This is a genomic window from Paenibacillus sp. HJGM_3 (assembly GCF_045062745.1).
Classification (GTDB): Bacteria; Bacillota; Bacilli; order Paenibacillales; family NBRC-103111; genus Paenibacillus_AA.
This window is the reverse complement of record NZ_JBJGED010000042.1, coordinates 1-57,671: the sequence shown is the minus strand read 5'-3', so window position 1 is coordinate 57,671 and position 57,671 is coordinate 1. Positions and strand designations below refer to the sequence as shown.

Annotated in this window: 41 protein-coding genes and 2 riboswitches; of the genes, 30 read left to right on the top strand and 11 right to left on the bottom strand. The window is 58.4% G+C overall.

The genetic code is table 11. From position 1 onward, the window contains the following. Window positions 1-1,053 precede the first annotated feature (1,053 nt). Complete coding sequence (locus ACI5FR_RS31170) at window positions 1,054-1,446, top strand: FxsA family protein (protein WP_405461787.1); 393 nt, start codon at window positions 1,054-1,056, stop codon at window positions 1,444-1,446. 15 nt (window positions 1,447-1,461) lie between these two features. Next, window positions 1,462-1,941: an acyl-CoA thioesterase gene (locus tag ACI5FR_RS31165; RefSeq protein ID WP_405461786.1), complete on the top strand. Its 480-nt coding sequence runs from the start codon at window positions 1,462-1,464 to the stop codon at window positions 1,939-1,941. Window positions 1,942-1,944: 3 nt separating this feature from the next. Here ACI5FR_RS31165 and ytvI read toward each other — a convergent pair whose 3' ends face one another. Together ytvI and ACI5FR_RS31155 are read right to left on the bottom strand one after the other, a co-directional pair. Then, a complete protein-coding gene (ytvI, locus tag ACI5FR_RS31160; RefSeq protein WP_405461784.1) occupies window positions 1,945-3,072 on the bottom strand; it encodes a sporulation integral membrane protein YtvI in 1,128 nt (375 codons plus the stop codon). Between the two features lie 107 nt (window positions 3,073-3,179). Further along, window positions 3,180-3,968 carry a YheC/YheD family protein gene (locus ACI5FR_RS31155; RefSeq protein WP_405461782.1) on the bottom strand — a complete coding sequence of 263 codons (789 nt, stop codon included), beginning with the start codon at window positions 3,966-3,968 and terminating at the stop codon, window positions 3,180-3,182. Window positions 3,969-4,186: 218 nt separating this feature from the next. Between ACI5FR_RS31155 and ACI5FR_RS31150 the strand changes: the two genes are divergently transcribed. Further along, on the top strand, window positions 4,187-5,287 hold the full coding sequence (locus ACI5FR_RS31150; RefSeq protein WP_405461780.1) for a CapA family protein: 1,101 nt from the start codon (window positions 4,187-4,189) through the stop codon (window positions 5,285-5,287). Between the two features lie 96 nt (window positions 5,288-5,383). On the opposite strand, the gene ACI5FR_RS31145 is transcribed toward ACI5FR_RS31150, so the two are convergent. The 4 genes from ACI5FR_RS31145 to ACI5FR_RS31130 form a co-directional block, all read right to left on the bottom strand. Further along, window positions 5,384-5,947 carry a C40 family peptidase gene (locus ACI5FR_RS31145; protein ID WP_405461779.1) on the bottom strand — a complete coding sequence of 188 codons (564 nt, stop codon included), beginning with the start codon at window positions 5,945-5,947 and terminating at the stop codon, window positions 5,384-5,386. Between the two features lie 6 nt (window positions 5,948-5,953). Continuing rightward, a riboswitch (cyclic di-AMP (ydaO/yuaA leader) is annotated at window positions 5,954-6,092 on the bottom strand. A gap of 141 nt (window positions 6,093-6,233) precedes the next feature. After that, a complete protein-coding gene (locus ACI5FR_RS31140; protein ID WP_405461778.1) occupies window positions 6,234-7,055 on the bottom strand; it encodes an NlpC/P60 family protein in 822 nt (273 codons plus the stop codon). A gap of 5 nt (window positions 7,056-7,060) precedes the next feature. After that, a riboswitch (cyclic di-AMP (ydaO/yuaA leader) is annotated at window positions 7,061-7,199 on the bottom strand. 136 nt (window positions 7,200-7,335) lie between these two features. Continuing rightward, window positions 7,336-8,403 (bottom strand): NlpC/P60 family protein, encoded by a 1,068-nt coding sequence (locus ACI5FR_RS31135; RefSeq protein ID WP_405461776.1) that lies wholly within the window; start codon window positions 8,401-8,403, stop codon window positions 7,336-7,338. 130 nt (window positions 8,404-8,533) lie between these two features. After that, the gene (locus tag ACI5FR_RS31130) at window positions 8,534-9,616 is read right to left on the bottom strand and encodes a YheC/YheD family endospore coat-associated protein (RefSeq protein ID WP_405461774.1); all 1,083 of its coding nucleotides are present in this window, start codon (window positions 9,614-9,616) and stop codon (window positions 8,534-8,536) included. Between the two features lie 166 nt (window positions 9,617-9,782). On the opposite strand from ACI5FR_RS31130, the gene ppk1 reads away from it, so the two are divergent. Beyond that, window positions 9,783-11,888, top strand: coding sequence for a polyphosphate kinase 1 (gene ppk1, locus ACI5FR_RS31125; protein ID WP_405461772.1), 2,106 nt, complete (start codon window positions 9,783-9,785; stop codon window positions 11,886-11,888). Here the strand turns inward: ppk1 and ACI5FR_RS31120 are convergent. After that, the gene (locus ACI5FR_RS31120; RefSeq protein WP_405461771.1) at window positions 11,863-13,404 is read right to left on the bottom strand and encodes a Ppx/GppA phosphatase family protein; all 1,542 of its coding nucleotides are present in this window, start codon (window positions 13,402-13,404) and stop codon (window positions 11,863-11,865) included. The genes ppk1 and ACI5FR_RS31120 overlap by 26 nt on opposite strands. 219 nt (window positions 13,405-13,623) lie before the next feature. Between ACI5FR_RS31120 and citZ the strand changes: the two genes are divergently transcribed. The 12 genes from citZ (at window position 13,624) to ACI5FR_RS31060 (ending at window position 33,455) form a co-directional block, all read left to right on the top strand. After that, on the top strand, window positions 13,624-14,736 hold the full coding sequence (gene citZ / locus ACI5FR_RS31115; protein WP_405461770.1) for a citrate synthase: 1,113 nt from the start codon (window positions 13,624-13,626) through the stop codon (window positions 14,734-14,736). A gap of 185 nt (window positions 14,737-14,921) precedes the next feature. Further along, a complete protein-coding gene (gene icd / locus ACI5FR_RS31110) occupies window positions 14,922-16,220 on the top strand; it encodes an NADP-dependent isocitrate dehydrogenase (RefSeq protein WP_405461768.1) in 1,299 nt (432 codons plus the stop codon). Window positions 16,221-16,429: 209 nt separating this feature from the next. Further along, window positions 16,430-17,371 (top strand): malate dehydrogenase, encoded by a 942-nt coding sequence (gene mdh / locus ACI5FR_RS31105; RefSeq protein ID WP_405461766.1) that lies wholly within the window; start codon window positions 16,430-16,432, stop codon window positions 17,369-17,371. A gap of 136 nt (window positions 17,372-17,507) precedes the next feature. Further along, window positions 17,508-18,167: a DUF4362 domain-containing protein gene (locus ACI5FR_RS31100; RefSeq protein WP_405461764.1), complete on the top strand. Its 660-nt coding sequence runs from the start codon at window positions 17,508-17,510 to the stop codon at window positions 18,165-18,167. 504 nt (window positions 18,168-18,671) lie between these two features. Continuing rightward, complete coding sequence (locus tag ACI5FR_RS31095) at window positions 18,672-19,580, top strand: class I SAM-dependent methyltransferase (protein ID WP_405461762.1); 909 nt, start codon at window positions 18,672-18,674, stop codon at window positions 19,578-19,580. A 200-nt stretch (window positions 19,581-19,780) separates the two neighbouring features. Next, entirely contained in the window at window positions 19,781-21,391 is a 1,611-nt protein-coding gene (locus ACI5FR_RS31090) for a type 2 periplasmic-binding domain-containing protein (RefSeq protein WP_405461760.1), read from the top strand. Window positions 21,392-21,480: 89 nt separating this feature from the next. Continuing rightward, the gene (locus ACI5FR_RS31085) at window positions 21,481-23,133 is read left to right on the top strand and encodes a sialate O-acetylesterase (RefSeq protein WP_405461758.1); all 1,653 of its coding nucleotides are present in this window, start codon (window positions 21,481-21,483) and stop codon (window positions 23,131-23,133) included. Window positions 23,134-23,158: 25 nt separating this feature from the next. Continuing rightward, window positions 23,159-24,973 (top strand): sensor histidine kinase, encoded by a 1,815-nt coding sequence (locus ACI5FR_RS31080; protein ID WP_405461756.1) that lies wholly within the window; start codon window positions 23,159-23,161, stop codon window positions 24,971-24,973. Window positions 24,974-24,978: 5 nt separating this feature from the next. Then, entirely contained in the window at window positions 24,979-26,568 is a 1,590-nt protein-coding gene (locus ACI5FR_RS31075) for a response regulator transcription factor (RefSeq protein WP_405461754.1), read from the top strand. 103 nt (window positions 26,569-26,671) lie between these two features. After that, entirely contained in the window at window positions 26,672-28,402 is a 1,731-nt protein-coding gene (locus ACI5FR_RS31070; protein WP_405461752.1) for a type 2 periplasmic-binding domain-containing protein, read from the top strand. 84 nt (window positions 28,403-28,486) lie between these two features. Then, window positions 28,487-31,645, top strand: coding sequence for a lamin tail domain-containing protein (locus tag ACI5FR_RS31065; RefSeq protein ID WP_405461750.1), 3,159 nt, complete (start codon window positions 28,487-28,489; stop codon window positions 31,643-31,645). Between the two features lie 82 nt (window positions 31,646-31,727). Further along, window positions 31,728-33,455 carry a right-handed parallel beta-helix repeat-containing protein gene (locus tag ACI5FR_RS31060; RefSeq protein WP_405461748.1) on the top strand — a complete coding sequence of 576 codons (1,728 nt, stop codon included), beginning with the start codon at window positions 31,728-31,730 and terminating at the stop codon, window positions 33,453-33,455. Between the two features lie 66 nt (window positions 33,456-33,521). Here ACI5FR_RS31060 and ACI5FR_RS31055 read toward each other — a convergent pair whose 3' ends face one another. Further along, window positions 33,522-34,805 carry an MFS transporter gene (locus tag ACI5FR_RS31055; RefSeq protein ID WP_405461746.1) on the bottom strand — a complete coding sequence of 428 codons (1,284 nt, stop codon included), beginning with the start codon at window positions 34,803-34,805 and terminating at the stop codon, window positions 33,522-33,524. A gap of 201 nt (window positions 34,806-35,006) precedes the next feature. Here ACI5FR_RS31055 and ACI5FR_RS31050 point away from each other — a divergent pair, with 201 nt between their 5' ends. The 4 genes from ACI5FR_RS31050 to ACI5FR_RS31035 are packed head-to-tail and all read left to right on the top strand — an operon-like array spanning window position 35,007 to window position 39,320. Further along, window positions 35,007-35,960, top strand: a complete 954-nt coding sequence (locus tag ACI5FR_RS31050) for an ABC transporter permease (RefSeq protein ID WP_405461744.1) — start codon at window positions 35,007-35,009, stop codon at window positions 35,958-35,960. A 13-nt stretch (window positions 35,961-35,973) separates the two neighbouring features. Further along, window positions 35,974-36,855 carry a carbohydrate ABC transporter permease gene (locus ACI5FR_RS31045; RefSeq protein ID WP_405461742.1) on the top strand — a complete coding sequence of 294 codons (882 nt, stop codon included), beginning with the start codon at window positions 35,974-35,976 and terminating at the stop codon, window positions 36,853-36,855. A 51-nt stretch (window positions 36,856-36,906) separates the two neighbouring features. Next, window positions 36,907-38,529 (top strand): type 2 periplasmic-binding domain-containing protein, encoded by a 1,623-nt coding sequence (locus ACI5FR_RS31040; RefSeq protein WP_405461740.1) that lies wholly within the window; start codon window positions 36,907-36,909, stop codon window positions 38,527-38,529. After that, on the top strand, window positions 38,526-39,320 hold the full coding sequence (locus tag ACI5FR_RS31035) for an HAD family hydrolase (RefSeq protein WP_405461738.1): 795 nt from the start codon (window positions 38,526-38,528) through the stop codon (window positions 39,318-39,320). The genes ACI5FR_RS31040 and ACI5FR_RS31035 overlap by 4 nt, the downstream gene beginning before the upstream one ends. A 55-nt stretch (window positions 39,321-39,375) precedes the next feature. Here ACI5FR_RS31035 and ACI5FR_RS31030 read toward each other — a convergent pair whose 3' ends face one another. Further along, window positions 39,376-42,537: a lamin tail domain-containing protein gene (locus tag ACI5FR_RS31030; RefSeq protein ID WP_405461736.1), complete on the bottom strand. Its 3,162-nt coding sequence runs from the start codon at window positions 42,535-42,537 to the stop codon at window positions 39,376-39,378. A gap of 321 nt (window positions 42,538-42,858) precedes the next feature. On the opposite strand from ACI5FR_RS31030, the gene ACI5FR_RS31025 reads away from it, so the two are divergent. The 9 genes from ACI5FR_RS31025 to ACI5FR_RS30985 all read left to right on the top strand — a co-directional run bounded on the left by ACI5FR_RS31025 (window position 42,859) and on the right by ACI5FR_RS30985 (window position 53,802). Further along, entirely contained in the window at window positions 42,859-43,938 is a 1,080-nt protein-coding gene (locus ACI5FR_RS31025; RefSeq protein ID WP_405461734.1) for a LacI family DNA-binding transcriptional regulator, read from the top strand. 137 nt (window positions 43,939-44,075) lie between these two features. Continuing rightward, complete coding sequence (locus ACI5FR_RS31020; RefSeq protein ID WP_405461732.1) at window positions 44,076-45,254, top strand: Gfo/Idh/MocA family protein; 1,179 nt, start codon at window positions 44,076-44,078, stop codon at window positions 45,252-45,254. 27 nt (window positions 45,255-45,281) lie between these two features. Beyond that, on the top strand, window positions 45,282-46,247 hold the full coding sequence (locus tag ACI5FR_RS31015; protein WP_405461730.1) for an ABC transporter permease: 966 nt from the start codon (window positions 45,282-45,284) through the stop codon (window positions 46,245-46,247). Window positions 46,248-46,262: 15 nt separating this feature from the next. Beyond that, entirely contained in the window at window positions 46,263-47,144 is an 882-nt protein-coding gene (locus tag ACI5FR_RS31010) for a carbohydrate ABC transporter permease (protein WP_405461728.1), read from the top strand. Between the two features lie 50 nt (window positions 47,145-47,194). Further along, a complete protein-coding gene (locus ACI5FR_RS31005) occupies window positions 47,195-48,808 on the top strand; it encodes a type 2 periplasmic-binding domain-containing protein (RefSeq protein ID WP_405461726.1) in 1,614 nt (537 codons plus the stop codon). A gap of 82 nt (window positions 48,809-48,890) precedes the next feature. Further along, window positions 48,891-51,248 (top strand): DUF4091 domain-containing protein, encoded by a 2,358-nt coding sequence (locus ACI5FR_RS31000; protein ID WP_405461724.1) that lies wholly within the window; start codon window positions 48,891-48,893, stop codon window positions 51,246-51,248. Next, a complete protein-coding gene (locus ACI5FR_RS30995) occupies window positions 51,248-52,393 on the top strand; it encodes a Gfo/Idh/MocA family protein (protein ID WP_405461722.1) in 1,146 nt (381 codons plus the stop codon). Before ACI5FR_RS31000 ends, ACI5FR_RS30995 begins: the two co-directional genes overlap by 1 nt. A 16-nt stretch (window positions 52,394-52,409) precedes the next feature. Next, window positions 52,410-53,138 (top strand): glycerophosphodiester phosphodiesterase, encoded by a 729-nt coding sequence (locus tag ACI5FR_RS30990; protein ID WP_405461720.1) that lies wholly within the window; start codon window positions 52,410-52,412, stop codon window positions 53,136-53,138. A gap of 262 nt (window positions 53,139-53,400) precedes the next feature. Next, window positions 53,401-53,802, top strand: a complete 402-nt coding sequence (locus ACI5FR_RS30985) for a hypothetical protein (protein ID WP_405461718.1) — start codon at window positions 53,401-53,403, stop codon at window positions 53,800-53,802. Window positions 53,803-54,192: 390 nt separating this feature from the next. Here ACI5FR_RS30985 and yfbR read toward each other — a convergent pair whose 3' ends face one another. Further along, window positions 54,193-54,804, bottom strand: coding sequence for a 5'-deoxynucleotidase (gene yfbR / locus ACI5FR_RS30980; protein ID WP_405461716.1), 612 nt, complete (start codon window positions 54,802-54,804; stop codon window positions 54,193-54,195). Window positions 54,805-54,840: 36 nt separating this feature from the next. Beyond that, window positions 54,841-55,701, bottom strand: coding sequence for a polysaccharide deacetylase family protein (locus ACI5FR_RS30975; RefSeq protein WP_405461714.1), 861 nt, complete (start codon window positions 55,699-55,701; stop codon window positions 54,841-54,843). A gap of 140 nt (window positions 55,702-55,841) precedes the next feature. On the opposite strand from ACI5FR_RS30975, the gene ACI5FR_RS30970 reads away from it, so the two are divergent. After that, a complete protein-coding gene (locus ACI5FR_RS30970; protein ID WP_405461712.1) occupies window positions 55,842-57,383 on the top strand; it encodes a fumarate hydratase in 1,542 nt (513 codons plus the stop codon). The last annotated feature ends 288 nt before the right edge of the window (window positions 57,384-57,671 follow it).

Genomic DNA, 57,671 nt, shown 5'->3' with positions numbered 1-57,671 from the left:
CAGTGCCAGTAACACGATATTTCCGTTTTATTCCCGCGATCCGCCTCGGTTCAGTGCCAGTAACACGATTTTTCCGTCCTATTCTCGCCACGCGCCCGGTTCTGAACCAGTAACACGATTTTTCCGTTTTATTCCCACCATGTGCCCGGTTTCGAACCAGTTATACGACATTTCCGTCTTTTCCCGCCCTCTTACGGCTTAACGGATCGCCACGACCGAGGACCTCTGAAGGGATCTGTTAGCCAAAGTTTATAAATAAGCAGGGTAGGTAAACAATTTTTGTGCGAAGTATCGGTTTATCCGGTCAATTGTAAGGCAATCTATTGCTAATAGTAAGGCAGCCTTTACAATTAACAAAAGTTTGCCTTACTATTCGCATATCAGAGAGCTCATCTGGCGATCTTTTATAAATGTACCCTTCTTAATTGTAAACTTCGCTTTACTACCGTGGCTCCCATCCTGCAACTAGTACATGGTGAGGGTGATGAGTACGCTGGGGAGGGGGCAGAGTCACCGTGCCAAGCGCCAATGACTGAGCCAATGGGATAGTGGCGATAAGATGCGGGGGAGCAATAGAACGGGTGAGTTGGCGAGCTTAGTTGGGGTTAGCGTCACCGTGCCAAGCGCCGATGACTGAGCCAACGGGATAGTGGCGATAAGATACGGGGGGAGCAAATAGAACGGGTGAGTTGGCGAGCTTAGTTGGGGTTGGGGTTAGCGTCACTGTACCAAGCGCCGATGTCTGAGCCAACGGGATAGTGGCCATAAGAAGCGGAGGCAGCATCACCACGTCAAACGAAGGTTTCTGAGCGAAGGGGATAGTGGCTATAAGAAGTGGGTGTAGCAAATAGAACGAGTGAACAGGTGAGCATAGCGGGGGCAGAGTTACCGTGCCAAGCGCCGATGACTGAGCCAACGGGATAGTGGCTATAAGAAGTAGGGGAAGCGTAACCGATCTAGGGGATAGTGGCCGTAAGCAGCATTTTGAACTTGTCCAAGCTTCCCTGTACAATAGAAGATATACGAAGGACTGGTCGAGAAGGGGGCAACACATTGCGAATACTTATGATCCTGTTCATTGTCGTACCCGCGCTCGAGATCTGGGCTTTGTTCGAGGTCGGCAAGCTGATCGGAGGATGGCAGACGTTCGCGCTGCTGTTGTTGTCCGGGTTCGCAGGCGCCTACCTGGCCAAGCGGGAAGGGCTCAAAGTATGGGCGAACGCGCAACGTCAGCTGTCCGCCGGGCAAATGCCGGCGCAGTCGATCCTGGACGGCATCTGCATCTTCGCCGGAGGCTTGATGATGATGGCGCCGGGCTTTCTCAGCGATGTGCTGGGCCTGCTGCTCGTCTTCCCGCTGACCCGGCCGATTTTCCGGCAGGCGCTGAACGCCTGGCTTCGACGCAAGCTGGCGAACGGCGGAACGTTCCGATTTTACCGCTGGTGAGGAGCACTCATGAGGATGGAACTGCAATCGAGATGGTTTAGCCACCCGCTGCGTGTCCGGTATCAGGAAACCGATCAGATGGGGGTCGTCTATCATACGAATTACTTGAACTGGTTCGAGTGGGGACGCACCGAGCTCATCCGGGAGATGGGCTTGCCCTATCGCGAGCTGGAACGGCGGGGGCTGCTGCTCCCGGTGATCGAGCTGGAATCGAAATTCCGTGCCCCGGCGAAGTACGACGACGCGATCGTTGTGTGGACGCGCATCGCGGAGTTCAGCCCGCTGACGGTGCGGTTCGAGTCGCAGGTGCGGCTGGTCGCAGACGAGGCTGCAGAAGTGGGCTCGTCCGCCGCGCCGGCCGGCGAGCTGCTGGTGAGCGGCGGAACGAAGCATCTGTGGGTGAACCGCGAGTGGAAGCCGGTCCGCATTCATAAGGAAGCTCCGGATTTGTATGAGCTGCTGGGTCAAGCGTTCGGCCGAGCCGCCCCGCCGTAACCGTTACGCTACCCCGTGATTTTTCCCGTGCTTGATATACCCCCATATATCCTGAAACACGTTCGCCCGTTGGATGGCCGACAGCAGCACGAGCGTGACGGGGCCGATGATGACGCCGACGAAGCCGAACAGCTTCAGTCCGATGAACATGGCGATCAGCGTCGCCAGCGGATCGAGCCCGATGCTGCTGGCGAGCACCTTCGGCTCCAGGAAGCTCCTCGCCACGAGGATGACCCCGTACAGGATGCTGAGCCCGATGCCTAAGTACAAGTTCCCTTGGACGAACACGAAGATAATCCATGGCACCATCGCCGCCCCCGTCCCGAGATACGGCAGCAGATCGACGAAGCCGATCAGAAGGCCGATCGTGATCGCGTAAGGGACGTCGAGGATCAGGAGCCCGACGATGACGAACATGGCGGTGATCGAGATCAGAATGAATTGCGCGCGCACGTAGCCGAACAACGCTTTTTGCAGGTCGCTCCAGATCGTGCCTGCCGTTTGCAATGGCCGCTTCGGGAACCAGGAGCTCACCCGAGCGATAATCCGGTACCAATCTTTGCTGATGAAGAAGGCAGCGAGGAGAGCGATCAGCATCACCGTAGCTACGTTCGGCAGCGATTTCAGCAGTCCGACGATGCCGTTCAACACGAATCCGATCATCGTGGAGCCGGCATTCGCCAGCTTGACGCCCGTCGAGGCCAAGTTGTCGTTGATCGTACTCTGGTACTTCGGATTTTCGAGATAGAATCGGTTCAACTGGTCAATTACGCCTTGCAGGTAATCCGAGTGCACGAAATCTACGAATTTGTTTTTCCACGATTCGATATTTTCTTGTATGTAAGCAGACAAGTCCGCCACCTCGTACACAATATTCGTTACGAGTAAGCTGACGATCGTGGCCGTAATGCCTAGAAACAAGAGCAAGGACACCGTCACCGCGAGCCACCGCGGCATTCTCCCCCGCCGCTGCAGCATATTCACCAGCGGATTCAAAATATAGGCGATCAGCCATCCAATGAGGAACGGCGACACCATCGGCGTCACGAAGTACACAAACGCGGCCGCCGCCACAATCAACAGGACGACCCAAAGCCCCCTCAACAGCTGCTTCTGCAGGATTGCATCCATCTCTCCCTCTACCCCTCTTGCATTACGTCTTGGACTCATTTTACCACCAAACGACAGCGCCTTCAAAAAAAGAACCGGTCGCCAAGGCGACCGGCTCTCAAGCCATCTTAAACCGATTTAGCAGGAAGCTTCCGAAAATGCTGGGCCCGAAGGGCGCGAACGGAAGTCACGATCTTGCGGAACAAGGTCGGGTCCGAGTGGTGCCGGAACAGCTGATAGTGGGGTCTCGTATTCGCTTCGATCAGCCAGATTCTCTCGCTCGTATCGATGCCTACATCCAAGCCCAGCTCCGTAATATTCGGAAAATGCTTCTTCATCGCCTTCGCGATACGAAGCGCCACTTGCTTCATCCGGTCATCCCACTCGGCCTCCTCCTCCTTCGTGATGCCGAATGCATGCGACAGCGCCTGAGGCAGGCCGAGCGCCTTGCCGCCCCGAGCGTGATTGGTCACGAACCGATTGCGCGCGGCGACCTTCCCCATCACGCCAAAAAATCTCCATTCCCTATTGGACTTCAGGTGAAGGAGGAGGCGAAAATCAATGGGATGCCCCTTGATCCGGATCAAATCGACGCCTTGCTGCACGAGATAGCGCTGAGTCCCGATGAGCTGCTCCAGCTTGCGAGCGGCGGCCGTCGGTGTCGTGTACGTATGTGTGCTGGTAGCTGTCCGAACGACGATGTCGTCTCCGTCCTTGGTTACTTTTATAACTCCCTGTCCCTTCATGCCCAAGTCCGGCTTCAGGAAGACGACGGGGTGCTTGTCGACCATCCGGGTGAAAGAGTCTGCCGAAAACAGCTCCGTTTCGGGCAAATGGGGGCGAATCTCCTCTTCGCTCCAGAGCGACTCGTGCTTCAGCCATTTTCTGCCCGGATAATTGTGCATTCTTCCATTCACTGTAGGATCTCCTCCGTGTGCTGTACAACGGTTGCACGTCTGATGAATAGGCTTCTATCGACGTACTGTATCCTATTCCATACCCCGCAAAAGAGTACCATGCCGATAGGGAGTAAGGGGGATAAAGGGAGACCGCCAAAACTGGGCGGATATCTAAGGCCGGACAAGGGCCGGGATCATATGATGGTCTATATTGACCTAACAAATGGAGATGAGCCATGAGTACTGACATTACAATTGCAGCGGTGGGGGACTTGTTGATCAAAAGCCGTATTATCGCGTCGGCTCGGGTTTCCGGGGACAAACGTTATGACTTCGATCCGATCTTCGAGCCCGTGGCCTCGTATTTGCGCAACGCCGACTTTACGATAGGCAATCTGGAAACGAATTTCGCTGGGCCTACCTCAACCACGCGGTCCGATGGAGGCTATACGGTACCCAAGAGGAACCCGAAGACAGGGTGGCCGCTGCTGAATTGTCCGGATCAATTCGCCGCTACATTGAAAAATCTCAAGTTCGACGTGCTCTCCACGGCCAATAATCATTGTATCGACAATGGCGTGAGCGGACTTAAGCGAACGTTGAAGGTGCTCGACGAGCATCAACTCGCCCATACGGGTACCGCACGCACGCCGAGCGAGTCGCAGGAAACGTTGATCAAAACGGTGAAGGGGATCAAAATCGGGGTGCTCGCCTATACGAAAGGCACGAACCGCATGCCCTTGCCCGCAAGTTCGGCGTGGGCGGTGAACCTGATTGACCCGAAGCGGATCGTCGAAGACATCAAGCGGCTGAAGAGCAAAGAGGTCGATCTCATCGTGGCGTGTATGCACTTCGGAAGAGAATACAGCAAAACGGCCAATCCGGAGCAAAAAAAGCTCGTTCAATTAATGTTCGAACATGGGGCGGATATTATTCTGGGCGCCCATTCCCATGTAATTCAACCCGCGGTCTTCTATAAAGTAAAGGAGCGGTCCGGGGCAAGCAAGAAAAAGTTTGCCGCGTACTCGCTTGGCAACTTCATCTCCACGCGCTTGTACAAAAACGATCATACGCTGACTGGGGTCATTACCCAGATCCATGTCCGCAAGCAAGACGACGGCACGACCCAAATCATGAATGTGGACTTCGTTCCAACCTGGGTGCGCGTGTATAAATCCGGGAATAAGCCGGTCTTCCGAGTCGTACCGCTAGCGGGCGCGCTTAAGAAGCCTGCGGACACGTCGGGTGGCGAATGGGAACGCATGTCCAAAATGCACCAGCACGTGAAAAGACACATTCCTTTGAATCCGGACCAAAGCGGATTGAAGGTTCTGTAAGCGGGGATCCCTGGATTTATAATGCTCTAATGCAACAAAAAAAACCAAGCACCAGCAGCCCGAACGGGCGGCTGACGCTTGGTTTACTTTTGTTGCTTAGTTAATAACGCGTCTTGCAACGGTAAATCTGCTCTTGTAGTAGCTGTTTTTGTAGATGTTCGTAATCGTGACGTCTCGGCTGCTGCTGAGGTTGTGAATCATTTTGCCGTCGCCGATGTAGATCCCGACATGACCTACGTCGCTCTTGCTATGCGAGCTGCCCATGTTGCCGAAGAAAATCAAATCGCCTTTTTTGAAGTTGCCCCATGCCACTTTCGTCCCTACTTTAGCTTGAGAGTCATCGTCCTTGTTCACGAGACCTACGCCAACGTTAGCCAGTCGGTACACCAGGTACGTAAACCCGGAGCAGTCCGTCTTGTACGGTGCGTGCGCTTCTTGCCGATTCCGCCAATTGACATACTGGACTTTGTTTTGCAAGGACAGTGCGGTTTGGACTACTTTGTTCCGCTTGGCGTCTGCCGAAGTTGCGGCTACAGCCAATTGGCTGCTTGCTGCCACGGTGTCCGTAGGCGCTGCGGTTTCAGCGGAAACCGAAACGGCTCCGATGATAGGACTCAGTGCCAGAGCACCTGTCAACACTACTTTCGCAAAGCGATTCAAAATAAATCCTCTCCTTTTCGCGGCCTGCGAGGTTAGCTGTCGGATTAGGGTCAAAGAGTAATCACCCTGCCGCTCATGCGGCTTCACCCCATAGTTAAATGGGTCCCCCGTGCTTTTTTATGTCAAGCTTCGGCCTTTATATTAGAATTTTTGCTTCCAACCTATCGATTCGATCGAGGTTTGATGAAGCTTTTTCATTCTAACATGCGAGAAAGGACAAATTCATGGCGTAAATGTTTCCAGTTTAATGATAAATTAAGCATTCGCTGTTAAAATAGCATGCTTCTTACTGCGTGATCACTTTCGTATATTTGCTGTTTGTAGTAATGTAAAGCGTTTTCCCATTCACCTTGACTTGGTACCAATACGAGTTCGCTTTTTTGATCAATTCGGCCTTCTCACCTAATTGCAGCCTACCCATATCAGCCGAGTTCAGACTTGCGGCAGCTTTTAAGCCAACCCATCCGTGGTCCGTAACGACATATTGTTTCTTCGCTTGCGGCGTACTTGGCTGCGGCTGTGGCGACGGTTGCGATTGTTGCGTGTCATTAATGACGCGTCTAGCAACAGAGAATCTGCTCTTGTAATAGCTGCTGTTATAAATGTCCGAAATGACGACGTCTTTGCTGCCGTTGGCGTTGTGTATCATCTTCCCGTCGCCAATGTAGATCCCGACATGGCCTACATCGCTCAAGCTCTTGGAGCTGCCGATATTGCCGAAGAAAATCAAATCGCCTTTTTTGAAGTTGCCCCATGCCACTTTCGTCCCTACTTTGGCTTGAGAGTCATCGTCCTTGTTGACCAAACCTACGCCAACGTTAGCCAGTCGGTACACCAGGTACGTAAACCCGGAGCAGTCCGTCTTGTACGGCGCGTGGGCTTCTTGCCGGTTCCGCCAATTTACATATTGGACTTGGCCTTTCAAGGATAGTGCAGTTTGGACTACTTTTTCCCGTTTGGCGTCTGCTGAAGCTGCGGCTACAGCCAATTGGCTGCTAACAGCCAGAGTGTCTGTCGGCGCTGCCGTTTCAGCGGAAACGGAGACGGCTCCGATGATGGGGCTCAGTGCCAAGGCACCTGTCAACACTACTTTCGCAAAGCGATTCAAGTAAATCCTCTCCTTTTCGCGGCCTGCGAGGTTAGCTGTCGGATTAGGGTCAAAGAGTAATCACCCTGCCGCTCTTGCGGCTTCACCCCATATAGGAATGGGTCCCCCGTGCTTTTTTATAAGAAGCTTCGGCCTATTCTAGTTTTGCTTCCAATCCTATTGAATGATTGAGATTGGTTGGAAACGTTTTTATTCTAACATGGGAGAATTGGGCATTCATGACGCAAATGTTTCCAGGTTAATGTTAAATTAAGCTTTTACTGTTAAAATAGGATGCTATTTACTCGGTGATCACTTTCGTATACTTGCTGTTGGTCGTTATGTAAACGGTCTTTCCATTCCACTTGATTTGATACCAATACGAGTTCGCTTTTTTGATCAATTCGGCTTTTTGGCCGAGCTGCAGACGTCCGACATCCGCGGAGCTCAAGCTTGCGGAAGCTTTCAGGCCCACCCATCCGTGCTGCGTAACGACATACTGTTTTTTGGCTTGCGGTTGGCTAGGCTGCGGCGATGGTGTCGGCTGTGGCGATGGTGAAGGCTGTGGCTGTGGTGTCGGCTGCGGCGTCGGTTGCGTTTGCCCCCCTGTAGGAGGCGTCCACTGCGGAACGGGCTTCTGCGGCGGAAGGACGTACGAATTCGGAATAACCGGCGCTTTGGCCGTATGTCCCGCCATCCCCTTGATCGCATCGTCAGGCAGCACGCGTCTCGCGGAGTTGAACTTTTCCCCCCACCAGTAGCCCCAGCCGTCCACTGTGCCGAGAGCCGTAGGGTTTCCATCTGCTCTTGTCCCGATCACGACAGGTTGTCCATCCCGATTCGTTCCCATATAGATGGCGACGTGGGAGATGGTGTCGTTTTGTTTCCACGTCAAAATGTCGCCGATGCGCAAGTTTTCAATGCCGGTCAGTTGCCACTTTCCGTTCACTTGCTTTTTTCCTACGCCTTGTACTTTCGTGCCGACAGTATCATAGCTAGCCGAAGCCCCCGTAATGCTGAACCCGAAATCTCCGAATACGAGCCGGGTGAAGCCGGAGCAATCCTCATATCCGTACTTGCCGTAAGCGTCCGAGCCGTGGCCGTACACCATATAGCCATTCTCCATATACCAGATGGCGCGGTCTACGATTTGATAGGCAAGCGTCCCGGACAAGCTCGCGTATTTCTGGCGGAAGTCCGCCACGTTGTACAGCTCGTCCTTCACATAGCTGTCCGCATGGATATATTGGTTATACTTGGTAATAGCGGCAGAAGTTGTCGTGGATGCGCTTGCAGAAGCAATACCAGTGGCTACAGCTGTAAGCCCCAGCGTCATGGCTAGCGTGAGGCTAGCAATCTTTTTCTTCAATATGTAGTCAGCTCCTCATTTGGTTGATAGTACCATCATACCAAGGTTGACTAAACGATTTCACTGGTACTTCTAACCAATAAAAGACCGCAACGGCGCGCGTTGCGGTCTGGACCGGACGAGAGAAGGCTTATGTCACTTTCTGGGGTTCCCGTAAGGATTCGACTTCCTTCTTGTATAAATCCCGGGCATATTGAAACGGTCTTTGGAAGCTTTGCTCCCACGCTTTTTTGCCATAGACTTGCCGAATGACGGCCCTTCCGGGCTTAATGTTGATCTCGAGCAGCCACAGCTTCCCGGATTTGTCGACGGCGAGATCGATACCCAGCTCGGTCAGACGTTTCATGTAGGATTTTTCCGTGAACTCCGGGATATAATTCGACACCTCGGTGATGGATTTGGTTAACGCTTCCCCTTTCTCCTCGCCGAACTCCTTTTTCAGATAACTGCCCGCTTCGTACGCGCTGCCGCCGCTCTTGATGTTGGACGTAATCGACTGCTTCCTTCCTTCGCGGACGGCCGTTCCCGTTAATTGCCAAGCCCCTTTGCTGTTTTTCTGCATCAGCGCCCGGATGTCGAACACTTGCCCGTTCTGGTTGCGAATGTCGATCCATTTTTGCATTATATGCCGGCCGCCGTTCTTAAGCACACCGCGAATGTAGGGGCCGAGCCGTTCCAAGGGCAAGCGCAGCGTAGGTTTGCCGTTCTGGTGCACGGTGAACCGGTCTTCGTCCAGGATGACCTTGACGATGCCGCGGCCGCCCCAGCCGTTAATGGGCTTCAGCATGATGCGCCCGTGTTTTTTCAAAAATTGGATGAACTGTTGGGACGTTTTGACCTGTTCGGTGGGCAGCAAGTAGGGTTTCAGGAAGTCGGACTCCAGCAGATGGCTTTGAATCTTCCACTTATTGCCCAGCCCGTAGCCGGTGAAGCGGATCTGCTTGGTCTTCTTGACGCGGCCGGCTTTCCCAATCGAAGCCGGCGTCTGATAGAAGCCGATGTCCATATTCATCTTCGGGTACGACGTGATTTGTCTGCGCCACGTGTCGCCCCGGAACACATAGCCGCGGATCAGCCCGCGCTCCAAGTCGACATCCTCCGGGGTATACGCGACAACTCCGCCGAATTGTTCCGCGATCGCGGCGCGAGCATGGCGCCGTAAACTGTCCGGATGCTTGATCCGGTGTGTCATGATGCCCAATAAATCGCTCATGCGGGTGCTCCTTTAAGTCAAACTTGCTTCATCCTATTCGCCCTGATCCGAAAGAGTACCTGAAATTGGGGGGCAACGATTTAACAAAACTTTTAAATAGCGATAACATTTCCGCTCCATAATGTAGGAAGGGAAGACACGTACGAACATGGACGGAGGAACGGATATGGGGAATGTGATGATGGAAGGGAAGCCGTCAAAGCCGAAACAGCCGCAAACCGCCAAGTACATAAACCGCGATCTCAGCTGGATCGAATTCAATCGCCGGGTGCTAGAGGAAGCGCAGGACGGGTCTACGCCGCTCTTGGAGCGAATCAAGTTCCTGTCCATCGTGTCCACGAATCTGGACGAATTCATGAGCGTGCGCGCAGCCGGACTGACCGATCAAGTGAAGGCGGGATACAACAAGGCGGATTTCACCGGCTATACGCCGGACGGGCTGTTGCGCCGCATCCGGAAACGGACGGGCAACATGGTGCAGGACCAGTACAGGACGTACCGGGAGCTGACGCGCACGCTGGGGAAGGAAGGACTCGTGTTCGCCGCCTACGACGATCTCAACGCGAGCCAGAAGAAGCAGATGGACCGGTATTACCACGATATCGTCTATCCGGTGCTGACGCCGATGGCGGTCGATCAGAGCCGGCCGTTCCCGTTGGTGCACAGCCTGCATCTGTATCTGGCTGTCGTGCTGCAGAAGGAAAGGGATCGGGAAGACGAAGAGCCGTACTTCGCCATCGTGCAGGTGCCGTCGAACTTGTCTCGCACGATACAGGTTCCGGGCCGTTCGAACAGCGTGAAGATGACGTATATCATGCTGGAGGACTTGATCGAGACGCATATCCAGTCGCTGTTCGCCGGTTATACGGCGCTGGCGGTGCATCCGTTCCGGCTGACTCGCAATGCCGACTTGACGCTGAATGAGGAAGGCGCGGAGGACTTGCTGGAGGAGATCGAGAAGGAGCTGCGCCGCCGGCGCTGGGGCTCCCCGGTAAGGCTTGAGGCCGCGAAGGGGATTCATCCCTACGCCTTGGACTTGCTGAAGGAGGAGCTGGAGATCGCCGACAATACATTCCTGATCGAGGGTCCGCTCGATCTGAGCTTCCTGATGAAATTCGCGGCGACGCTGCCGGGCTTCGACGCATTCCGGTATCCGAAGCTGGAGCCGGGGTACCCTCGAGAATTCGAGGAGACCGACGATCTGTTCGAGGCGCTCCGCACCGGGGACATGCTCCTGTACCACCCGTACGAATCGTTCGCCGCGGTCGACGATTTCCTCGAGCAAGCGGCCACCGATCCGGCCGTGATGGCGATCAAGATGACGCTGTACCGGGTGAGCGGCAATTCCGCGCTCGTCCAGTCGCTTGCGCGGGCGGCCGAGGCGGGCAAGCAAGTGACGGTCGTCGTCGAACTGAAGGCGCGCTTCGACGAAGAGCGCAACATCGCCTGGGCGCGCAAGCTGGAGAAGGCCGGGTGCCATGTCGTATACGGACTCGTCGGCCTGAAGACGCATGCGAAGATCACGCTTGTCGTCCGCCAGGAGGAAGACGGGCTGCGCCGCTACGTGCACGTGGGGACGGGCAACTACAACGGCAGCACCGCCCGGCTGTACACGGACATCGGGCTGTTCACCACACACCCGGACGTAGGGGACGACGCCACCGTCCTCTTCAATGAAATGACCGGCTACTCCACGCCGCACGATTGGAAGGCGTTCGGCGTCGCCCCAGCCGATATGAAGGCGAAGCTGTTCGCCCTTATCCGGCGGGAGGCGGAGCATGCGGCCGCGGGCCGGCCGGCCCGCATCATCGCGAAGATGAACGCCCTGTCACACCAGGAGATGGTCGATGAGCTGTACGCCGCCTCCCAGGCGGGGGTGAAGATCGACCTCATCGTGCGCGGCGTCTGCTGCCTGAAGCCCGGCGTGCCGGGACTTAGCGAGAACATTACGGTTCGCAGCATCGTGGACCGGTTCCTCGAGCATTCCCGGCTGTTCAGCTTCGACAATGGAGGGGAGCCGCAGGTGTGGCTGTCGAGCGCGGATTGGATGACCCGCAACCTGACCCGGCGCATCGAGTTGATGTGCCCGGTCGTCGACCTCAGACTGCGGGACATCGTGTTGCAGATTTTGCGCCTGAGCCTGATGGATAACGTGAAGGCCCGGCAGCTGCAGCCGAACGGTCAATACGTTCGCGCGAACAATGCGCTGACGCCGTTCCGGAGCCAATTCGAGGCGCTGGACGTCGTCACGTGGAAGCAGTGGCGTCCGTAACCTTCAGCCGCAGGCCCCACGCCTTGAACAGCTCCTTCTGCACCTGCTCCAGCTCCCGCACCTCGATGAGCGGAGTATGCGCGCACTCCCAGCGCAGCTCCAGCGTCATCTTGGCGCCGTATCGCGCCTGCAGCTCGCGAATCGGCTGCGTCTCGCTGCGGTCCAGGGCGATGGCGAGCCGCAGGAGGGAGCCAAGCCGGTCGATCATGAGGAGATCGGTACCCCCGAGCAGCTCCTTGTAAGGCAGCAGCAGCTGACGGCTGCGGTTCCTGGATTTGTAGGAAGCGATAAGCGCGCACAGCAGGGTCTCCCGGTGGGACAGCCCGTCGATCCGGGAGTGCGCCATCACGTAGAACGTATGCTTGTAATAACTGTAGTAATGGACCGTGACTCCGATCCGGTATAGCAGGGCGGCCGTCTGGATGTATCGCCGGGCCCGGTCACCGAACATCCGGTGCAGGCCCATGTCGTCGAACAGCCGGGTGGCCAGACGATGCACCTGCTCTACATGAGGCATCGGCACGGACGGATGCAGCGCCAGCAGGTTGCGCACGCTGTAGTCGAGCACATCGGGCACGATCGGCGTGTCCGGATATTCCGTTTCGAAGAACAACCCGTCGCGCAGGCCCGCGCCGCTGACCAAATAATGAGAGGCGCCTATATAGTTGAACACGGTATGGAGGATGAGCAGCCCGGCAGCGATGATGTCGGACCGGTCTCCGGACAGGCCGTCCACCTTTTTGCGCTTCTCTGCGGGGAGGGTCGGCAGCCATTGCACCAGCTCGTCCATCGCCTCGGCGCTCATTTCATAGTTGTGGGCGGTGTCCCATGCATATTTGCGACGCTTTTGGTCGATTTTACACAGTGAGCGAATGGTACCCCCCAGACCGATGAGGGGGAGCGCGGCATCGGCGGCGCGGCGCAGCCAAGTCTCGGCCGCCAGCGTCCGCTCGACGAGCGCCCGCAGCGCGGCGGCTTCGTCCTCGCCGATACAGCCGTCCGCGTCGTTGAACCGCTGGGCCATGTTCACGGCCCCGAACGGCAGCGAGACGCTGTGTCGGAGGCGGCGTCCAGAGAAGATCGAGATCTCCGTGCTGCCGCCTCCAATATCGATGACGAAGCCGTCCTGGATGTCGAATGTATTGATCATGCCGAGGAAGCCGATCCGGGCTTCCTCTTGCCCGGACAACACCTCGATCGTAAGTCCGGTGCGCTGCTCGAGATGATCCACGATGTCCCGCGAGTTGGCCGCATTGCGGATCGCCGCCGTCGCAACCGCCCGGATGGACTCTACGCCATGCAGGCGGCTTAGCAATTGAAAGTCGTTCAGAGTACGAATGACGGCATCCAGCTTGTCCAGCGGAATCGAGCCGTCGGGTTCGACCTTTCCGCTCAGTCGGGCGGATTGCTTGCTCTCGTCGATCACCCGGTGGGCGTGAGGGCCGATTTGCTCGTAAATGACGAGCCGAATGGAGTTGGAACCGATGTCTAGGATGCCGCTGCGCTTGCTTTTCATCAAAATTAGCCTCCAGCCGTCATTATATATGTATATTCTACCAAAAAAAACTTTATGGTGCTGATAATGAAGTTTTATGCCTCCTTTTCTTCACTTCTTGCCAAAAATCATTTATCATAGAACCTGATAAGCATTTCTTAGCACCTGTGGCACGAGTTATCGGTTCTATTTATAGCTTACCGTTAATCCCCATTTTGAACGCAAAGGAGCGATCAACGAATGACTGCAACTAAAGGTCTGGAAGGCATTGTAGCGACGACTTCTTCGATCAGTTCGATCATCGACGGCGTCTTGACGTACCGCGGAATCGACATCGACGATCTCGCCGAGCATGCGTCCTTCGAAGAAGTGGCCTACCTGCTCTGGTACGGCAAGCTTCCCACTAAATCCGAATTGGAACAGCTCCACAGCGCGCTCAGCAGCAATGCGGCGATCTCGGATTCCGTCCTTCAACAAATCAAATTGTACCCGCAAAATACGAATTCGATGGCGGCGCTCCGTTCGGCCGTCTCCGCCCTTGCTCTGTATGACGAGGAAGCGAACGACATGAGCCATGAGGCCAACCTGCGCAAGGCGATCCGCCTCCAAGCGCAGCTGCCTACGGTGATCGCGGCGTTCGCCCGGATCCGCGCCGGCCAGGAGCCGATCGCGCCGAAGGCCGGCGTATCGATCGCGTACAACTTCCTGTACATGCTGACCGGCAAAGAACCGGAAGCGATCGCGGTCGAGGCGTTGGACAAGGCTCTCGTGCTGCATGCCGATCATGAGCTGAACGCTTCCACGTTCGCGGCCCGCGTGACCGTCGCTACGCTGTCCGACATCTACTCCGGCGTCACCTCCGCGATCGGCGCCCTGAAGGGCCCGCTGCACGGCGGCGCGAATGAAGCCGTGATGGCGATGCTCGAAGAAGTCGGCTCGCTGGAGAATACCGAGGCCTACATCACCGAGAAGCTCGCGAACAAAGAGAAGATCATGGGCTTCGGCCATCGCGTGTACAAGAACGGCGACCCGCGCGCGAAGCATCTGCAGAAGATGTCCCGCGAGCTGGGCAAAATCACGAACAACATGAAGTGGTACGACATGTCGATCAAGATCGAAGAGCTGGTGACGGGGCAAAAAGGGCTGAAGCCGAACGTCGACTTCTACTCCGCCTCCGTCTACACATCGCTTGAGATCCCGCGCGACTTGTTCACGCCGATCTTCGCGATCAGCCGCGTCTCCGGTTGGACCGCTCACATTCTGGAGCAGTACGAGAACAACCGTCTCATTCGTCCGCGCGCCGAGTATACCGGACCGGTGAACCAGAAGTACGTGCCGATCGAGAATCGCTAATAATTGGCGATTCCACGATCCGTCTCATTTTGGCAGCATAACCGGGTGGTCCCGATCATAGGGTCTCATGCCCCCCGTACACCATTACATTCTCCACATAGCGAAGCTCTCCGGCCTTTGCCGGATTCCTTTGTGGGGGCACGAATTTATAGCAATAGTCGACTATTATTTTGGAGGGTACATTCATGGCACAATTCGAACAATTCTCGGCACCAACGGAAGGCGAGCGCATTACGATCGAGAACGGCAAGCTGCAAGTTCCTAACAACCCGATCATTCCATTCATCGAAGGCGACGGAACAGGTCCGGACATCTGGGCGGCTTCCAAGCGCATCCTCGATGCCGCGGTTGAGAAAGCTTACAAGGGCGAGAAGAAAATCGCCTGGTACGAAGTATTCGCCGGCGAAAAAGCGTTCAACAATTACAACAGCTGGCTGCCGGCCGATACGCTGACTGCGATCCGCGAGTACATCGTGGCGATCAAAGGCCCTCTGACGACTCCGGTAGGCGGCGGGATCCGCTCCCTGAACGTAGCGCTTCGTCAAGAGCTCGACCTGTACACTTGCTTGCGTCCGGTTCGTTATTTCACAGGCGTACCATCCCCGGTTAAGCGTCCGGAGCTCGTGGACATGGTGATCTTCCGCGAAAACACCGAGGACATCTACGCGGGTGTTGAATGGCAAGAAGGCTCGGCCGAAGTGAAGAAAGTGCTTCAGTTCCTGCAAAACGAAATGGGCGTCAAGAAAATCCGCTTCCCGGAAACGTCCGGTATCGGCATCAAGCCGGTGTCCAAGGAAGGCTCCGAGCGTCTCGTTCGCGCCGCGATCGAGTATGCCGTGAAGCATAAGCGCAAGAGCGTTACCCTCGTTCACAAAGGCAACATCATGAAATATACCGAAGGGGCGTTCAAGAACTGGGGCTATGAGCTCGCAGAGCGCGAATTCGGCGACAATGTGTTCACTTGGGAGCAATACGACCGTATCAAAGCCGAGCAAGGTGCGGAAGCTGCGAATGCTGCCCAAAAAGCAGCGCTGGCCGAAGGCAAAATCCTCGTGAAGGACGCCATCGCCGACATCGCCCTGCAGCAAGTGTTGACTCGCCCGACCGACTTCGACGTCATCGCGACGCTCAACCTGAACGGCGACTACTTGTCCGACGCTTTGGCGGCTCAAGTCGGCGGTATCGGCATCGCGCCAGGGGCGAACATCAACTATGTAACCGGCCATGCGATCTTCGAAGCTACCCACGGCACCGCTCCGAAGTATGCGGGTCTCGACGTAGTGAACCCGGGCTCCGTCACGCTGTCCGGCGTTATGATGCTCGAGCACTTGGGCTGGCTGGAAGCGGCCGACCTGATCTACAAAGGCATGGAGAAATCCATTGCGAACAAGACCGTGACCTATGACTTCGCTCGTCTGATGGAAGGCGCGACCGAAGTGAAATGCTCCGAGTTCGCGAACGAAGTAATCAAGAACATGGCGTAATGGCTCCACGGCCGCTAGCTCGGCCGGGAGACTCACGCGGGGAAATCGTGTTAGACGTCCGGCCGGCAAGATGGCCAGCAAATCGGGCGAATAACGCGATTTTCTCGCATTCATGGCCAAATGTCGGCTGGTGGCGGGTTAACTCGAAAAAAACGGGTTGCTGTCGGCTTACTTTTTCCAAAACTAAACTTTCGAGGAGGTACTTCTTCATGGCGATCAAACGCAGAAAAATTTCCGTTATCGGTGCTGGCTTCACGGGTGCGACTACCGCGCTTATGCTGGCGCAAAAAGAACTGGGCGACGTCGTCCTGCTCGACATCGCCCCGCTCGAGAACCCGACCAAAGGCAAAGCGCTCGACATGCTCGAGGCTAGCCCGGTCCAAGGGTTCGACAGCAACATAGTCGGGACGGCTAACTATGAAGATACGGCGGGCTCCGACATCGTCATCATCACCGCCGGCATCGCGCGCAAGCCGGGGATGAGCCGCGACGACCTCGTGACAACGAATGCCGGGATCGTGAAATCGGTCTGCGAGAACGTGAAGAAATATTGCCCGGATTCGATCGTCATCATCCTCAGCAACCCGGTTGATGCTATGACGTATGCTGCATTCGAAACGCTCGGCTTCCCGAAAAACCGCGTCATCGGCCAATCCGGCGTGCTCGACACCGCCCGCTACTGCACTTTCATCGCGCAGGAGCTGAACGTCTCGGTGGAAGACGTGCGCGGCGTAGTGCTCGGCGGCCACGGCGACGACATGGTTCCGCTCGTGCGCTACACGAACGTGGGCGGCGTGCCGATCGAGAAGCTGATCCCGGCCGACCGCATCGCCGCGATCGTAGCCCGCACCCGGACCGGCGGCGGCGAGATCGTGAACCTGCTCGGCAACGGCAGCGCCTACTATGCGCCGGCGGCGTCGCTCGTGCAAATGACGGAAGCGATTCTGAAGGACAAGAAGCGCATCCTGCCTACGATCGCGCTCCTCGAAGGCGAGTACGGCTACGACAAGCTGTTCATGGGCGTCCTCACGATCTTGGGCGGGGACGGCATAGAGAAAGTGATCGAGCTGGAGCTGACGGCGGATGAGAAAGCCGCCATGGACAAATCCGCCGCATCCGTGCGGAATGTGATTAAAGTAGTACAAGGGTAATTTCGATTTTTGATGTTGAAGTCTCGGGCCTTAGTGGGCCCGGGGCTTTTTTTGTTCGGAGATTCGCAACAAAGGAATGGGGGCGAACGTATTCATTTTGGAGTAATTTTACAAATCATGAGAGGTGGGCAGGTTCATGAAGAAGCTGTGGATCGGCATTTTGGTAGGGTTTGCACTGTCCTTCGCTACGATGGGGTATGCTTCGAATGTGGCGGAGACGGTCCTGTACCCGGTGAAATTGTACTTGAATGGTGAAGAGCAAACGCTCGGGGGCGAGTATGAGATTCTGAATTACAACGGGCACGCTTATGTGCCGCTCCGGTTTTTGGCCGAGCAGTTGGACGGCAAGGTGACGTTCGATGAGGCGGGGCCCTCGATCAACATTTCGCTCCATTCGCTCGGCTCGATTCCAATGAAGGGGTACACGGAGGAAGAAGCGGTTAAGAACGGGGACATTGTCCGCTACAAGGGGGTCTACCAAAACCTGGACAAACTGGAGCAATTCCGACAAAGTGTGTTGGCGAAACAATCGGATTGGCTGCGGGTGACCATTTCTACGATTGAGGGAGATCCACTGATTTTCGAGTTGTGGTACGACGGGAGGCGAATTTGGTTTTTGAAAGATTACAGCCGTGACGCCTTCGGTTATCCTTCCAGAACTATCGATGTTTGCACCCGATTCGAGCTGGAGGACGGAAAGTATTGGGTCACGGGCTGTGAGAAAACGGAGAGTACGGCTTTTCCGTCTCTAATGCCGAAGTCGATGGCGGGGACGGTTGGGAGGATGGAGGGCTAGAGGGCTGAAGAGCTCGAAGGCTGGGGGTGGAGTGTTGAAGGGTTGGAGGGCTGGATGGCTGGATGGCTGGATGGCTGGTTGGCTGGATGGCTGGAAGACTGGACGAACCGAATGGCGTGGAGGCTGGATAGCTGGATGGGCTGAATGGCGTGGAGGCTGGATAGCTGGATGCGCTGAGTGGCGTGTGCTGGGTGGTTATGACGGTGTGGTGGCCGTTTTGTAACCCAAAGTTGACTATTGGTAAGTCAATGTAAACTATTTTCTCAGGATGAGAGACAAACTGCACAGTTAGTAAATCTATGTTTGGTTAATAGTAAACCGCAGTTTAATATTAAGCGAAGATTGGTTTACTATTCGCCGAGAAAGGCGAGATGGGCGGCAATATTGTAAACCTAGGCGTACAAATAGTGAACATCGGTTTACACCCCTTGACCTTCACCTAAGGTGAAGCCTTACGGTAAAGATGCGATCCGTCGATAACGTAAGAGAGAGGGGTAAAACCACATGCCAGACCGTACGCCTAAGCAAAAAAACCTTCGGGTCCCGAACCGCACACCTGACGAAGAGCCGAACCGCACGGCAAATGTCACGCAGGACCAAACGTCGATCAGCACGCCAAACGGCATGCAGGACCAAACGCGCAATCAGACGTCAAACCGCACACCTGAGCATAAGAGAAACCGCACACCTGAGCAAGAGCAATACCGCATACCCGAGCCGGAGCCAAACCACACGCACATCTACAACCACGAGGCCGACCGCTACCACCAGCTCATCGCCAAGCAGCCGAGCCTGCTGCCCGTCCTCGAGGCGATCCGCCCCATCCGCGGGCTCGACGTCGTCGATGTCGGCGCCGGGACCGGGCGGCTTACGCTCGAGCTCGCGCCGCACGCCCGCTCCGTCGTCGCGCTCGACGCCTCGGCCGCGATGCTGGGCGTCACGCGCCGCCGGCTCGACACGGCCGGTCTCGCGTCCGAGCACGTGCGGACCGCGGTGGCCGACCACCGCGCCCTCCCGCTCGCGGACGGCAGCGCAGACTTGATCGTCGCCGGCTGGACGATCTGCTACGCCGTGCATGCGGGCGAGACTGCCGCCGACGCCAACCTCCGCGCGATCCTCGCGGAGATGAAGCGCGTGCTCCGCCCGCAGGGCACCATCGTCATCCTGGAGACGATGGACACCGGGGTGACGGCGCCGAACCCGCCGTCATCCTTGACCGGCTACTACGAGGCGCTCGAGCGGCAGTATGGGTTCCAGCACAAGTGGATCCGCACCGACTATACATTTGACAGCCCGGAGGAGGCCGCCCGGCTGACGGGCTTCTTCTTCGGCGCCGAGCTCGCCAAGCAGGTGCGCGCCCGCGGCCTCGCCACCGTGCCCGAATGCGCGGGGGTGTGGTGGCTCCAGCTGTAAACCGCGGCTGCCAAGCCTGCCTGTCTATTGCTATTGACAAGGCACGGAACTGTCCCCTACAGTTAGAGTAAGTTAACAAAAACGCATACTTTCCGCTCTCCCGCAGCGACCGGCCGGCGGGAGAACGGGACGCGACGCACCCAGTTAGGGTGTTTTTTTCTACTAGGTGACGGGATGATCAGGGGGAGGCAATAGAAGACATGAGCCGTAGACGAGCCAGTATCACCATATTTCGCAGCGGCCTGACGTTTCTGCTCGCGGCGCTATTAACGACCGCTTGTGACCGGGACGCCGCTCAGCCGGCCTCGTCGACCGGCAAGTCGCTCAGCAACCTGAATCCGACCGGCTTCCCGATCGTAAAGGAGCCGATTCGCCTCACGTTTTTCTCCCACAAATCCAACTCGAACACCGGCAATTGGAACGACGCGTTGATCTGGCGGGAATACGCCAAGATGACGAACATCACCGTCGACTTCCAGCTGACGAATGTGGACGTGCTGCCCGAGAAGCGCAACCTCGTCTTCGCAAGCGGCGAATTGCCGGACGCCTTCCACACCGCCGTGCTCCCGTCCAGCGATCTGGTTACCTATGGCAGCCAGGGGGTACTCATCAGGCTGAACGACCTCATCGACAAGTACGCCCCTAACTTAAAATCGTACATGAACCTCCATCCGGAAATCCGCAAGGCGCTGACGATGCCGGACGGCAACATTTACTCCTTCCCCAGCATGATCGATCCCGGCTTCACATCGGCGATCATCGGTTCGCAGCTGTGGATCAACGAGCCTTTTCTCAAAGCACTGGGCATGAAGGAGCCGCAGACGACGGAGGAGCTGTACCAGTATTTCAAGGCCGTCAAGACGAAGGACCCGAACCGCAACGGCATCGCCGACGAGATTCCGCTCGCGCTGTACGACATCAACTGGCTGATCGACCAGCTGAAGGGCTCGTGGGGGCTCGGCAACCGGGGGAACAACCACCCGAGGGTAGACGTCGATCCGGCTATGGGCAAGCTTCGCTACATCCCGGCCGATCCGGGCTACAAGGAGCTGCTTCAGTATATCAACCGCTACTACACGGAAGGTTTTTTCTACAAGGACGTCTTCACGACGAAACCGGCCGAGGTGAACGCGAAGTTCCCGGACGGGCTGTTCGGAGGCACGATCGGCGTCAATCCGAACGTCTCGATCCAAGGGGTGTCCGGCTACATCGGAGTGGGAGCGCTTACGGGACCGAAGGGCGACCGGCTGTTCTCCCGGGCGAAGTCGTTCGTGCCGTTGGCCGGCGGAATGTCGATCACGAGCAAAAATCCGTACCCGGAGGCGACGGTGCGCTGGGTCGACTACTTCTACGGGGACGAAGGCATCAAGATGTTCCTGCTCGGCGTGAAGGACAAGAGCTATGTGGAGAAGAACGGGAAGCCGGAATGGACCGAGGAGATCAAAAAAGACCCCGGGGCGATCGGCAAATACGTCACATGGGCGGGCGGCTGGTACCCTTCCGTGCTGAAGCAGCAATATTTTCTCGGCCACGAATCCGATCCGGAGAACTTGAGGGTGTCCGAGCGGATCAAGCCGTATATGCCCCAAGAAATATGGCCGTCGTTCCATTACACGAAGGAAGAGGTCGGCGCGTATTCGGCGCTGGAGTCGGATCTGAACAACTACGTAAACGAGATGACGATGAAATTCATCACCGGCAGCGTGCCGTTCTTGAAGTGGGACGAATATGTGGAGACGCTGAAGCGACTGGGCATGGAGCGGTACTTGAAGCTGTATGAGGCCGCTTACGAGCGGTACAAGTCGAGCTAAACGCCGGCAAGCCTCTACAAGAAATGCATTAGTTTTTCCAAGCCGAATCTTTAATTTGTGGAATGCCGGTATCCGAAGCGCGCTCTATAATGGGGGCGAGAGGATTCGCAACGGCTCAGAAAAGAGGGGTACATATCCAAACGATCAAAACGAAGTTGCAAGTCGCGTCCATCTTCTCGGATCAAATGGTGCTTCAGCAAGCGAAGCCGGTTCCCGTATGGGGAACCGGGACGAACGGGACTATGGTGACCGTATCGATACAAGGCCAATCGGCCAAGGCGTGCATCACGGACGGATGCTGGAAGGTGACCCTGCCGCCGCTTCAGCCGGGAGGCCCATTCGAGCTGGTCGTACAGGGCAAGAGCGAGGGCGCAGGCCAAGGCGACGAGGAACGCATCGTATGCACGGACGTCCTCGTAGGCGAAGTGTGGATCGCCGCCGGGCAGTCCAATATGGAGCAGCAGCTCCTGTTCACGGAGGACTGCGTTCAGGAAGCGGAAACCGGTACTCCGGCCCAAAGTGGAGCGGCCCAGATCCGCTTCTTCACGATCCCGCGGCGGCCGTTCGAAGGCGCGGTCGTCCCCGGATGGCATTTCATCGGTGCCCGGTCCGAGGAAGCCGCTTGGCAGCCGTGCACACCGGAGACGGCGCTTCGCTTCTCGGCGATCGGCTACTACTTCGCCAAGAGGCTGCAGCCGGGGCGCGGGGTGCCGGTCGGGATCGTCTGCTGCGCCTTCGGCGGGACCCCGATCGAGGCGTGGATGGACGATCGGGTGCTGGAGGACGACCGGAGGTTCCAGCCGTTGATAGAGGCTTACCGGGAGAAGGCCGGCCGGATAAGCGCAACGGAATACGAAGCCGTCTATGCGGACTATGTCCGGGCGGCGGACCGGATGATCGAGGAACGAGGGGATGTCGAAGGGCGGGTACGGCAGCTGGGTCTGGATGGATACCGGGACTGGGTGAAGGAACATCCGCTCCTGTGGCCGGCCCCGCCGATGGGACCGAAGCACCCTCAGCGGCCGGGAGGCTTGTACCGGGCGATGCTGCGGACGGTCGTCCCTTTTGCAGTGCGCGGGGTACTGTGGTACCAGGGCGAGAGCAACGTCGGCGCTCCCCATCTGTACGCCGACCTGCTGTCCGCGATGATCGGCAACTGGCGCCGCGACTGGGAGACGCCGGACTTGCCGTTCCTCCTGGTGCAACTGCCGGCGTACCTGCCGGGCGGGCAGGCGGGCGGGACGAATTGGGCGGAGCTCCGCGAAGCCCAGCGGCGCACCGCGGCGGACATTCCGCACGTAGCGATGGTAGTCGCACTGGACTGCGGAGAAGCGAGTGACATCCATCCCGTCCGCAAGCAGCCGATCGCCGAGCGGCTAGCCCTGGCTGCGCAAGCGGTCGTCTACGGGGAGGATGCTTCGTACGAGGCTCCTGAGTGTATAGCGATGGAGATTACGGGCGCTCGCGTGCGGCTGACGTTCGATAGCCGGGGCGGCGGACTACGAACCGGAGACGCAGCGGCAACCGGCCACGGCGGGCATGCAAGGCTGACCGGATTCACCCTATCCGGAGCGGACGGCGTCTACTGCGAAGCCGACGCCGAGCTGCTCGATCCGACCACCGTCGCAGTATGGTGCGATAGCGTGGAAAGGCCCCACAGCGTCCGCTACGCTTGGAACGATTGGCCGGCGTACAGTCTGTTCGGCCTGAATGGGGTGCCGGTCGGGCCGTTCGCGATATAAAGTCGAATCAGCAGGAGCCGTCCGCATGAGAATGAATCCGTTGCCCCAAGCGAATCTGCGCACGAAGCTGGTGCTGCTGTATGTGCTGACGATCGTCATTCCTCTCGTCGTGATCGGCTACATCGTGATGTCCGTCTATGGGAGCAAGGTGGTCGAGCAGACGACAAGCATCACCCAAGAAAATACGGTCCAGACGGCCCGCAACCTGCAGGTGCTGCTCGCCCAATACGTCGATATCGTTAATCGGCTGAGCTACGACCAGCAGCTGAACGACTATTTGACCCCTTCGCGGGTATACAAGACCGATCTGGAGAGCATAGACGCCTATTCGCTATATTTGAAGCCGGCGACGTTCTACGATTACAACTACAAGGAACCCGACGCGCAGATCAAAATTTTTTTCCACAACGAGACGCTGCTCCAAGACGGCATCATGTTCGTACATGCCGATTATGAGGTGCAGAATCTCGCGGAGTACCGTTCGGCGCGTGCGGCGGAAGGACGCCTCGTGTGGGGAACCGCCCGAGGCCGTATCTACATCGCCCGGGCGATGTATACCGCGCAGGGACAGCTCTCCGCGGTCGTCTCGCTGCAAATTCCGGAGAACCGGCTCTATTCGCTTATCGCTGAGAGCGAGAAGAGCGAGAGGACGGTGCTGATCGCCGACAGCCGGGGCACGGTCATTACAGCGAGCCGCCGCGAGCTCATAGGAGGCTCCCTGCTCGGGCAGGCATACTTCCGTCCGCAGGCCCAGGCATCCGCCCCGTTCGACTACGTCGATCGAGCAGCAGGCCGGTCGTTCAAGGTCATTGAAGAAAGCCTCGGCGACGGACAGCAGTTCCTCGACTGGCGGCTGATCACCTTGGTCCCGCTCGACCGGATTATGGATGAAGAGCACCGGATCCGACGGCTGTTTCTCCTCGCTACGCTTGGCGGACTGCTCATTTCCTGCATCCTGTTCCTCTGGGTGCTGAATCGAATCACCAAGCGAATCAAGCGGCTCGTGAGGAAGATGCAGACGGTGAAGAACGGCAGCTTGTCGGTCATGCAGGAGACCGGGGCTTCCGACGAGATCGGCGCACTGACCCGCAGCTTCAACGACATGATCGAGCATCTGCAGCGCTCCATCTACGAGAACTACGTCGTGAATCTGGAGCTGAAGGACATCACGATCCGCAAGCAGGAGGCCGAGCTGTACGCGCTGCAAAACCAGATCAATCCGCATTTTCTGTTCAATACGCTGGAGTCGATCCGCATGGGGCTGCACAACAAGGGAGATTCCGAGACGTCCGTCATCGTCCTGAGCTTGTCGAAGCTATTCCGCAACACTTTGTACACGCAAGGGGAATTCGTCCGATTGGGCGAGGAACTCGAGATGATCGGCAGCTATATGTCCATTCAACAATACCGCTTCGGCGAGCGTATCCGGTACGAGGTGGAACTGCCGGAAGCGCTGGAGGACGCGACGATCCCGAAGCTGACGGTGCAGCCGATTGTCGAGAATGCGGTGAAGCATGGGATTGAAAGCGTCTGCGGCAACGGCACAATCGCCATCGTCGTCCGGCAGATCGGTCCCGATGCGATGGAGATTGAAGTGCAGGACAACGGAGCCGGCATTACGCCCGAACGGCTCGCCCAGCTGGAGAAGGAGCTGGCGGCTCGGGATATGAAGAAGGCGAGCGGCATCGGCCTCAAGAACGTGCAGGACCGGCTGCTGCTCCATTACGGCGCTCCATACGGCCTTACGGTGACCGGGGGCGGAGCCGGTGTCAGCGTCAAACTCACCATGCCGATTCGGCTCGAGGAGACGAGACAAGAGACGAGAAGAGCGGGAGGATGACAGCCATGTTCAAAGCCCTCATCGTGGACGATGAGCCGCAAATTCGCAAAGGTCTCCGCACGATTATTTCCTGGGAGCAGTACGGCTTCACCGTAGTAGGGGAGGCGTCGGACGGGATGGACGCTCTTCAAGCGGCGCGCGAGCAGCAGCCCGATCTCGTCATTACCGACGTCCGGATGCCGCGCATGGACGGGATGGAGCTGTCGCGGGAGCTGCGCAGCGTGCGGCCCGACACGCAGGTGCTCGTGCTAAGCGGCTACAATGAATTCGCCTACGCGAAGGAGGCGCTCCGGCACGGGGTCGCCGATTACTTGCTGAAGCCGGTCGATCCGGCCGAGCTCGGCCGCTCGCTCGAGCGCATGTACGACCGGCTGTGGGGGCGCCTGCAGCAGGCGATGAAGGAGAAGGAGAAGGCGGGCGCGCTCAGGCAGTTCTTCCTGAACAAGCTCATGCGGGGGGAAGTATACGGCGACCCGGTCGAGGCCGCCCGGAAATACGGGGTTCGGCTGCAGGCGGACCGGTTCGCCGTTATGGTCGTGTCGATCGACCGGTACGGTGAATTCCTCGTCTCCTTGCCGGGCGAGGAGATCGGCTGGAAACGCTATGCGATCGGCAACGTGATCCAGGAGCTGCTCCCGCCGAACAGCTACATGTTCGATCTGTCGGAGCAGCGGTTCGGCGTGCTCCTGACCGGGACGGAGGAGTCGGTCCGCCAGTACGGCCGCGCCACGGCGGAACGGATCGCCGCCAGCACGATCCAATATGTGAAGGAAGAGGTGACGGTCGGTCTGGGCGAGACCGTGCAGCAGCCCGCGATGCTCCGGCACGGCTGCCAGACGGCGTTGACGGCGCTCGAGCACAAGTTCCTCGTCGACACGGAGCGGGTGTTCGTCTACGATGCGCAGGAGCGGAGCCGCCCGTTCGAGGAGATTCCGTGGGACGACACCGGCCTGCTCCAGGCGATCCGGGACGGGGCGGAGGCCAGGCTGCTCCAGGAGACTGGGCGGCTGCTGGCTCCTCTGGAGGGGCGGTATGCGGCGCGGGACACGGTGAAGTATGCCGTGCTGTCGACCATCATGCGCCTCGCGAAGATGACGGAGGAATTCCACGGCGAATGGCAGGCGCTGTACACCGGGAAGTTCAGGGAGCTGGAGCGTATCTTGGAGCAAGGGGTCATGAAGCAGCTGAACGCTTTCCTGTACGAGCTCGGGCTGGAGATCTGCCGGCATATCGATACGGTGCGAAACCGGAAGACGGACAGCCGGGTGCGCGACATGATCGGCTACATCGAGCAGCATTACGCGAGCGAGCTGAACCTGAAGGAGCTGTCCAAGCTGTTCTACATCAATACGGTGTACCTCGGGCAGCTGTTCAAGAAGGAGACCGGGGAATATTTCAACGACTATATCAACAAAGTGCGGATCGGCCATGCGAGCCGGCTGCTGGCGGAGACGAGCTGGCCCGCGGCCGAGATCGCGGAGAAGGTCGGGTACAAGTACGTCGACCATTTCTACCGGCAGTTCAAGCTTACGTTCGGGATGAATCCGGGCGAATACCGGCGGACGCTTCCCGGGAGGGGCGCGCAATCTCTTTAGTTTAACCAATGGACTCATAAGATTTATGGAGTGCCGCCACGCTCGACGAAATCTATAATCGAGTCAAGAAGCGGCCTGACGACTACATGGAGGAGCGGTTCAGATGCGGACGAGGCGGATGAAGGTGCTGCGAATCCCGGTTGCGTGCTTCCTGATGATCGGGGTGTTGACCGGCTGCTTCGGAATCCATGAGGGAACGGAGGGAGATCGCGGTACGACGGATGCGGGCGAGTCGCCGGACTGGACGCCGGTCACGCTGACGGTATTCGGAGCGGCGAATGCGGCCGTATTGCGTCAAGCTTATCAGGAAGACGAGGTTATGCTGGAGCTGCAGCGGAGAACCGGAGTGAAGCTCGATTTCAGCCCCGGACTGAACGTAACGGACCCGTCGGTGAAGCTGTCCGTCATGCTGGCCAACAAGGAGCTGCCTGACATCGTCATCTATAACGCTATGACCGACCGGTCGAAGGTGCTGAGTGCGAAGGTGGCGATGCCGCTCGACGAGCTCGTCGACATGCACGGCCCCGATATTCGCAAGAACGCGGCAGCGGCCTTGAGCATCTCGAAGGCGAATAATTCCGACGACACGCACCGCCTTTATGTTTTGCCCGGCGGGGTAGGGGACGTACAATTCTCTCCGCTCACAAACGACAATGCCTGGAACTTGCGCTGGGACTTGTACAAGAAGCTTGGTTATCCGAAACTGGAGACATTGGACGACCTGCTGCGGGTGATGGAGCGGATGCAGCAGCTGGAGCCGATGAACCGCGACCGGAAGAAGACGTTCGGCCTGGGCCTGAATCTCGCGGACGTCTCCGGCCACCTCATGCTGGACCGGCCGATCGCCAATCTGCAGGGCTACGTCCAGGCGTCCTCCAACGATGCCTACCTCGAGATGGGCACCGGACGGCTCGTTCCCCGCGTGTCGGACCCCGGGAGCGTGTTCTGGAAGGCGATGAAATTCTACAATCAGGCGTACCGCCGAGGGCTGCTCGATCCGGAGTCGGCTACGATGAAGGGCGTGACGCTGACCGAGAAGTACAAGACCGGCCGCTACCTGGCGAGCCCTTCCCACGCGTCGCTTGGCGGAGCGGATTCGGTCTTCCTGTCGAACGGGGATACGGACAAGGGCTTCGTGCCGTTCCTGATCGAGGCGAACCCGAACCATATATTCGCCGGTCAGGCGACGTACAACGGCAATCCGTATGAGCTGTTCATCCCGAAGTCGAGCAAACAAGCGGAAGCGGCGATGAAGGTGATCAATTACTTGTACTCGTATGAAGGCGCGGAGCTGCTCTTGAACGGAATCGAGGGCAGACATTACGACATGGCGTCCGGGGTGCCGATCGTTCGAGAGGCGGAGCTGACGGCTCGGCGGACCGATCCGAACCAATATTTGCGCACCGGTATCGGGAAGTATGTGAGCCTCATCCGGTTCAATCCGTCGCTCGATCCGCGCGGGTTCCCGGCCAAGTTCGACAATGTGCCCGAGACGCTGAAGCGGCTCGTCACGCCGGTGCAGCGGGATTATATGGACCACTACGGCTATAAGACGGTAACGGAGCCGTTCACGAAGGTGCCGACGTATGTGTTCGATACTTCGCTGCTGGGCAGTCTTTCGGCGAAGCCGGGCAGCGATATCCAAGCGATGGAGCAGCAGCTGGACGCCTACTTGACCGCGAATGTGGCCAGAGTGATGTTTCAGAAAACGGACGAGGAGTTTGAAAAAGCTAAGCTGAAGTTCCTCGAGGAGTACAAAGCAAAAGGGGCGGAGTCGGTATTCGCCTACTATGAGACGAAATATCGGGAAGCGATAGCGACCTTGGGGCCTTGAACGGCCTTTTAGGCGCGGCTCTCTAGTTAAGCGCTTACAATTTATCGGTTGGGAGCCAAATTTGAAGAGATGAGGTGTGCATGCATGCTGCGTCAATCGATCAAATGGTGTTTTCTATGCCTGGTTGCGGTAACTCTCTTGCTAGTCCCCGGCGTGTATGGAATTCCCGGAGGCGGGGATCGTGCCTATGCGAGTTCTACTGTGCCGGCACTGACGGTGACAGAGATATTGGCCAATTCCAATGGCGATTCTTCCTCGATCACGGATTCCTACGAGTATGTCGAACTGAAAAACAACACGGGGAGCAGCATCGATCTGGCGGGGTACAAGTTTATTTTCTGGTACACGCCTACGGCTTCGGTCACATGGGATTTGACAGCGAGCCAGACGCTGGCGGCAGGAGCGGTGCGGGTCGTCTGGATCAAAAACACGTATGCCCAAGGCAAGACGCTCGCTAACTTCAACAGCCATTACGGGACAAGCTTCACGAGCTCCACCTTGTATACGCTCGATCTGGGGGCGAACGGAGGGCTCGGCAACACCGGGTTCAAAAAGCTGATCGTGGCGACGGATGCCGGCGACGAAGTATGTACCGCCCTCTATAACGACCGGATCGCGACCAGCACTACGCTCGACGAGGATGCGGTTACGGAGAACGGCAGCATCGTCTATCAGTTCCCCGACTACTTGGTGGACGGCAACAAGAAGATGCGGAAGGTGGCGGCGAATCAGAAGCCGACCCCGGGCACCGTTCCGTCCCCGCCGAACATTTGGATCACCGAGCTGATGGTGAACTCGTCCAGTCCGGTCGACGACCTCGAGGCGTTCGAATTTATTGAGCTGTACAACAATACGGGCTCCGCGATCGATCTGGCCGGATATACGATCCGCTATTACTGGGATTACGCCAACCCGGCGAATTATTACGATTACAATTTGACCGCGAGCAAAAGCATTCCGGCTTACGGCTACATGGTCGTCTGGACGCGCGGGACTCAGAGCTCCGGCTATACGCTTGCGCAGTTCGCGGATCATTACAATTTGGCGAGCACCTACTTGACCTCGGCGAAGGTGTATGAGCAGACGGTGACCCAGACGCAGGGGATGGGCAATGGCGGGCAAAAGAAGATCGAGCTGCGTACGGACGGCGGGACGGTCATCGTCGATGCGACGTACAACGACGGGACGGCGAGCCCGGGCAGTACGACGATCGATACGGCGGCGGATACGAGCGTAACCTACGGGTTCCCGGTCGACGGCACGAAGAGCATGCGGAAGCAGCAATACCCGACCCCGGGCAGCCCGTACAACTTTTACAACGGCCAGCTGCACAACCATACGGGGCATTCCCACGAAGGCTCGACCGCGCCGACGAACACTCCGGCGAACGCTTATCTCGCGGCCAAGGCGGAGGACGGCGACTTCTACGGCCTAAGCGACCATTCCGAACGGATGGACGGCGGCGATCCGAACGTGGCGAACGGCGAATGGGCCGACAATAAGTACCAAGCGGATTTCGCGACCGAGCCCCATCAGTTCTCCGCCTTCGCCGGGTTCGAGATGACGTACAATACGGCCTCCGGCATCTGGGGACACTCGAACGTGTTCAATGTGCCGTGGATCGTCGACCGGCACGATACGATCGGCGGGGTGCAGTACAACATGCATCACCTGTGGGACGACTTGGCCGAGAACCCCGAGGCCGTGCTGCAGTTCAACCACCCGAGCGGATATTGGGGCGATTTCGAGGATTTCGCGTACTACAACGAGGCGGCCGACGATCAGAGCGCGCTGTATGAATTCCAGGCCGGAACTCTGATGCTGGAGCACTTCGACAAATACTTCCGGGCGTTGGACCGGGGCTGGCATGTCTCGCCGTCGCTGAACAGCGACATTCACAACGAGACGTGGATGCAGAACGACGACCGGACGATCGTCCTGGCGGAAGCGAACACGCGGGAGGCGATTATGGACGCGATCCGCGCCCGGCGTACGTATGCGACGTTCGGCGACCGGGACTTCAAGCTGACATTCGAGATCAATGGCAAGCCTATGGGCTCCCGCCTGACGAACCCGGGGTCGACGCTGAACGTGTCGGTTCTGGCGGCCAACCCGACGAACGATGCGATCTCCAAGATCACCCTCTACGGTCCCGGCGGCCAAGGGATCGGCTCTCAGACGTACAGCTCACGCATGGCGCATTATACGGCTTCAATTCCTCCTCGATACGCCTACTACTTCGCGAAGGTCGAACAGACGGACGGCGATTGGGCGGTATCGGCGCCGATCTGGATCGCCGATGCGCCTCCGATGGAGCTCGAGATGAGCACGCAGTCTACCGCTGTAGCAGGCGTGCCGGTGCAGATCAATGCCGGTGTGACCAACACGACGGGCGGTACCTTATCGAATGTGCTGGTCGAGTTTTATAAGGACGATTTCACGACTTCTACGGACAATTACACCGCGGCGAATAAGCTGGGCGATGTCACGCTGGCGTCGATCGCGTCCGGGGCAACCGCGACCGCTTCCTCCACGTGGGCGCCGGCCGGCGGAGCGGGGACATATACGGTATTGGCCCGGGTGACCGCGACCGTTGGGGGTGTCTCCAAGTCGGTCACGGGCGGCATTCATCTGCCGGAGCTGTACATCACGGAGATTGTCGCCAATTCCCCGGGAAATACCGGCGTCGACGACGGGAATGGCGTAGGCGATTATGTCGACGAGGATTATGATTTCATCGAAGTGTACAACAACTCGAAGAATATGGTGAATCTGAAGGATTACAAGCTGAAGGACACGTATGAGACGCCAGTGGATATTACAACGGACTTCTATGTGCCGGCCAAGACGGCTAAAGTGATCTGGTTCAAGAAGACCGGCAGCACGAAGACGCTCGCCCAGTTCAATGCCGCGTACGGCACAAGCCTGACCTCGAGCGATGTCCTCGAGCTGTACCAGACGAGCGTCGCGCGCGCCGACAATCCGCTGCGGTATAGCGGCATGGCCCGCATCGAGCTCGTGCGCGATTCGGACGGCGTGAGCATCCTGCAGGCGCGGTACAACAACGGCACGAATACGCGCGAGGTGCACGGACCGGCGGGGACGCACGGGACGGACCCTTCCGTGGACGGCAGAGCGCTGAAGTTCAAGTACCCGGTCGACGGGTCGTACTACTTGCAAGAGATGAGCGGAGGCAACACGCCGACGCCGGGTACGGTGACGAGCGATCAGATTGCGCCTTAGCGCATATAGATAGACTAGAAGCTTCGCCTCCGTCATGCCGGCGGGGGCGAAGCGTTCGGAGAACGAGCAGGAGGAGCCCTTGATGAACCTACATATGGAACAATTCGGATTGAAGCCCGGGGAGGACAGCGATGCCACCCTTCCCGTGCTGCTCGCCTTGGAGGCTTGCCGGGAGCTTACGGAGGTCACGCTGTCGTTTCCGCCGGGCACGTATTCCTTCCGGCCGGACAATATGGTGGAGCGCCAGCTGTACATTACGAATCACGACCAGGGCGGAACTCGGCGGATCGCGTTCCCCCTGCAGGGCCACCGACGGCTCACGATCGACGGCGCGGGGTCGGAATTCCGCTTCGAAGGCCCTATGATCCCGTTCGTGCTCGATCAGACGCACGGCGTCACGCTGCGGGACTTCACGATCGATTGGGACCGTCCGATGTACGAGCAGGGGACGGTCATCGAGAGCGACGAGGCCTCGTTCGTCGTGCAATTGCAGGCGGACGTTCCGTATTCGGTGGCGGATGGGCGCGTCAGATTTTGGTTCGGCGGCCGGCTCGAGCCGGTCTGGGGACTGCACGACATCGATCCGGAGTCGAAGGCGCATGTGTATCAGAGCGGCGACCGCATCTCCTGGGGAGCGTTCGCCGAGCTCTGGGTGGAGGAGGCGGGCGAGGGCCGGATCCGTATCTGCGGCGGCCCCCGCCATCGGCCGAAGGTCGGCAGCCTGATCGCGATGCGATTCGGGCGGCGGGAGAACCCGGGGATCTTCGTCACCGGCGGCTCCGATGTGCGGGTGGAGCGGGTCACGGTGCATCACGCCCCGGGCATGGGGCTGGTCGCCCAGCGCTGTACGGACATCCGGCTGCATATGTTCCGTGTCGCCCTGCGCCCCAGCTCCGAACGGATCGTGACCGCGACGGCCGACGCGGCGCACTTCACGAACTGCCGGGGCCGGATCACGCTCGAGCACTGCCTGTTCGAGAATCAGCTGGACGATCCGCTGAACGTCCACGGCATCTACACCCGAGTCGCCGAGCGCCTCTCCGACGACACGCTGCTCGTCCGGCTCATGCACGAGATGACGATCGGCGTCGAGGTGGCCGTGCCGGGCGACGTCATGCAGGTCGTCGACAGCGAGACGCTGCTGGGCAAGGCGAGCGCCACCGTGCGGGAGGCGGTGGCGCTGAGCGCCCGCGAGACGCTGCTGCGCTTCGCGGAGCCGCTGCCGGCATCGGTGCAGCCGGGCGACAGCGTGGAGAATCGGACGTGGAACGCCGATCTCACGGTCCGGTACTGCACCGTCCGGGCGAACCGCGCCCGCGGCCTCCTGATCACGACCCCGGGCAAGGTGCTGGTCGAGTTCTGCCGCATCAGCGCGCCGGGAGCGGGGATCAAGCTGTCGGGCGACGCGCGCAGCTGGTATGAATCCGGAGCGGTGGAAGACGTGACGATCCGCCGCAATACGTTCGGCGCGTGCAACTACTGCCACCCGGACTGGGGGCAGGCGGTCATCGACATCGACCCGGAGATCGAGCCGCAGCACCGCCGGGACGGGTATTACCATCGGCGTATCGTCATTGAGGATAACCGCTTCGACACGTTCGGCGGCGCCATCGTCTACGGCCATTCCGTCGACGGCTTCGTCTTCCGCTACAACCGGATCCGGCGCTCGGCCGCCTATCCGTGGCACGAGGACACCGCGCGGCCGCTGCTCGAGCTGACCGACATCGGCGACGCCGAGATCGGCGGGAACGAGTGCCCGGCCGATCGGCCGTATGGCCGGGTGCGCGGCGAGCTCGTGTCTTTAGAGTAAGGAACAAAGGCTGCCCGGAGGTTGAACCTCCGGGCAGCCCTTGTTATGGCAGGCATAATCCTCGACTCACTCCACCTCGCGAAACCGTTCTTTCGCTACGAAGCAATAATAGAACAAGATCGAAATCAGCGTATACACGATCGCGGTGATCGTGAAGGCGTAGGCGTACCCGTAATAGGCTCCGTGGTTCGCGACCAGCCCGGTGCTGACCGGAGCCGCAAGGAACCAGCCGAGGTTGAACATCGCTTCGCCCGAGCTGGAGGCGAGGCCCCGCATGGAACGGTCCACGTACTTCATCTTGATGGAATTGTAGAACGGATTGGCGGCATTCATGAGCGCTTGGCGGAACAAGTAGCCGACGCTCGCCAAGTAGAAGTTCCAAGTGTACGCCGTCAACAGCATAAACGGGATGGAGCTCAGCTGCAGCACGACGACGGCCCGGGCCTCGCCCAGCTTGCGGGCGATCAAAGGGCCGAGCAGGTAGGCAAGTGCCGTAGCGCCCTGCCCGAGGGACACGACGATGCCGATCGTCGTATGCGGCACGTCGAAGCGGTCTTCGAAATATACGTTCAAGTAAGGAATGATCATGCCCCCGGCAGTGGAAGAGAGCAGCCCGAGCACGGCGAACAGGCCGATAACCTTGAGCGACGACCGCTGCTTCGCATCGTAATCGCTCCACCGCCACCCGCTCCAACGACGCGAAGGCTGCACAGCGGCGTCCGAATCGCGGCCTCCCGTATCGCCCGTATAGAGCAGCACCGGGATGAGCCCAAGTGCGGCCGTCCCCACCCCGAGGAGCAGCGTCGTGCGCAAGGCCGCCACCTCCGAGAAGTGGAACGCTTGCCGGAACAGATCGCTCAGTCCCCCGCCCAGCATATTCCCGATTACGTTCGCGAGCATGACGAGTGCCATATTGAAGCTGAACAAGTGCACGCGCTGCCGAGGCGTGGAATGGTTCGCCATGAACGGGAGGATCGTGGCCGAGACGACGGCGGTCGCCAGCCCGCCGAGGAACGCCGTAACGATAAGCCCTTGCCCAGTGACGAGCACGCAGCGGGCCCCGTAAGCGGCGACCGCCCCGAAGAGACCGATGGCGACGAGCCGCTTCGGGCCGTATCGGTCATTCAGGATGCCGGCGGGGATCAGGATGAGCGCCGAGGCGATGGCGGTGACTGCTACCAGACGACCAACCATCGTTTGGTCGTAGCCTAGCGCTTTCACATAAAGATTGTAGACGAGCCCGAACATGCCGAGCCCGAGATTCCAGACCAGATTGAAGACGAAGAACAGGCGAATGTTCCGGCTGTACTCCATCAGCTGGCTTTTCCATTCGTTCAGAAAAATAGACATGATCCTAGATTACCCTAAATGGTGGAAAACTTCCTAGTGCCAAAACCAGGAAAAAAATAGATTCCTATTCTCCCGATTGATCTCGCCGTACACTTCTTTATTTATTCCAACCCGGACCTTTAATTTATGGAATGTGCCCGTTCCCGACGCTTCGTATACTGAACCTATCCCCACCAATCTACGAAAGGGTCGATCAACTCCATGGAACAGACCGTCCGACAGACCGGGCCAGTCAACCGCGTACACCGGCGTTCCCCGGCGTTCAAGCGGATCCGCAAATATTGGCAGCTTTACATTTTGCTCGCCCCGGTCATTGCGTATTTCGTCCTTTTCCACTATGTGCCGATGTATGGGGTGCAGATCGCATTCAAAAATTTCCTGGCCGTGAAAGGAATCGTCGGCAGCGAATGGGTCGGCTTCGCACATTTCGAGCGATTTTTCGACAGCTACTATTTATGGCGGCTCTTGCGCAACACGATCGGAATCAGCCTGTATGAGCTCGCCGTATCGTTCCCGATCCCGATCGTGCTCGCCCTGCTGCTGAACGAGGTGCGCAATCAGGCGTTCAAGCGGTTCGCGCAGACGATTACGTATGCACCGCATTTCCTCTCCACCGTCGTGCTCGTCGGCATCCTGTTCTTGTTCTTGTCCCCGTACGGCGGGATCGTCAATCAGTTCCTGGGCTTGTTCGGCATCGAGCCGATCGCCTTCATGACCGAACCGGGCTGGTTCAAAAGCGTGTATGTGTTCTCGGGCGTCTGGCAGCAGATGGGCTGGAGCTCGATCATCTACCTGGCGGCGCTCTCGAGCGTCGATCCGCAGCTGCACGAGGCGGCCAAGGTGGATGGGGCGAGCCGGTTCAAACGCATCCTGCATATTAACATCCCATGCATCATGCCTACAATCGTGGTGCTGCTCATCCTGAACGTAGGGACGATCATGGGCGTCGGGTTCGAGAAGGTGTTTCTCATGCAAAACGCGGTCAACATCGAAGCGTCGGAGGTCATCTCGACTTACGTGTATAAGACCGGCATCATCGGCTCGCAGTTCAGCTATTCCGCAGCCATTGGGCTGTTCAATTCGATCGTGAACTTCATTCTGCTCATAACGGTCAACCAGTTGGCCAAGCGGATGAACGAAACGAGCTTATGGTAGGAGGGGCATCCTCATGAAAGCAGGTCTCGGAGACCGCGTGTTTGGTCTCATCATTTACGCCATTCTGTCCGTCGTCGTTCTGCTGGTGCTGTACCCGCTCGTCTTCATCCTGGTCGCTTCCGTCAGCGATGCGAACGCCATCCTGCGCGGGGAAGTGTGGTTGCTGCCGAAGGGATTCCACCTGCAAGGGTATGCGAAGGTGCTCACCAACAACGACGTGCTCGTCGGTTATGGCAATACGATCCTCTACACCGTACTGGGTACGGCGCTGAACGTAGTGATGACGCTGTTCGCCGCCTATCCGCTGTCGCGCAAGCAGCTGCTGGGCCGCAATGCAGTTACGGTGTTCCTCGTGTTCACGATGTTTTTCAGCGGGGGCCTCATCCCGACCTATCTGCTCGTCAAAAGTCTGGGGCTGCTCAACACGATGTGGGCGATGATCATCCCCGGGGCGGTATCGGTGTGGAACATCATCATTATGCGCACCTTCTTCCAGACGAGCATCCCGCCAGAGATTCAGGAGTCGGCCGAGATGGACGGCTGCTCGGAGCTCCGGATTCTGACCCGGATCGTCCTGCCGCTCTCGATGCCGATCATCGCGGTCATGATCTTGTTCTATAGCGTCGGCCATTGGAATTCCTACTTCAGCGCGCTCATCTACCTGAGCGACCGGGACAAATTCCCGCTGCAGCTGTTCCTGCGCGAGATGCTCGTCCAGGATACGATGACCGATTCGATCTCCTATTTGAACAAGGATCTGGTCACTCAGATGATGAAGGCCGAGACGGCCAAGTACGCCGCCGTCATCGTGGCGAATTTGCCGATTCTGATGCTGTATCCGTTTCTTCAGAAATATTTTACCAAGGGCATGATGGTCGGAGCTATTAAGGGCTAACCGCCTTCATTAATAGACAAAAAACAAAGGTTCAGGAGGTCTGAAAGAGGTATGAAAAAACGGAAAGTCGTCTTAAGCAGTCTTGCGACCGCGATGGTCATGTCGGTGCTCGTCGCCTGCAGCAGCGGCAAGGAGGCACCCGCCTCCTCCACTGCCCCCGCAACGCCGGGCAAGAAGGAAGAGCCGGTCACGAACCTGAACGCGACGGGATTCCCGATCGTGAAGTATCCGATCAAGCTGACTTTCTTCGCCAGCAAGTCGAATTCGAACCTGGGCAACTGGAACGAGACTACGGTATGGAAAGAGTACAAGAAAATGACGAACATCGACGTCGACTTCCAGCTCGTGCCGGTCGATGCGCTGACGGAGAAGCGGAACTTGGCGCTCGTGGGCGGCAATCTGCCGGATGCGTTCCACACCGCGAGGCTGTCTTCCGTCGATCTGGCGAACTACGGGAGCCAAGGCATCTTCATCAAGCTGAACGACCTGATCGACAAGTACGCGCCGAACCTGAAGAAGATTCTGGACAAATACCCGGAGGTGAAGAAGGGGCTCACCATGCCGGACGGCAGCATCTATTCGTTCCCGACCTTGCTCGACCCGGAGCATACGTCCAGCATCATCGGCTCGCAGCTGTGGGTGAACCAGAGCTTCCTGGACGCGCTCGGCATGAAGATGCCGGAGACGACAGGCGACTACTACAACTATCTGAAAGCGGTTAAAACGCAGGATCCGAACAAAAACGGCAAAGCGGACGAGATTCCGTTCCTGGCGAGCGGCATCACGATGCTGTACGACCATCTGAAGGGGGCATGGGGGCTCGGTACGCGCGGCAACACGCATCCGAGAGTGGACGTCGATCCGGCGACGAACAAGCTGCGGTACATCCCGGCCGATCCGAAGTACAAGGAAGTGCTGCAATATCTGAACAAGCTCAATGCGGAGGGACTGTTCTACAAGGATATTTTCACCGTCACGCTGAATGATGTTACGGCGGCCTACACCCCCGGCGTCGTCGGCAGCTCGCTCTATACGAACCCGAATCTTACGTATCCGAACATTACCGGCATGAAGGGCGTTCCTACGCTCAAAGGGCCGAACGGGGACAAACTGTTCTCCCGTGCCCGTTCGTTCATGGTACTGACCGGCGGCATGGCGATTACGAAGGCGAACAAGTATCCGGCGGAGACGGTGCGTTGGGTCGACTACTTCTATAGCGACGAGGGCAGCAAGCTGTTCCGCCTCGGCGTGAAGGACGTGAGCTACACCGAGAAGGACGGCAAGTTCGACTACGTCGACGCGCTGAAGAAAGATTCCAGCCAGCTCGGCAAGCATGTGACATGGGCCGGAGGCTGGTATCCGGGCATGGACAATCCGAAGTATATCATCTCGTCCGAGAGCGATCCGGAGAACATGCGCGTGTCCGAGCTGATCAAGCCGACATTCCCGAAGGAGCTGTGGCCGGAATTCACTTATTCGGCGACGGAGATGTCGGAGTTCAAGGCACTGGAGACCGACCTGGGCACGTATGTCGACGAGATGATGGCCAAGTTCGTCAAAGGGACGGTGCCGTTCAGCGAGTGGGACAACTACGCGGCGACATTGAAAAAGATGGGCCTGGACCGCTATTTGAAAATTTATGAAGCGGCTTACGAACGGTACAAGAAAGGATGAGTACGTTCCCCAAACTGTTCGTCACCGATCTGGACGGGACGGCGCTGGGAGGCGGCTATCGGCCGTACTCCCGCATCCCGGACCGCTTCGCGGCGTTCCTGGACCGGCTCGCCGAGCGGGGATGCGGCTGGGCGACCTGTACGACCTGGGAGCTGTCCGCTCAGCTGAACCTGCTCTACGCGAGCCCGGTGAAGACGCCGCCGTCCTATGTGATCGGCGGATCCGGCTTGTACTTGGCCGTGTGGAGGGATGGCGAGCTGGTCAAGCTGCAGCCGTATACGGGCACAATGGAGGCGCGGCTGGCGGAGGTCGTCCGGGCGGAGCTGCATCCGCTCATGCGCGATGTGGCGAGCCGCTTCGATCCGGTTCTCACCGGGTTCAACGGCTATTGGTACTCCATGACCGTGCAGGACGTGGATGTCGAGCGGATGCTCGACTATATCGGGGAGCAGGCGGCCCGGTATGAGGGGCTGCGGATCGAGCGGCTCGCCGAGGAGAAGCGGTTCTACGCGCACCCGGCTTTCCTGCGCAAGGGCACGCCTGTAAAGGAGCTGCTGCGTTTGACCGGGCTGACCCCGGCCGAACTCGTAGTCGCCGGAGACGAGCTCATGGATCTTAGCATGATGGAGCCCGACGTCGCGATCCATGCGGTCAGCCCGGTCAATGCGCACCCGGAGGTGCGGGCGAGGGTCGAGCGCATGGGCGGCTTCGTCGGTGAAGCGCCATGCTCGGACGGCGTAATCGAGGCGTTCCGCCGGTTGGCGGATGCGCAGGGCTGGGGCGTCATATAGCCATAGAGGAAGGACCGCCCCGCAGCGGCTGCGGGACGGTCCTTTTCCATACCGATCAAGGCGCCAATTGGTCGGCGGACACAGTACCCGGAGTCGACGTTACATTGGACCCGATCTTCTGCAGATAGAGCGACCCGTCGACGGGATACTTGTACTTGAGCGCCTTGCCGTCTACCGACGGGTCCGTACCGTGTGTGCCTACCGGACCATGCGTCTCACGTACATCGGTCCCGACGTTGTACTTCGCGCGGAAGATCCGCTTGCCGTCGGCGTCCTGCACCAGATCGACCCAGGTCGTGCCGCCGAACCGCAGTCCGCTGTTCACATCGGATGACTGCAGCTGCAGCACGTCGCCCGCCGCGAAGCTCGTACCGTATGCGGCATTGAAGTTCGCGAGCGTCTTGGTGCTGTTCTTCTTTTTGATCCAGACGACCTTCGCCGACTTGGCAGGGATGATGAAGTCGACGGCTATGTCGTAAGGGGCCGTATACGTGTCCTGCAGCTTGTAGTTTTTCAGATTGACGTCGTTTTTGGAATTGTTGTAAATCTCCACGAAGTCGTAATCCTCGTCATAGTAGTCGCCGAAACCGTTGTCGACGCCCGTGTTGCCGGGAGAATTGCCCACAATCTCGGTAATATACAGCTCGGGCAAGTGAATGCCGCTAAGGACGGACTTGGAGATTCCGCCCACGGTCGCCGTCGCGCGGACGAGAAGGCGATAAGTGCCGGCCCCTCCCGCCGGTGCCCATGTGGACGAGGCGGTCGATGCGGCGCCCGCTGCGATCGATGACAAAGTCACCTCCCCCACTTTGTTCGGGTTGCTATAGTTGTCGGCCGGCGTATTGTAGTCGTCCTTGTAGAACTCCACCAGCACGTTCGAGAGCGTGCTTCCCGTCGTATTTTTCACGCTCGCATTGACCTGCACCGGTACGCCCGCTGCAGCTGTAGCTTGGGTGCTCATCGTAAGCTCCATCGGCGGCGCGTCGGAGACCCAGATCGGCGCCGACAGCGCCCAGTCGCCGTCGGTCTGCTCGACCTTGACGAAGTAATAAGCGTACTGCGGAGGGATCGACGCCGTGTAGTGCGCCATACGCGAACTGTACGTTTGGGAGCCGATCACTTGGCCTCCGGGGCCGTACAGCGTAATCTTCGAGATCGGATCGACGGTGGTGTTGGCGGCCATGACCGAGACATTCAAGGCGGAGCCGGGATTCGTCAATCGGGAGCCCATCGGCTGCCCATTGATTTCGAACATCAGCTTGATATCCCGGTCGCCATACGAATTGTACGCTCGGCGCGCCCTTAGGGCGTCCAGGATCGAGTCGCGGGTGTTCGTCTCGGCGAGCACGATCGTCCGGTTGTCGTCCGCCATCCAGTTCTCCGTATGATTATCGCCGTTCCAGGCAGGCGCCACATGCCAGCCCCGGTCGAGCGCCCGGATGTAGCTGGCGAATTTCTCGCCGTTCTGCACGTCCTCGTTCACTTCGAGCAGGACGGTCTGATCGTCGGCCGCCTGGTTGTAATAGGCGAAATCCTCGAAGTCGCCCCAGTAATAGTCTGGATGGTTGAACTGCGCGATCGCTTCCGGGGTGCCGGCCAGATCGTCCCACAGATCGTGCAGGTTGTACTGACGCCCGTCAATCGTGTCCCAGCGGTCTGCGAACCAAGTCGTGTTGAACACGTTGACATGCCCCCAGATGGCGGTCGTCGTGTTGTACGTGATTTCCCAGCCCGGGAAGCCGGAGAACTTGTAGTTCTCGGTGGCCGTGTCCGCCTGCAGCCGGATGTCCGCCCATTCACCGTTCGTCACGGTCGGATCGCCGTCGTCGATCTGCTCGGCATGGTCGGACAAGCCGAAGAAGTCGCCCTGCGCCTTGGCTGCGGCATAGGCGTACTGCGGCACGTTGGCGGTAGGCGGGGTTCCGCTCTCTACGCCGTCCGAATACGTCGTATGCGCATGCATCTGGCCGCCGAACCAATTGTACTTGCTGCCGGGCGTCGGATACTGGGTGCTGGCGAGCTTGCGCATCTCCTTCGTCCCGTCGACCGGAGCTCCGTACACGATGCTCGTGTCCTGTGTCGTGTCAACGGTGGTGTTGGCATTGTCGGCCGTGCCGTCGTTATATGTGGCCGAGACGATGGCCGTGCCGCCGTCGGTGCGCAATTCGACCGACTTCCTGCCGCCATTGCCCATCCCTTGCGCGCTCGTCAGCGTAACCTCGTACAGCTGGGCTGACGTGAAGTAGGTGGACGGCAAGTTGTAGTGGTCGGCGAAATCGGCGGCCGTCTTCCCGCTGCTCTGCGTCCCGCGCAGCCAGACGGCCATCCGGCCGTACGCCGGGATGTTCTTGCTGGCCGTGAGGTTCCAGTCCGTATAATTGGCCGGATTGGCGTAGTCCCAATAGTAGCGAACCGTGTAGCCGGCCAGATCGATCGCGGCAGCGGTATTGTTGTACAGCTCGATGAACTCGTAGGCGTCATTGTTGTCGCCGGAGGCGGTGGAAGGGTTAGGCAGCAGCTCCGTGATCCAGATGGAGGGAGGAGCCGGAATCGTGCCGGGGGTCGGCTTCTGGTTGGAGTCGATCATACGCATCGTTATGTTGCCGTCTACGAGATAATCGGGGTATTCGTAGACGATGCTGCTATTCTCGACGGAGGCGTCTTCGGTCAAGGTCGTGCTATTGTAGATGCGGTCGTTATACTTAGCGATACAGATTTCGGTTCCGGTATCCGTGGCCACAATCAGCTTCTTGACGCCGCTGTTGCCGAGCCCGCCGTTCGCGCCCAAGTCCAGAGTATACAAGGTGGAGCTTGTGAAGCTCGTGCCGTAGTGGCTGTTGAAATTGGCGAGCGTCTTGCCTTGCGCATCCGTGTTCTTAATCCAGACGACACGGACACCGCCGGCCGGAATAGTCTGGCTCGCCGTCATATTCCATGTAACGAATTGGGTAGGGGTCCACCAGAAAATGAATTTATAGTTGGCCAAATCAATGCTGGAGGCGGTGTTGTTCTTGAGCTCGACGTACTCATAGGCATCGGCGATCGAGGTGCCGTCGCCATTGGAATTCGCCAGGATCTCGGTGATCGTGAGGGCGGGAACGATTGAAGAAGCATGAACGGTGACGGGCCCGGGCAGTGCAGGCAGCGGGATACAGGTAAGACCGAGGGCCGCGATGAGCGAGAGCAACCAGCGGGTTGTCCGCGCGGGGAAGGTCATAAGAACGCTCCTCTCCAAGTAGGGGATCGTCTGCGGGTCTATGCTGTTTTATAGAAATAGGTCGATATTTCTTTGGGCCCAAATCTATTATTCAAGGCAGAAGGGCTAATCCCGGGAAAAAGCCGCATCCACAAGCAAATGTAACACGCAGCCTGTAAGGATGTCAAAACAAATTGCATGAAAATTTATTTGTGAATTGGCCCCAAAAATTTACGCAAAATTAACAAAAAAAGCTTTGACATTTGGGCAAAACGCTTGCTAAGATTACGCTATGACCGGAATTGTTTGGGGGAAAATTTGGGTAAAGGAGACGTCACTACATTGCCAACCCTAAAAGATATCGCGCAGCATGTAGGCGTGTCGATCTCGACCGTCTCGCGCGTCATGAATAACGATTCAAGACGGCATATCAGCCCCGAGACGAAGATGAGAATCCGCCAAGCGGCCAAAGAAATCGGGTATGTAATGCCGGATCATCCGGAGCTGCACGCGGCGGATTTAATGGCCGCAAGAAACGGCAGAAATGCCGGGAAGACTCCGGAGGGGGCGACTGCGATGCGGCAAGTGGGCTGCATCGTCTCGGTTCCCCAGAACAAGTACAACCATCCTTACTTTTCCCCGATTCTGGAAGGCATCGAGAAGAAGCTGACCGAACTCGGGTGCTCGCTCGCCTACTTGTCTGCGATGGACGACATTCAGAACGAGGCGGCGATCCGCAGGATGGCGGAGGAGCGGGACCTTAAGGGCATGCTGATCGTGGAGGGGATACGGCCCGAGCTGTACGAATGCGTCAAGCAGGTCGTGCCCGCCGTCGTAGGCATCGACATCTCCGACCCGACCGTCCCGGTCATCTCCTACGACCGGGTGGAGGCGGCGAAGTCTGCGGTGCGGCACTTGGTCGAGAAGGGGCACCGCCGGATCGGCTTCATCGGCGGCCCGGGACTGACCGGGGAGCTCTCCCGCGAGAAGCGGTACCGCGGCTACCAATACGGGATGCTGGAGTCGAACTTGCCCGTGCAGCCGGAATGGGTCGTGAATACCGGCTGGGATGTGAACGAGAGCTACATGCAGGTGTCCGCGCTGTTCGACCGGCCGGAGGGCGAGCGACCGACGGCTATGTTCGCCGCGAGCGACATGATGGCGATCGCCGCCATGCGCGCCGCGTCCGAGCACGGCCTGCGCATCCCGCAGGATGTCGCCTTCGTCGGGCTGGACAACATCGAGATGGCGCAATTCACGACACCGCCGCTGTCGAGCGTCCATATTCCGAAGACCGAGATCGGCATCATGGCGGCGAAGGTGCTCGTCGACGAAATGAACGGCACGAACCCGCTGCCCTTCAAGCTGATGATGCCGTACGACCTGATCGTCCGGCAATCGTCCGAGTATCAGCGTCCTTAGCATGATGTACGAATCGCCAAGAGGCTGCACAACTTGCCGCACGCACATCTTGCCTCTTTTTTTGCCCTCTAACCAAATATTTGGGCCCAAACTACCCTGAGCGCTTGCAACATCTGCAGCATGAGAGGAGAACTAACATGGAACCTATTCGAATCGGAGTTATCGGCCTAGGCTGGAGATCGGGGGTCGTCCGTTATTGGCATCAGCCCGAGGGCCGGTCGGTCGTCGTGGCGGGAGCTGACATCGATCCGGTCCGGCTCGATAAATTCCGCGAGCGCATCAATCCAGACGCCTACACGACACTGGATTATCGGGAGATGCTGGCGCGGCCGGACATCGACGCCGTCGTCATCACGTCCCCGGACCATTGCCACGAGGAGCACGCCGTCGCCGCTCTGCGGGCCGGCAAGCATGTGTATTGCGAGAAGCCGCTCCACATCACGGTGGAAGGCTGCGACCGGATTTTGGAGGCTTGGCGCGAATCGGGCAAGCATTTCATGATCGGCTTCAACATGCGCTACATGAACATGTACCGCACGATGAAGGAGATCATCGACGCCGGCGAGATCGGGGAAGTGAAGGCAGTGTGGGTGCGGCACTTCGTCGGTCTTGGAAGCGATTACTACTATCACAGCTGGCACGCGAATTCCCGCAACACGACGTCGCTCCTGCTGCAGAAGGCATCGCACGACTTCGACATCATCCATTGGCTGACAGGTCAATATACGCGCAAGGTGGCGGCGTTTGGCGCTCTTGACTACTTCGGCGGCGACAAACCGAACGACTTGACGTGCCCGACATGCGACGAGAGAGCCACCTGCCCCGAATTCCGCTCAGGCCCGCTCGTGAAGTGCGCCTTCCGCCGGGAGGTCGATGTCGAGGACAACAGCACCGTCCTGATGGAGCTCGACCGCGGGGTGAAGGCGACTTATATGCAATGCCATTTCACGCCGGACTATCAGCGCAACTACACGATCATCGGCACGGAAGGCCGGATCGAGAATTCCGAGACGGAGAACCGGGTGTATTTGAAGTCCCGGCGCTCGGGAACATGGCGCGATCTGTCCGACCGGATTTACGAGATCAAGGCGTCGGAGGGCACGCATAACGGAGCCGATCCGAAGATCTGCAACGATTTCCTCGACGTCATCCTGCACGGCAAGGAACCGATCGCGCCTCCGATCGCCGGCCGCATGAGCGTAGCGGTCGGCTGCGCGGCGGCGGAATCGATGCGGTCTGGCGGCCAGCCGATTGTCTTGCAGAAGCCCGAGCCCTGGATGCTAGCTAGCTCCATTCACAAGGTCGGCCAGCACTAATTTTACTGTAAAGAGAGGGGCCTTTCTTTGAACAACCCATCGGCATCGCCCGCAGCCAAACGAGCAGCCGGTCGAAGTCTGACCAAGTGGGACGTCCTGCGCAGATCGTTCCGCAAAAATTGGGATTTGTATTTGCTGCTCGCGCCCGTCGTCGCTTACTTCCTGATATTCGAATATTTTCCGATGTACGGGGTCCAGATCGCCTTCAAAAACTTCGTCGCCGCGAAAGGCATCTGGGGAAGCTCCTGGATCGGCTTCGACCATTTCGAACGATTCTTCAAAGGCTTCTACTTCTGGCGACTGATCAAGAACACGCTCGGCATCAGCCTGTATTCCCTGATCGTCGGCTTCCCGATTCCGCTCCTGCTGGCGCTTATGATCAACGAGGTTCGGCACGTCTGGTTCAAGCGGTTCGTGCAGACCATCACGTACGCGCCGCACTTCCTGTCCACCGTCGTCATGGTCGGGCTCATCCTGATGTTCCTCAACCCGCAGACCGGGATGGTGAACCACATCATCACTTGGTTCGGCGGCGAACCGATCAAGTTCATGACCGATCCGGCCTGGTTCAAGACGATCTACGTCTTTTCCGGCGTGTGGCAGAACATGGGCTGGAGCTCCATCATCTACTTGGCCGCATTGGCGGGCATCGATCCTACGTTGCACGAAGCGGCGCGGGTCGACGGGGCGAGCCGGCTGCAGCGCATCTGGCACATCAACCTGCCGGGCATTCTGCCTACGGTCGTCATTCTGCTCATCCTGAACGTCGGCCATATTATGGGCGTCGGCTTCGAGAAGATCTACTTGATGCAGAACGATCTGAACAAGGAAAGCTCGGAGGTCATCGCCACGTACGTGTATACGAGCGGGATTCTGGGCTCGCAGTACAGCTTCTCGGCGGCCGTCGGCCTGTTCAATTCCGTCGTCAACTTCGTCCTGCTCGTCACGGTGAACCAGATCGCCCGGAAGCTGAACGACACCAGTCTGTGGTAAAGGAGAGCGACCCAAGTGAAAGAAACGTTAGGAGACCGCACCGTCGGCGCGATCATCTATGCTCTGCTCATCGCGGTTACGATCATCGTGCTGTATCCGCTCATCTTCGTAGCGAGCGCATCCGTGAGCGACGCCATCGCCGTGATCAAAGGGGAAGTGTGGCTCTGGCCCAAGCAGCTTTCGTTCACCGGCTACAAGCTGATTTTCGATAACAAAGAAATTTTGACCGGCTACGGCAACACGATCCTCTACACGGTCGTAGGCACGGCGCTCAATCTGGTGATGACGGTGATGGGGGCTTACCCTTTGTCCCGCAAAGACTTGGCCGGCCGTAATGTGGTCATGGCGCTTATCGTATTCACGATGTTCTTCAGCGGCGGGCTCATTCCCACGTATCTGCTCGTGAAGAAGCTCCACATGATCAATACGATGTGGGCGCTTATCGTGCCGGGCGCGGTGTCGGTGTGGAACGTCATCATCATGCGCACTTTCTTCCAGACGAGCATACCGAATGAAATCCAGGAATCGGCCGCGATCGACGGATCCTCGAACATCCAGACGCTCGTTCGGATCGTTCTGCCGTTGTCCACACCGATCATCGCCGTCATGGTGCTGTTTTACAGCGTTGGCCATTGGAATGCCTATTTCAACGCCCTCATCTATTTGAACGACCGCCATCTGTACCCGCTTCAGCTGTTCCTGCGGGAAATTCTCATCAAGTCGCAGACCGACCAGATGACGAGCAGCATGGACTTGTCGCTGCAAAAGCATCTGATGGAGGCGGAGGCGATCAAGTACGCCATCGTCATCGTAGCGAATTTGCCGGTGCTGCTACTGTACCCGTTCCTGCAAAAGTATTTTGTCAAAGGCATTATGGTCGGCGCCATCAAGGGATAACCCCTTGTTCGCAATAGAAATCCTATTCATTCATTGGAGGTCATGAAACGATGAAGGTTAACAAATGGACTGCGGTGCTGCTGACCGGGGTCATGACAGCGGGTCTTGTGGCCGGCTGCGGCAAAGAGGAAGGCGGTACTACGTCCGAGCCGACCAAATCGCCGGACAAGGCGGCCTCGTCTAACGGAGTCAATGTAACGGGCTTCCCGATCGTGAAGGATCCGATCAAGCTGACGTTCTTCGCGGGCAAAGCGGCGTCCGCCCCGCCGAACTGGAACGAGCTGCCCGTCTGGAAAGAGTATGAGAAGATGACGAACATCAGCGTCGACTTCCAGCTGACGCCGGTAGAGAGCTTGACCGAAAAGCGCAATCTGGTACTGTCAGGCGGCGATTACCCGGATGCGTTCCACACGGCCCGCTTGTCCAGCATCGACGTGGCGAACTATGGGGCACAAGGCATCTTCATCCCGCTGAACGATCTGATCGACAAGTACGCGCCGAACTTCAAGAAGCTGCTCGAGAAGTACCCGGAAGTGAAGCGCGGGCTCACGATGCCGGACGGCAAAATTTATTCGATGCCGACGTTTTACGATCCGGATTTCAAGTCCGTCATTATCGGAACCAAGCTGTGGTACAACAAGAGCTTCCTCGACGCCCTCGGCATGAAGGAGCCTTCTACGACGGAAGAATTCTACCAATACTTAAAAGCCGTCAAGACGCAGGACCCGAACAAGAACGGCAAGGCCGACGAAATTCCATACGCCGCGAGCGGCTACGGCTCGCTGCTCGATGAGCTGAAGGGCGCATGGGGCCTGGGTAACCGGGGCAACATGCACAGCCGCGTCGACATGGACCCGTCGGGCAAGCTGCGGTTCATCCCGGCCGATCCGAAGTACAAGGACTTGCTGGAATACTTGAACAAGCTGAACAAGGAAGGGCTGTTCATTAACAACATTCTTACGATTCCGGGCACGGAAGTGAACGTGAAGCTGGGCGAAGGCGTTGTCGGCGCTTCGGAGACGAACAGTCCGCAGGCGATTTCCGGGGTTAGCATTAAGAATTTCGTTGGGGCTCCTGCATTGAAAGGACCGAACGGCGACCAAGTATTCTCGCGGGCCCGTTCCCCGCTGATCGATACCGGCGCTTTCGTCATCACGAAGAAGAACAAGTACCCGGAAGCGACCGTCCGATGGATGGACTACTTCTTCAGCGAAGAAGGCAGCAAGCTGTTCTTCATGGGTGTCAAGGACTTGAGCTACAAGGAACTGCCGGACGGCACGCTGCAATACACCGACGAATACAAGAAGGATGCATCCAAATTCGTTTCGTGGGCGGGCGGCTATTACCCGGGCATGCTTACCTCGAAGACATTCAAGGGCGGCGAAGCCGACGCGATTAGCATCGAGGGCGCCAAGAAGGTCGAGCCGTACTGGCCGAAGGAAGTTTGGCCGGCGTTCACGTACACGCAGGATGAGCTCGTGCGCTTCACGCCGCTCAATACCGACATCAACAACTATGTGAGTGAAATGACGACGAAGTTCATCACGGGCGATGTGCCGCTCTCCGATTGGGACAAATACATCGCCAACCTGAAGAAGATCGGACTCGACGACTACATGAAGATTTATACCGCCGCTTACGAACGGTATAGCAAAGCGAAGTAAGGTTATGCTCGCGACCAGGGCTGCGATGCGGGATGTGCTTCGCGGCCCTGAGTCCTCAATATGACGGGGAGGGTGTTTACGAGTGAAACGATTCGCTGCAATCGCTCTTACGCTACTGGTGCTTTTGAATGTCATGGTGCTTCCTTCCGCCTCCGCCAAGACGACCCCGGCGTTCGACGTCTGGGTGCCGACGAATACGCAGAAGGTGTTGCGGGACCAAGCGTTCCCGCCCGACGGGTCCCATAGCGTGCGCATGGCCGCCGCCCGCAACGAGTACGAAGCCGCGCAAGTGATTGTGAAAGCCGGTGACGCCGGGCTGCAACAGCTTGAGGTGCAAATAAGCGACTTGAAACTGACGAACGGCAATGCGAAGATCGACCGCGGCCATATTCAGCTGTTCAAGCAGCATTATATTCAAGTGACGACATCGACGACGGCCGCTTATCCCAAGGGCTGGTACCCGGACGCGCTCATCCCGCTGCATGAAGACGAACTGCTGAAGGTGGCCGCCGGGGACAATCAGGGCATCTGGATCAAGGTGCAGGTGCCGAAGGGCCAGCCGGCCGGTACATACACAGGGGAGATCTGGCTGCATGAGACCGGGAATCCGGTTCGCGTGCCGATCGAGTTCACGGTCTGGGATTTCGAGCTGACCGACGAGAGCCATGCGAAGACGGCGTTCACGCTGTGGGGGGACCAAGTGGCGGCTGCCCATAACAATGTGGCCGGAGAAGAGTTCTGGTCGCTGCTCGACAAGTACTACTGGGCTTCGGTGGAAGAGCGGTTGACTCCGAGCTACTTGCCGGTGCCGTTCACCGACGTGAACGAGTTCGTGCGCCGGGCGGAGCCGTACATCACGAATCCGAAGGTGTCCGCTTATCGGCTGCAGCTATATAGGGACGCTTCCGGCAATGTCGATGAAGCGAAGACGAAGCAGCTGGTCGATCTGCTGCGGGAGAAGGGGCTGCTGGCCAAAGCTTTCTTCTACTTAGTCGACGAGCCTGGGCCTGCCAAGTATGGTGATGTGCGGAACTACAAGGACATTCTGAGCCGCGTCGCGCCGGATGTGCCTAGCCTGGTCACGATCCAGCCGGTCGATGAGCTCGTCGGCGACGTCGATATCTGGACAGCGGAGATCGACAAATATGACCCCGTCTTTGCCCAAGAGCGGCAAGCGGCCGGCGATGAAGTTTGGTGGTACACGTGTGTCGTGCCGAAGCATCCGTTCCCGTCTTACCATCTCGACGACGATCTCGTCGGGACGCGGCTCTTGTCGTGGATGCAGCGCGACAACGGCGTGCAGGGGACTCTGTTCTGGTCGACGACGATCTTCAAGAAGTGGAATGGCAAAGAATACATCGCTCGGGATGTGTGGAACGACCCGATGGCGTTCCCCGGCGCGAACGGGGACGGCTACTTGTTCTACCCCGGCACGGCGCTCGGCATCGACGGACCGGTCGGCACGATCCGCATGGAGACGCTGCGCGAGGGTGCGGAAGACTACGAGTACTTGTGGCAGCTGGAGCAGCGCATCACGGAGGCCGCTGCAAAGCTCGGTCTCGCAGGTTCGTCGTTCGAGGTGAAGGATGCGATCCAGCCTTTCTACGAGCGGCTGTACGACCATATCCGCGATTATAAGGAAGATCCGGTGCAATTGCTGCAGGTGCGCGGGGAAGTGGCGAACGAGATCGTCTCGATGTCGAGCGGCCTGACAGCACTGACCGCTATCGGGAAGCCGGCTCCGGGGAGCCGTGAGGTAGCCGTGTACACCGAGCCGGGCTCCACGGTGACCGTGAACGGGCAGCTGGCGCCGGTGGCCGAATCGGGCGCGGGCTATGCCAAGCATGCCGTCGTGCTGCCGCTGCAGCCGGGCTTGCACGAGGTCGACATCGTCGTCTCGAAGGACGGGCAGACGAAGACGATCCACCGGACGCTCGCGGTGAAGGAAGCGGCCGTGACGTACCCGGTGGAGCTGAATGACGCCGAGAGCGATGCCGCTGTGAAGAAGTGGACGTCCTCTACCGTCACACTGGCTCTGTCGAACGACCATGTGACCAGCGGCTCGCATTCGATGCAGGCTACGTACAAAGCTGGGGTGAAATTCCCGAACATCCGTCTGTTCGATGCGGGCAAGGCATTCCGCAGCCCGGACTGGTCCCGTTTCCAGGCGCTGCAGTTCGACGTGTTCAACGTGGGCGAGACCGTGCAATTCTACGTAAAGTTCCACGGGACGAACGGCAAGACCGACGATACGTTCATGCAGTACGTGCGGGCGAACCAGGGCGAGACGATCACGATCCCGCTGAAGCAAGTGAATCTGGACCTTACGCAGATCAAGGGCATTGAGATTTGGATGTGGCAGCAGACTGCTCCGAAGACGCTATACCTCGACAACTTCCGGCTGTTGTCCAATGAGCCTGCGGACAGCATGGCGTTATAATGGGCGATCGCGGTTCGCAACTAAGACTAGGCATCATCGGCCTGGGCCGGCGGATGGGCGTCATGCTCGGCGCCCTTCGTCGGGCGGACCCGGCCTGTACGCTCACCGCGGTCGCTGACCCGCGGCAGGCGGACATCCGCCTTGCTCTCGGGGAGCAAGGCGTGCGGGAAGGCACGCGCTGGTACAGCCGCGCGGAGGAGATGCTGGCCGCCGAGGCCGGGGCTCTCGACGCGATTCTGATCGGCAGCCGCTGCTCGAGCCATGCCGCGCTGGCGCTGCAGGCGCTGCCGACCGGGCTGCCGCTCTTCTTGGAAAAGCCGGTGGCGACGACGCTGCCCGACCTGCTGCAGCTGAAGGCGGGTGCCGATACGTACGGCGGGCACCGCGTGCTCGTGTCGTTCCCGCTGCGGATGACGCCGATGGCGGCGTTGGTGAAGCAGCTCGTCGACAGCGGCGTGATTGGCACGGTCGAACACGTGCAGGCGGTGACGAACATCGCCTACGGCTCCGTCTACTTCAAGCGCTGGTACCGCGATGAGGCAGAGACGGGCGGGCTGTTCCTGCAGAAGGCGACGCATGATCTCGACGTCATTAATTACTTGCTTGGGCAGCAGCCGGTTATGGTGTGTGCCATGGGGTCCAAACAGATCTTCCGCGGTACGCGGCCGGCCGGCCTGCGCTGTGAAGACTGCGCCGACAGAGCGGCTTGTCCGGACAGCGAGCTGCCGGGGGAGAGCTGCTGCTACGCGGTGGACACCGGCAACGAGGATTCGGGCAGCTTGTTAATCCGTTACGCGAGCGGAATGCATGTGTCGTATTCGCAAAATTTCTTCGTCCGCCGCGCAGCCGGCAACCGCAGCATCCGGCTCATGGGGTATAAGGGCACGATCGAGTTCGAATGGGAATCCGATACGATCAAGCTGATGCTGCACCACTCGCCGGTTGTGGAGACCTTCACGGTCGGCGCCGCCCGGGAGCCGCATTTCGGAGGGGATCGGGCGCTCGCTGAGCATTTCGTCTCGATGGTTCGGGACGAGGCGGCTTCCCGTGCGTCTCTGCAGGACGGGCTGATCAGCGCGCTTCTGTGCCTGAAGGCGAAGCAATCCTCGGCCGAGAATCGGTTTTTGCCTGTGGAGTGGGCATAGAGAGGAGATTACGACAATGGAAGGTTTGTTGATTATCGGACACCGGGGGGCGGCGGGTATGGCTCCGGAGAATACGCTCGGCTCGTTCCGCCTCGCGGTGGAGCAGGGCAGCGGTGCGATCGAGCTGGACGTGCACTTCTCGGCGGACGGACGGATGATCGTCTGCCACGATGCGACGATCGACCGCACGACCGACCGCTCCGGGGCGATCCGCGAGCTCGCCTCCGACCAGCTGCGGGCGGCGGACGCCGGCAGCTGGTACGGGACGGAACGAGCGTTCGCGGGCGAACGGCTGCCGTTCCTGGAGGAGGTGTTCGCGGCCGTCCCGCCCGAGGTGGCGGTGAACGTCGAGATCAAGAGCAGCGAGCCGGCGCATCTGCGGACATTCGCCGCGTACCTTGCGGCGGAGTCGCTGTTCGACCGCGTGTTCGTCTCCTCCTTCCACAAGGAGATCTTGGTCGCTTTGAAAGAGGTGGAGCCGCGCGTACAGATCGGGTATTTATACGATCAGGTCGACGAGCTGCCGTCGGTGATCGCTGCTTCGTTCGGCGCTGAGCTATATTCTCTGCATCCGCACCACCGGTTCGTCAATGCCGCGTACATGGCGCAGGCGAAGGAGCTTGGACTACAAGTGTACCCGTGGACGGTGAATGGGGCAGAACGGATGCAGGAGCTGATCGACGTCGGAGTGTCGGGGATTATCACCGACTTTCCCGGGCGGCTGCATGAGCTGCTCGGGCGCTGAATACAGGCGGAGCATGCGATGAACGTACGCGGTACACGGGTTGAATGCGCGGGAAACTCGCGGTGGATCCGTGCGGAACTCGCGCTGAATGCGCAGGAACCATCCGCCGGACGCGCGCTGAACGCACAGGGTACATCTGCCGGACTCGCACCGCAGTCCATGGCCCACACGTTTTGAACCCTTGCGCCAATTTGTGCCAAACCCCTTTTTCCGATATACTACAAGTGTTGAAACCTAACATGGACAGGGGGCTTACACCGCGATGTACGATGCGTTTAAGTGGATTCACGTGATTTCCGCGATTTTATTGATTTTTTATGTGGTCCTGCCCTTCCTCGCCGGAGGCGCGGCGAAGCCGGATACGGCCGCCGGCCTGCACCGGTTGAACCGGATTGGCCAATATGTTCTGATCCTCAGCTTCCTGACCGGCGGGTATATGGTTAGCCGCGCCGGCATGTCGACTACATGGATGGTAGCGGCGGTCGTCATCATTCTCGTCATGTTCGCGATGGCCGGCATGATGGGCGGGCCGCTCAAGCGGCTGAAGGCCGGCAACTCTGGCACGGCCGAGTCCGTGCGGAAGCTGCGCACGTTCAGTATCGTGGCGGCGGTGGCGTTCATCATGCTCGTCATTCTGATGTACAATCCCACTTGGTTCGCTTAGCGCAAGGTTGGACGCCAAGAGCCTCCTTCATCCTCGGATGAAGGAGGCTCTTTTCCTGTATATCGTGGATCCAAATGAGGTGTAATTCGATTTTGCCCAATTAGAGTCGGTGTTTTGGGAAGTCTGCTCGATGCAGTTCGATCTTGCCTAACTAAATGGCGGGATTCCAGGGTCCGTGTTCAAACGTGCGCTCCAATTCGGCGAAATCGAATTAGAGCTCCTCCAAATGATATCTAGCCTTCTGTAAGTTCGTGAAATCAAACTAGAGCGCGTTTGGATCGGTTCGATGAGCCATCCACAATCAATCGACAGTCTCCTTTTCGCGTTAATTCGGTCCGTTTCCCATCGGTGTGAGGGGAGTTAGTCGGTACAATCGACTAACTCTCATGTTCACACATCCTCCGACAGCTCGTCGAGCGTCTTCTCGAAGCTCGGAGCCATGTGCTCGAGGAAGTACGCCAGCTCAGGCATGTTCATCTGCTCGATGGACTGCTCGATTTGTTTTTTGGCCATCGAGAATTCCCGATTCCCCGCCGACAGCTCCGTTACGCACTTCAAGTACGCGTCCAGCAGGTCGGCCGCTTTAATGTATTTTTTCTGCTCCAGCTGCTCTGGCGTCAGCTCCGTATGCTTTCCGTGCTCTCCGATGAGGGACGTGTAGGTCGGCTTCAGCTTCTCCGGCACCATGTTCAGCAGGCGGGAGGCGGCGATGTCTTCGATTTCGCGGAAATTGTGCAAGATTTGTTTGTTGTGATGCTTCACCGGCGTCGGAATGTCGCCCGTGAACACCTCGGTTACGTCGTGGAACAGCGCCCGCGTCACGATGGAATCGGTCGGCACGTTGTGCCCGTATACCGTATTGGCGATCGTGCAGAGCGCATGCGTCAGCAGCGCCACCTGGAACGTATGCTCGGCGACGTTTTCTTTGAGCACATTCCGCATGAGGCTCCAGCGCTCGATGTAGCGTAGCCGGTACAAGTAGGCGTAAAAATGGCTTTCCATGCGACCCGTCCCCCTCTCGGCGATAAGTTTGGATACCTAAGGCGACTTCACAACCCGCCGCACAATCGTCTGATGCAGCAGCTCGGGGGACACGTCCGGGCTCCCCCCGTTGATGCGCGGAATCCGCATCGGGTCGGTTGAGCGCGTCGTCATCTGCGGCGTAATCGTATAGGCGAACTTCACCCCGCACTGCTGGAGGAGCTCACGCGCTTTCTCAGTAGAGATGCCGAACGGATAGGCGAGGTCGATCGTCATTTCGTCCGTCAGGGCGCTCACTTCCTGCAGACACGCTTGGGTATCCCACAAAATGCGCTCCTCGTATTGCTGCTCGGTTTCCACTACATTATTGATCGAGAGCCGGTTCGTGAGATACGCTTTGCCGTCCTGCTTGTTGTGGTTGCCGTTCGTATGGCACGCCGCCTTCACCCAGCTGGTCTTGTGCGTCATGTCGCGCACTTGCTCGCGGGACATGAACGGAATCGCCCCGATGTACGGATTGTAGTCCGGATGATCGAGCGTCTCGGTGATGAGGAAGTTGACGGCCGGTACTTGGAGCTGCTCCAGAATCGGATATGCATGCTCGTAGAAGCTCGCATAGCCGTCGTCGAACGTCACGAGCACCGCATTCGGCGGCACCGCTCCGCCTTCCAGGAACCCGTGCAGCTCCTCCGGCGTGATGAATGTATAGCCTTTGTCCCGAAGATAGGTCAACTGGCTGCGAAACAGGTCGGTCGTAATCGTGCTGGAGCTCTCATCCGTATCGCTCACGTGATGGTACATCAGCACGGCGACCTGGTCGCGATAGTAGATGCCGTCCCGTGCCACACCGACCTGCGGCAAGAGCAAAGACATCCCGATTACGACAAGGATGAATCCGTTCAGTATCGTACGAAGCATAAGGCACCTTCCGCTCATCATCTAGTACGGCCACAAACCTGCCATGAAAAACTCGGGCAAATCTGGTATGATGCTAGTAGAGATTGACTTATAACGATTCTTATTATTCCATATTGCCCCAAAAGGAGACTGGCCTCATCATGAATCATTTTCAAGAAAGTGTATACCGGCTGATCGTGGAAACGTCTACGAATCTGCCTGCGGATGTGCGCCGCAAAATCCAGCAAGCGCAAGCTCAGGAGGACGCCGGCACGCGCGCGGCGCTGTCGCTCTCGACGATCGCGGAGAACATCACGATGGCGGAATGCAACGTCTCGCCGATCTGCCAGGATACGGGCATGCCGACCTTCATTATACATTGTCCGGTCGGCGCAAACCAGATTGAAATGAAGAAGAGCATTCTCGAAGCGGTTCGCCAGGCGACGAAGGATACGAAGCTGCGGCCGAACTCGGTCGATTCCTTGACCGGTGCGAACAGCGGGGACAACCTCGGCCCAGGCACGCCGGTCATCCACTTCGAGCAGTGGGAGAAGGACACGATTGACGTGCGCCTCATCCTGAAGGGCGGCGGCTGCGAGAACAAGAACATCCAGTACAGCCTGCCGACGAACCTCGAGGGCTTGGGCAAGGCCGGCCGCGACCTCGACGGCATCCGCAAGTGCATCATGCATGCCGTCTATCAGGCGCAGGGGCAAGGCTGCAGCGCCGGCTTCATCGGCGTCGGCATCGGCGGCGACCGCACCAGCGGCTACGATCTGGCGAAGCAGCAGCTGTTCCGCAGCGTCGACGACGTGAACCCGAACGACGACTTGCGCCAGCTCGAGGAGTACGTGCTCGAGAACGCCAACAAGCTCGGCATCGGCACGATGGGCTTCGGCGGCCAGGTCACGCTGCTCGGCTGCAAGATCGGCGTCATGAACCGATTGCCGGCAAGCTTCTTCGTCTCCGTCGCGTACAACTGCTGGGCGTTCCGTCGTCAAGGCGTGCTGCTGAACGCCGAGACGGGAGAGATCCAGGAGTGGATCTATGAAGACGGCAAGGGCGTCCCAATGACCGAAGCTCAATCGGCTGAACCGCAGGTGGCAGCGAGCGAGGAGCGCAAGGAAATCGTCCTCACGGCGCCGATCACCGAGGAGCAGATTCGCCAGCTGCGCGTAGGCGACGTCGTCGTCATCAACGGCGCGATGCATACGGGACGCGACGCGATCCACCATCACCTCATGGAGCACGACGCGCCGATAGACCTGAACGGGCACATTATTTACCACTGCGGTCCGGTCATGGGCAAGGATGCGAACGGGGAATGGCAAGTGAAGGCCGCCGGCCCGACGACGAGCATCCGGGAGGAGCCTTACCAAGGCGACATCATCAAGAAGTTCGGCATCCGCGCCGTCATCGGCAAGGGCGGCATGGGGCCGAAGACGCTCGAGGCGCTCGGCGAGCACGGAGCTGTCTACTTGAACGCCATTGGCGGTGCCGCCCAATATTATGCCGAATGCATCAAGAAAGTAAACGGCGTCGACTTCATGGAGTTCGGCATTCCGGAAGCGATGTGGCACCTCGAGGTTGAAGGCTTCGCGGCGATCGTCACGATGGATTCGCATGGCAACAGCTTGCACGCGGACGTCGAGAAGAATTCGCTCGAGAAGCTGGCGGCGTTCAAGGAGCCCGTGTTCAAGTAAGAGCGTTAAGTCGGGTAAGACCTCCGGAATGATCGATTCCGGAGGTCTTTTAATAATGGTTGGCTCCCCTGGTGGGGGCAGTGTCGGGCTATCTTAATCAAACGACTGTAAACCGAAGTTTACAATTAAGAACGGTACCCTAACTATTTTCACGCCATTTTGGCGATTTTCGCCGATTTGTAAGGCTAACTTCTGTTAATTGTAAAGCCCACCGTTACTACTTAGGTAGCGCAAGATTAAAAGTGGAAATGCCCTCGATAGGCTAGCTGAAGGGAAGCAATAATCGGT

Coding starts and splice junctions, on each gene's coding strand:
- ACI5FR_RS31165 (WP_405461786.1), top strand. CDS start 1,462: ATGGAACTGCAATCGAGATGGTTTAGCCACCCGCTGCGTGTCCGGTAT.
- ytvI (WP_405461784.1), bottom strand. CDS start 3,072: ATGGATGCAATCCTGCAGAAGCAGCTGTTGAGGGGGCTTTGGGTCGTC.
- ACI5FR_RS31150 (WP_405461780.1), top strand. CDS start 4,187: ATGAGTACTGACATTACAATTGCAGCGGTGGGGGACTTGTTGATCAAA.
- ACI5FR_RS31130 (WP_405461774.1), bottom strand. CDS start 9,616: ATGAGCGATTTATTGGGCATCATGACACACCGGATCAAGCATCCGGAC.
- ppk1 (WP_405461772.1), top strand. CDS start 9,783: ATGGGGAATGTGATGATGGAAGGGAAGCCGTCAAAGCCGAAACAGCCG.
- ACI5FR_RS31120 (WP_405461771.1), bottom strand. CDS start 13,404: ATGAAAAGCAAGCGCAGCGGCATCCTAGACATCGGTTCCAACTCCATT.
- citZ (WP_405461770.1), top strand. CDS start 13,624: ATGACTGCAACTAAAGGTCTGGAAGGCATTGTAGCGACGACTTCTTCG.
- icd (WP_405461768.1), top strand. CDS start 14,922: ATGGCACAATTCGAACAATTCTCGGCACCAACGGAAGGCGAGCGCATT.
- mdh (WP_405461766.1), top strand. CDS start 16,430: ATGGCGATCAAACGCAGAAAAATTTCCGTTATCGGTGCTGGCTTCACG.
- ACI5FR_RS31100 (WP_405461764.1), top strand. CDS start 17,508: ATGAAGAAGCTGTGGATCGGCATTTTGGTAGGGTTTGCACTGTCCTTC.
- ACI5FR_RS31095 (WP_405461762.1), top strand. CDS start 18,672: ATGCCAGACCGTACGCCTAAGCAAAAAAACCTTCGGGTCCCGAACCGC.
- ACI5FR_RS31090 (WP_405461760.1), top strand. CDS start 19,781: ATGAGCCGTAGACGAGCCAGTATCACCATATTTCGCAGCGGCCTGACG.
- ACI5FR_RS31085 (WP_405461758.1), top strand. CDS start 21,481: ATGGGGGCGAGAGGATTCGCAACGGCTCAGAAAAGAGGGGTACATATC.
- ACI5FR_RS31080 (WP_405461756.1), top strand. CDS start 23,159: ATGAGAATGAATCCGTTGCCCCAAGCGAATCTGCGCACGAAGCTGGTG.
- ACI5FR_RS31075 (WP_405461754.1), top strand. CDS start 24,979: ATGTTCAAAGCCCTCATCGTGGACGATGAGCCGCAAATTCGCAAAGGT.
- ACI5FR_RS31070 (WP_405461752.1), top strand. CDS start 26,672: ATGCGGACGAGGCGGATGAAGGTGCTGCGAATCCCGGTTGCGTGCTTC.
- ACI5FR_RS31065 (WP_405461750.1), top strand. CDS start 28,487: ATGCTGCGTCAATCGATCAAATGGTGTTTTCTATGCCTGGTTGCGGTA.
- ACI5FR_RS31060 (WP_405461748.1), top strand. CDS start 31,728: ATGAACCTACATATGGAACAATTCGGATTGAAGCCCGGGGAGGACAGC.
- ACI5FR_RS31055 (WP_405461746.1), bottom strand. CDS start 34,805: ATGTCTATTTTTCTGAACGAATGGAAAAGCCAGCTGATGGAGTACAGC.
- ACI5FR_RS31050 (WP_405461744.1), top strand. CDS start 35,007: ATGGAACAGACCGTCCGACAGACCGGGCCAGTCAACCGCGTACACCGG.
- ACI5FR_RS31045 (WP_405461742.1), top strand. CDS start 35,974: ATGAAAGCAGGTCTCGGAGACCGCGTGTTTGGTCTCATCATTTACGCC.
- ACI5FR_RS31040 (WP_405461740.1), top strand. CDS start 36,907: ATGAAAAAACGGAAAGTCGTCTTAAGCAGTCTTGCGACCGCGATGGTC.
- ACI5FR_RS31035 (WP_405461738.1), top strand. CDS start 38,526: ATGAGTACGTTCCCCAAACTGTTCGTCACCGATCTGGACGGGACGGCG.
- ACI5FR_RS31030 (WP_405461736.1), bottom strand. CDS start 42,537: ATGACCTTCCCCGCGCGGACAACCCGCTGGTTGCTCTCGCTCATCGCG.
- ACI5FR_RS31020 (WP_405461732.1), top strand. CDS start 44,076: ATGGAACCTATTCGAATCGGAGTTATCGGCCTAGGCTGGAGATCGGGG.
- ACI5FR_RS31005 (WP_405461726.1), top strand. CDS start 47,195: ATGAAGGTTAACAAATGGACTGCGGTGCTGCTGACCGGGGTCATGACA.
- ACI5FR_RS30995 (WP_405461722.1), top strand. CDS start 51,248: ATGGGCGATCGCGGTTCGCAACTAAGACTAGGCATCATCGGCCTGGGC.
- ACI5FR_RS30990 (WP_405461720.1), top strand. CDS start 52,410: ATGGAAGGTTTGTTGATTATCGGACACCGGGGGGCGGCGGGTATGGCT.
- ACI5FR_RS30985 (WP_405461718.1), top strand. CDS start 53,401: ATGTACGATGCGTTTAAGTGGATTCACGTGATTTCCGCGATTTTATTG.
- yfbR (WP_405461716.1), bottom strand. CDS start 54,804: ATGGAAAGCCATTTTTACGCCTACTTGTACCGGCTACGCTACATCGAG.
- ACI5FR_RS30975 (WP_405461714.1), bottom strand. CDS start 55,701: ATGCTTCGTACGATACTGAACGGATTCATCCTTGTCGTAATCGGGATG.
- ACI5FR_RS30970 (WP_405461712.1), top strand. CDS start 55,842: ATGAATCATTTTCAAGAAAGTGTATACCGGCTGATCGTGGAAACGTCT.